Annotated in this window: 49 protein-coding genes and 3 pseudogenes; 26 read left to right on the forward strand and 26 right to left on the reverse strand. The window is 61.2% G+C overall.

The annotated features are described in order from the left end of the window. Positions 1 to 452, reverse strand: a 452-nt coding sequence (locus tag L9059_RS25425) for an MFS transporter (RefSeq protein WP_247293611.1), incomplete at its 3' end; no start/stop codon positions are given. A gap of 65 nt (positions 453 to 517) precedes the next feature. Next, entirely contained in the window at positions 518 to 1,267 is a 750-nt protein-coding gene (locus L9059_RS25430) for a hypothetical protein (RefSeq protein WP_247293612.1), read from the reverse strand. Between the two features lie 226 nt (positions 1,268 to 1,493). Here L9059_RS25430 and L9059_RS25435 point away from each other — a divergent pair, with 226 nt between their 5' ends. Next, positions 1,494 to 2,315, forward strand: coding sequence for an aldo/keto reductase (locus L9059_RS25435; protein WP_247293613.1), 822 nt, complete (start codon positions 1,494 to 1,496; stop codon positions 2,313 to 2,315). A 28-nt stretch (positions 2,316 to 2,343) separates the two neighbouring features. After that, entirely contained in the window at positions 2,344 to 2,814 is a 471-nt protein-coding gene (locus L9059_RS25440) for a DUF1810 domain-containing protein (RefSeq protein ID WP_247293614.1), read from the forward strand. Here L9059_RS25440 and L9059_RS25445 read toward each other — a convergent pair. Next, on the reverse strand, positions 2,779 to 5,139 hold the full coding sequence (locus L9059_RS25445; RefSeq protein ID WP_247293615.1) for a DNA polymerase II: 2,361 nt from the start codon (positions 5,137 to 5,139) through the stop codon (positions 2,779 to 2,781). The genes L9059_RS25440 and L9059_RS25445 overlap by 36 nt on opposite strands. Positions 5,140 to 5,352: 213 nt before the next feature. On the opposite strand from L9059_RS25445, the gene L9059_RS25450 reads away from it, so the two are divergent. Continuing rightward, entirely contained in the window at positions 5,353 to 5,793 is a 441-nt protein-coding gene (locus L9059_RS25450; RefSeq protein WP_045060957.1) for a CBS domain-containing protein, read from the forward strand. Positions 5,794 to 5,829: 36 nt separating this feature from the next. On the opposite strand, the gene L9059_RS25455 is transcribed toward L9059_RS25450, so the two are convergent. Then, positions 5,830 to 6,453, reverse strand: coding sequence for a glutathione S-transferase (locus L9059_RS25455; RefSeq protein WP_247293616.1), 624 nt, complete (start codon positions 6,451 to 6,453; stop codon positions 5,830 to 5,832). 157 nt (positions 6,454 to 6,610) lie between these two features. Here L9059_RS25455 and L9059_RS25460 point away from each other — a divergent pair, with 157 nt between their 5' ends. The 3 genes from L9059_RS25460 to L9059_RS25470 all read left to right on the forward strand — a co-directional run bounded on the left by L9059_RS25460 (position 6,611) and on the right by L9059_RS25470 (position 8,518). Beyond that, entirely contained in the window at positions 6,611 to 7,132 is a 522-nt protein-coding gene (locus L9059_RS25460; RefSeq protein WP_247293617.1) for a DUF3455 domain-containing protein, read from the forward strand. Between the two features lie 142 nt (positions 7,133 to 7,274). Then, entirely contained in the window at positions 7,275 to 7,802 is a 528-nt protein-coding gene (locus L9059_RS25465) for a sigma-70 family RNA polymerase sigma factor (protein ID WP_428480299.1), read from the forward strand. Next, positions 7,799 to 8,518, forward strand: coding sequence for an anti-sigma factor (locus tag L9059_RS25470; protein ID WP_247293621.1), 720 nt, complete (start codon positions 7,799 to 7,801; stop codon positions 8,516 to 8,518). The genes L9059_RS25465 and L9059_RS25470 overlap by 4 nt, the downstream gene beginning before the upstream one ends. Before the next feature lie 21 nt (positions 8,519 to 8,539). On the opposite strand, the gene L9059_RS25475 is transcribed toward L9059_RS25470, so the two are convergent. Continuing rightward, positions 8,540 to 9,631 (reverse strand): DUF1615 domain-containing protein, encoded by a 1,092-nt coding sequence (locus L9059_RS25475; RefSeq protein WP_247293623.1) that lies wholly within the window; start codon positions 9,629 to 9,631, stop codon positions 8,540 to 8,542. Positions 9,632 to 9,880: 249 nt separating this feature from the next. Here L9059_RS25475 and L9059_RS25480 point away from each other — a divergent pair, with 249 nt between their 5' ends. Further along, positions 9,881 to 11,416, forward strand: a complete 1,536-nt coding sequence (locus L9059_RS25480; protein ID WP_247293625.1) for an FAD-dependent monooxygenase — start codon at positions 9,881 to 9,883, stop codon at positions 11,414 to 11,416. A gap of 45 nt (positions 11,417 to 11,461) precedes the next feature. Here L9059_RS25480 and hemB read toward each other — a convergent pair whose 3' ends face one another. From hemB to L9059_RS25495, 3 genes are all read right to left on the reverse strand, one after another. Next, on the reverse strand, positions 11,462 to 12,436 hold the full coding sequence (hemB, locus tag L9059_RS25485; RefSeq protein ID WP_247293627.1) for a porphobilinogen synthase: 975 nt from the start codon (positions 12,434 to 12,436) through the stop codon (positions 11,462 to 11,464). Between the two features lie 140 nt (positions 12,437 to 12,576). After that, complete coding sequence (locus L9059_RS25490) at positions 12,577 to 13,419, reverse strand: PhzF family phenazine biosynthesis protein (protein WP_247293629.1); 843 nt, start codon at positions 13,417 to 13,419, stop codon at positions 12,577 to 12,579. 27 nt (positions 13,420 to 13,446) lie between these two features. Further along, positions 13,447 to 14,145, reverse strand: a complete 699-nt coding sequence (locus tag L9059_RS25495; protein WP_247293631.1) for a glutathione binding-like protein — start codon at positions 14,143 to 14,145, stop codon at positions 13,447 to 13,449. 349 nt (positions 14,146 to 14,494) lie between these two features. Between L9059_RS25495 and L9059_RS25500 the strand changes: the two genes are divergently transcribed. Further along, entirely contained in the window at positions 14,495 to 15,169 is a 675-nt protein-coding gene (locus L9059_RS25500) for a histidine phosphatase family protein (RefSeq protein WP_247293633.1), read from the forward strand. Positions 15,170 to 15,233: 64 nt separating this feature from the next. Further along, the gene (locus tag L9059_RS25505) at positions 15,234 to 16,289 is read left to right on the forward strand and encodes a permease (RefSeq protein WP_247293634.1); all 1,056 of its coding nucleotides are present in this window, start codon (positions 15,234 to 15,236) and stop codon (positions 16,287 to 16,289) included. A gap of 37 nt (positions 16,290 to 16,326) precedes the next feature. On the opposite strand, the gene mnmH is transcribed toward L9059_RS25505, so the two are convergent. After that, positions 16,327 to 17,430, reverse strand: a complete 1,104-nt coding sequence (gene mnmH / locus L9059_RS25510) for a tRNA 2-selenouridine(34) synthase MnmH (RefSeq protein WP_247293635.1) — start codon at positions 17,428 to 17,430, stop codon at positions 16,327 to 16,329. Beyond that, a complete protein-coding gene (gene selD, locus L9059_RS25515) occupies positions 17,430 to 18,464 on the reverse strand; it encodes a selenide, water dikinase SelD (protein WP_247293636.1) in 1,035 nt (344 codons plus the stop codon). Before selD ends, mnmH begins: the two co-directional genes overlap by 1 nt. A 261-nt stretch (positions 18,465 to 18,725) precedes the next feature. Between selD and L9059_RS25520 the strand changes: the two genes are divergently transcribed. After that, positions 18,726 to 19,682, forward strand: a complete 957-nt coding sequence (locus L9059_RS25520; RefSeq protein WP_247293637.1) for a nucleoside-specific channel-forming protein Tsx — start codon at positions 18,726 to 18,728, stop codon at positions 19,680 to 19,682. Between the two features lie 99 nt (positions 19,683 to 19,781). Beyond that, entirely contained in the window at positions 19,782 to 20,009 is a 228-nt protein-coding gene (locus tag L9059_RS25525; protein WP_045060943.1) for a DUF6555 family protein, read from the forward strand. 69 nt (positions 20,010 to 20,078) lie between these two features. Here the strand turns inward: L9059_RS25525 and L9059_RS25530 are convergent, their stop codons facing one another. The 3 genes from L9059_RS25530 to L9059_RS25540 form a co-directional block, all read right to left on the reverse strand. After that, complete coding sequence (locus L9059_RS25530; protein ID WP_247293638.1) at positions 20,079 to 20,246, reverse strand: metallothionein; 168 nt, start codon at positions 20,244 to 20,246, stop codon at positions 20,079 to 20,081. Between the two features lie 81 nt (positions 20,247 to 20,327). Beyond that, a complete protein-coding gene (locus L9059_RS25535) occupies positions 20,328 to 20,780 on the reverse strand; it encodes a DMT family transporter (RefSeq protein ID WP_045060942.1) in 453 nt (150 codons plus the stop codon). Between the two features lie 2 nt (positions 20,781 to 20,782). Beyond that, complete coding sequence (locus tag L9059_RS25540) at positions 20,783 to 21,274, reverse strand: DMT family transporter (RefSeq protein ID WP_247293639.1); 492 nt, start codon at positions 21,272 to 21,274, stop codon at positions 20,783 to 20,785. 183 nt (positions 21,275 to 21,457) lie between these two features. Here L9059_RS25540 and L9059_RS25545 point away from each other — a divergent pair, with 183 nt between their 5' ends. Beyond that, positions 21,458 to 22,393: a LysR family transcriptional regulator gene (locus L9059_RS25545; RefSeq protein ID WP_247293640.1), complete on the forward strand. Its 936-nt coding sequence runs from the start codon at positions 21,458 to 21,460 to the stop codon at positions 22,391 to 22,393. A gap of 909 nt (positions 22,394 to 23,302) precedes the next feature. On the opposite strand, the gene L9059_RS31100 is transcribed toward L9059_RS25545, so the two are convergent. From L9059_RS31100 to L9059_RS25555, 3 genes and pseudogenes are all read right to left on the reverse strand, one after another. Further along, a complete protein-coding gene (locus L9059_RS31100; protein WP_428480300.1) occupies positions 23,303 to 24,124 on the reverse strand; it encodes a methyl-accepting chemotaxis protein in 822 nt (273 codons plus the stop codon). A 36-nt stretch (positions 24,125 to 24,160) separates the two neighbouring features. Then, positions 24,161 to 24,985 (reverse strand): annotated as a pseudogene (locus L9059_RS31105) (cache domain-containing protein); the annotation flags it as partial. Positions 24,986 to 25,076: 91 nt separating this feature from the next. After that, positions 25,077 to 26,393 (reverse strand): Na+/H+ antiporter family protein, encoded by a 1,317-nt coding sequence (locus tag L9059_RS25555; protein ID WP_247293662.1) that lies wholly within the window; start codon positions 26,391 to 26,393, stop codon positions 25,077 to 25,079. Between the two features lie 1,379 nt (positions 26,394 to 27,772). On the opposite strand from L9059_RS25555, the pseudogene L9059_RS31110 reads away from it, so the two are divergent. Both L9059_RS31110 and L9059_RS31115 read left to right on the forward strand, forming a co-directional pair. Next, positions 27,773 to 27,919: pseudogene (locus L9059_RS31110) on the forward strand (HAMP domain-containing protein); the annotation flags it as partial. Positions 27,920 to 28,021: 102 nt separating this feature from the next. Further along, positions 28,022 to 28,777, forward strand: coding sequence for a methyl-accepting chemotaxis protein (locus L9059_RS31115; RefSeq protein ID WP_428480301.1), 756 nt, complete (start codon positions 28,022 to 28,024; stop codon positions 28,775 to 28,777). Between the two features lie 149 nt (positions 28,778 to 28,926). Here the strand turns inward: L9059_RS31115 and L9059_RS25565 are convergent, their stop codons facing one another. Genes L9059_RS25565 through L9059_RS25580 form a run of 4 tightly spaced genes read right to left on the reverse strand, consistent with a single transcriptional unit; the run spans position 28,927 to position 31,540 of the window. Continuing rightward, positions 28,927 to 30,240 carry a sensor histidine kinase gene (locus tag L9059_RS25565; RefSeq protein ID WP_247293643.1) on the reverse strand — a complete coding sequence of 438 codons (1,314 nt, stop codon included), beginning with the start codon at positions 30,238 to 30,240 and terminating at the stop codon, positions 28,927 to 28,929. Further along, positions 30,237 to 30,905 carry a response regulator transcription factor gene (locus L9059_RS25570; RefSeq protein WP_247293644.1) on the reverse strand — a complete coding sequence of 223 codons (669 nt, stop codon included), beginning with the start codon at positions 30,903 to 30,905 and terminating at the stop codon, positions 30,237 to 30,239. The genes L9059_RS25565 and L9059_RS25570 overlap by 4 nt, the downstream gene beginning before the upstream one ends. Positions 30,906 to 30,908: 3 nt before the next feature. After that, positions 30,909 to 31,232, reverse strand: coding sequence for a PepSY domain-containing protein (locus L9059_RS25575; protein WP_247293645.1), 324 nt, complete (start codon positions 31,230 to 31,232; stop codon positions 30,909 to 30,911). Further along, positions 31,232 to 31,540 carry a PepSY domain-containing protein gene (locus L9059_RS25580; RefSeq protein ID WP_247293646.1) on the reverse strand — a complete coding sequence of 103 codons (309 nt, stop codon included), beginning with the start codon at positions 31,538 to 31,540 and terminating at the stop codon, positions 31,232 to 31,234. Before L9059_RS25580 ends, L9059_RS25575 begins: the two co-directional genes overlap by 1 nt. A 150-nt stretch (positions 31,541 to 31,690) precedes the next feature. On the opposite strand from L9059_RS25580, the gene L9059_RS25585 reads away from it, so the two are divergent. The 6 genes from L9059_RS25585 to L9059_RS25610 all read left to right on the forward strand — a co-directional run bounded on the left by L9059_RS25585 (position 31,691) and on the right by L9059_RS25610 (position 38,263). Then, positions 31,691 to 32,770 carry a patatin-like phospholipase family protein gene (locus L9059_RS25585; protein ID WP_247293647.1) on the forward strand — a complete coding sequence of 360 codons (1,080 nt, stop codon included), beginning with the start codon at positions 31,691 to 31,693 and terminating at the stop codon, positions 32,768 to 32,770. A 74-nt stretch (positions 32,771 to 32,844) separates the two neighbouring features. Then, on the forward strand, positions 32,845 to 33,201 hold the full coding sequence (queD, locus tag L9059_RS25590; protein WP_247293648.1) for a 6-carboxytetrahydropterin synthase QueD: 357 nt from the start codon (positions 32,845 to 32,847) through the stop codon (positions 33,199 to 33,201). A 222-nt stretch (positions 33,202 to 33,423) separates the two neighbouring features. Further along, the gene (locus tag L9059_RS25595; protein WP_247293649.1) at positions 33,424 to 34,248 is read left to right on the forward strand and encodes an alpha/beta fold hydrolase; all 825 of its coding nucleotides are present in this window, start codon (positions 33,424 to 33,426) and stop codon (positions 34,246 to 34,248) included. 70 nt (positions 34,249 to 34,318) lie between these two features. Continuing rightward, positions 34,319 to 35,590, forward strand: coding sequence for a cytosine permease (codB, locus tag L9059_RS25600; RefSeq protein ID WP_247293650.1), 1,272 nt, complete (start codon positions 34,319 to 34,321; stop codon positions 35,588 to 35,590). A gap of 13 nt (positions 35,591 to 35,603) precedes the next feature. Then, a complete protein-coding gene (codA, locus tag L9059_RS25605; protein WP_247293651.1) occupies positions 35,604 to 36,848 on the forward strand; it encodes a cytosine deaminase in 1,245 nt (414 codons plus the stop codon). 263 nt (positions 36,849 to 37,111) lie between these two features. Further along, positions 37,112 to 38,263 (forward strand): MFS transporter, encoded by a 1,152-nt coding sequence (locus L9059_RS25610; protein ID WP_247293652.1) that lies wholly within the window; start codon positions 37,112 to 37,114, stop codon positions 38,261 to 38,263. Between the two features lie 253 nt (positions 38,264 to 38,516). Here L9059_RS25610 and L9059_RS25615 read toward each other — a convergent pair. The 3 genes and pseudogenes from L9059_RS25615 to L9059_RS25625 all read right to left on the reverse strand — a co-directional run bounded on the left by L9059_RS25615 (position 38,517) and on the right by L9059_RS25625 (position 42,562). Continuing rightward, positions 38,517 to 40,943: pseudogene (locus tag L9059_RS25615) on the reverse strand (TonB-dependent siderophore receptor). Between the two features lie 97 nt (positions 40,944 to 41,040). Then, complete coding sequence (locus L9059_RS25620) at positions 41,041 to 42,024, reverse strand: FecR family protein (RefSeq protein WP_247293653.1); 984 nt, start codon at positions 42,022 to 42,024, stop codon at positions 41,041 to 41,043. A 40-nt stretch (positions 42,025 to 42,064) separates the two neighbouring features. Next, positions 42,065 to 42,562: a sigma-70 family RNA polymerase sigma factor gene (locus L9059_RS25625; RefSeq protein WP_247293654.1), complete on the reverse strand. Its 498-nt coding sequence runs from the start codon at positions 42,560 to 42,562 to the stop codon at positions 42,065 to 42,067. 223 nt (positions 42,563 to 42,785) lie between these two features. Here L9059_RS25625 and tynA point away from each other — a divergent pair, with 223 nt between their 5' ends. Beyond that, a complete protein-coding gene (tynA, locus tag L9059_RS25630) occupies positions 42,786 to 45,071 on the forward strand; it encodes a primary-amine oxidase (protein WP_247293655.1) in 2,286 nt (761 codons plus the stop codon). A gap of 94 nt (positions 45,072 to 45,165) precedes the next feature. Here the strand turns inward: tynA and feaR are convergent, their stop codons facing one another. From feaR to paaY, 3 genes are all read right to left on the reverse strand, one after another. Beyond that, positions 45,166 to 46,080: a transcriptional regulator FeaR gene (gene feaR / locus L9059_RS25635; protein WP_247293656.1), complete on the reverse strand. Its 915-nt coding sequence runs from the start codon at positions 46,078 to 46,080 to the stop codon at positions 45,166 to 45,168. A gap of 83 nt (positions 46,081 to 46,163) precedes the next feature. Then, on the reverse strand, positions 46,164 to 47,087 hold the full coding sequence (paaX, locus tag L9059_RS25640) for a phenylacetic acid degradation operon negative regulatory protein PaaX (RefSeq protein WP_247293657.1): 924 nt from the start codon (positions 47,085 to 47,087) through the stop codon (positions 46,164 to 46,166). A gap of 158 nt (positions 47,088 to 47,245) precedes the next feature. Next, positions 47,246 to 47,842: a phenylacetic acid degradation protein PaaY gene (gene paaY, locus L9059_RS25645; protein WP_247293658.1), complete on the reverse strand. Its 597-nt coding sequence runs from the start codon at positions 47,840 to 47,842 to the stop codon at positions 47,246 to 47,248. 371 nt (positions 47,843 to 48,213) lie between these two features. Here paaY and paaF point away from each other — a divergent pair, with 371 nt between their 5' ends. The 5 genes from paaF to L9059_RS25670 form a co-directional block, all read left to right on the forward strand. Next, complete coding sequence (gene paaF, locus L9059_RS25650) at positions 48,214 to 48,987, forward strand: 2,3-dehydroadipyl-CoA hydratase PaaF (RefSeq protein ID WP_247293659.1); 774 nt, start codon at positions 48,214 to 48,216, stop codon at positions 48,985 to 48,987. Between the two features lie 58 nt (positions 48,988 to 49,045). Further along, positions 49,046 to 49,837: a 2-(1,2-epoxy-1,2-dihydrophenyl)acetyl-CoA isomerase PaaG gene (gene paaG, locus L9059_RS25655; protein WP_247293663.1), complete on the forward strand. Its 792-nt coding sequence runs from the start codon at positions 49,046 to 49,048 to the stop codon at positions 49,835 to 49,837. Positions 49,838 to 49,840: 3 nt separating this feature from the next. Continuing rightward, positions 49,841 to 51,358, forward strand: coding sequence for a 3-hydroxyacyl-CoA dehydrogenase PaaH (gene paaH, locus L9059_RS25660; RefSeq protein ID WP_247293660.1), 1,518 nt, complete (start codon positions 49,841 to 49,843; stop codon positions 51,356 to 51,358). Then, complete coding sequence (paaI, locus tag L9059_RS25665) at positions 51,351 to 51,800, forward strand: hydroxyphenylacetyl-CoA thioesterase PaaI (protein WP_247293661.1); 450 nt, start codon at positions 51,351 to 51,353, stop codon at positions 51,798 to 51,800. Before paaH ends, paaI begins: the two co-directional genes overlap by 8 nt. After that, positions 51,793 to 52,407 (forward strand): thiolase family protein (locus L9059_RS25670; protein ID WP_282615610.1); only part of this gene is annotated, 615 nt, incomplete at its 3' end. The genes paaI and L9059_RS25670, both read left to right, overlap by 8 nt.

Below are 52,407 nucleotides of genomic sequence, written 5' to 3' on the forward strand. Positions count from 1 at the left end.
GCCAGCGCCCGGCCCTGCAGGCGCGGTGTGACCAGGCCCCGGGCGTAACCGGCCATGATGCCCCAGGACAGGCCTGCCGCCATGCCCGCCAGGAAGCGTGACACCAGGGTCAGCCCGTAGTGACTGGAAAAGGTCGTGACCGTGTTGAACAGCAGAAATCCGCACACCGTCATCATCAGCACTCGCCGACGCCGCCAGCCGCGAGTCGCCACAGTCAGCGGAATGGCCGCCACGATGGAGCCCAGGGCATAGAGCGTCACCAACTGTCCGGCCCACACCTCGCTGACCTGCAGCCCGGCGCCGATCTGCGTCAACAACCCGGCCGGCAGGGTTTCGGTGAGCACGGCGATAAAACCGGTCATGGCAAACGCCAGCAAGGCAGCGTAAGGCAACTTATCGCTGGTAGTGCAGTGTTCGGCGTGCGCACGTTCAACGGTGGCCTGGTGAGTCATGACGGTTGCAGCTCCCTTTCAAGCGACATGAATTGTATACAACTTTACACTGTAACTGACTCGGATCACTGCACCGGTAAAAAATTCAGAAACAGCAGGCTCTGCGCGTAATTGAGGCCGATCCGCCGATAGCGCTCGTCGAGCATTTGGGTCAGCAGGTCCAGCCGCGCGACGATCTTGCCGAACTCCACGGCGAAACTCAGGTTGCTACCCTCCTCCGATATCTCGTTGGAGAACAGCAAGGGGCCGCCTTGCGGGTTCTGCCGTTGACTGAGGATCCAGGTGGCTTTCTCGATGTTGCGCGCGGCGTTGTTGACGAAGGTCGGGTTGATCGCATCCGTCATGTAGAACTCCAGCCGGTCACCGTGCGCAGTCACCAGCATGCTGCCGATGGCGTAGATGAACGCACCGACACGGTCGCCGAGAAATTGCGGACTCATGGCATAACTCAGCGCCGCCAAATCCTTCTTGCCCCCTAAGGTGGGCAGCGGTTGCTGCTGCTCAATCGCCATGCGCACCTGTTTTTCGGCACTTCGAGCGTCGAGAAAACCGGATTTTTTCAACTCATCGGGGTTACGCAGGTACAGCTTATTCATTAGCAGGTAGAGGCTATCGAGGTTGTCACGCATGGTCAGGGAGGCCATGCGGTCGACGCTGGTCTGGAGAAATTCCTGGGGTTTGCCTTCGCGAAACTGGCTGATGACGTCCCGTCCCTGTTGCTGGCTGCAACCGGCGACGAGCAGCAGTGCCAGGCCGGTCAGCAGCCGGCGGTGGCAATGGATTTGCGCGGAAATGAGGGATAACAATTGAGCCATTGATTTTGCGACTTGGACATTGGCCGGCGGTGGGGATCGTCGCAGGCTGGCCATGGATAGAGCCGCGAATGCTGAAAAAGTGCAGTGCCGACGGTCCGTAAAACTTTGCGAAGGATGCGCAAGCCAGCACCCCCTGCCGTCTGCGGTACTCTGCAGCCTTCAGGTAATGAACCCCATGCTGTTCATGTTGCCGAACGTAAACAACCGGATTTTGCAGGAGGTTTGAATGCGCACTTTACAATTGGCCGGCGTTGAGGTGCCGGTCATCGGTCAGGGCACCTGGCGGATGGGCGAAGATTCATCGCAATACGCGAGCGAAGTTGCGGCCTTGCGCTTGGGCATCGAGTTGGGCATGACCTTGATCGATAGCGCCGAGATGTATGCCGAAGGCGCAGCCGAGGAGGTGGTGGGCGAGGCGATCGCAGGTCAGCGCGACAAGGTTTTCCTGGTCAGCAAAGTGTACCCGCATAACGCCAGTCGCCAGGGCATTCCTCTGGCCTGTGAACGCAGCCTGAAGCGCCTGGGCACAGATTACATCGATCTTTATTTGCTGCATTGGCGTGGCCAGCATCCGCTGGAGGAAACCGTCAATGCCTTTGAGCGCCTGCGTGAGGACGGCAAGATCGGCCGCTGGGGCGTGTCCAATTTTGATATGGACGATCTGCACGAACTGGCTGCCCCGGCCTGCGCCACCAATCAGGTGCTGTACAACCTGGAAGAGCGCGGTATCGAATTCGACCTGCTGCCGTGGTGCCAGCAACACCGACTGCCCGTCATGGCCTACTGTCCGATTGGCCAGGGCGGGCATATGCTGGCCCAGGTAACGCTCAAACAAGTGGCAGACCGTCACGCCGTGACGCCAGCGCAGGTTGCACTGGCATGGATTCTGCGACAGGACGGGGTGATCGCCATCCCCAAGGCGGTCCGGCCCGAACACGTCAAACTCAACGCTCAAGCTCAGGACATTCGGCTTGAGCCCGGGGACCTGGAGGCGCTGGACCAAGCGTTTCGTGCGCCACAACGCAAACAGCGATTGGCCATGGTCTAGGCCATCGGTTTCATCAGAGGGCTTCTACATGAGAAGCACCGATCCGCTGGACTCCTTTAACCTGGACCGCTTTAGCCAGGCCCAGGACCCGGTGTTCGACCACGTCCTCGGGGAATTGGGTGCCGGGTGCAAGCGCCGGCACTGGATGTGGTTTATATTCCCGCAGATCGCCGGGCTGGGCGGCAGCGAAATGTCGCGCCGCTTCGCCATTCAGTCTGCCGCAGAGGCTGCGGCCTATCTGGCTCATGCCCTACTGGGTACACGCCTGCGTACTTGCACTCAATTGGTGCTGAATATCAGACACAGGTCTATCGCTGATATTTTCGGTCACCCCGACGACCTGAAATTCCACTCCTCCATCACCCTTTTCGCGCAGGTCAGCCCCGCCGACAGTCTGTTCCATCAGGCACTGGAGCGGTATTACCATGGCATCCCGGACGAGTGGACCCTGTCGTTACTGGACTCAAAACAGCCCCAGTTGCCCCCCAATCAGGGTTGAAAAATCGTCATCGACAAACGGCAGGATGGCATCCGCGATCGGTTGCAACTGGCGGGTGACGTAATGGTCATAGTCGATGGGCGCGCTGCGCACCTCCAACGGTTCAGGACCGGCGACTGTTATCAGATAACTGATCCAACCGCCGTTCTGATATTGCCGTGGCCGGCCCTGCTGGTCGTTGTACTGATCGGCGATGCGCGCGGCCCGCACGTGGGGCGGTACATTGCGCTCATAGTCGTCGAGGGTGCGGCGCAGGCGCTTGCGATAAACCAGGCGTTCGTCAAACTCGCCGGCCAGGGTCTTGCGCACATAGTCGCGCACATAATCCTGATAGGGCTTGCGGTGGAAAATCAGCGAGTAGAGTTCCTGCTGGAACTGGCGGGCCAGCAAAGACCAGTCGGTACGCACCGCTTCAAGGCCCTTGTAGACCATCTCATCGGTACCATCGGCACGGCGGACCAATCCTGCATAACGTTTTTTGCTGCCCTCCTCCGCCCCGCGAATAGTTGGCATCAGGAAACGCGTGTAGTGGGTTTCATACTGCAGTTCCAGCACGCTTTGCAGCCCGTACTGCTGCTGCACGTGTTCACGCCACCACAGGTTCACGTGTTCGACCAGGGCATGGCCGATCAGCGCGGCTTCTTCCTGGCCATGGGCTCGACGCAGCCAGACGAAGGTCGAATCGGTATCGCCGTAAATGACTGTATGCCCCTGCGCCTCGATCAACTGGCGAGTACGCAGCATGATTTCGTGCCCCCGCAAGGTGATCGACGACGCCAGGCGCGTGTCGAAGAATCGGCAGCCGCTGGATCCGAGCACGCCGTAGAAGGCATTCATGATGATTTTCAGGGCCTGGGACAGCGGCGCGTTTTGCTCACGCTTGGCGGTTTCCCGGCCTTCGGCGACCCGCGAGACAATCGCTGGCAGGCAATGCCGGGTCCGGGAAAACCGCGCGCCACGAAAACCGGGTACCGAGTCTTGATCGTCCGGGTACTTGAGGCCTTCGATCAGGCCGACCGGGTCGATCAGGAACGTGCGGATGATCGAGGGATAAAGGCTTTTGTAGTCGAGCACCAAAACCGACTCATAGAGCCCCGGCTGTGAGTCCATGACAAAACCGCCAGGACTCGCCTGCGGTGGCCGCCCGCCCAGGTTCGGCGCAACGAAGCCCTGGCGGTGCATCAGCGGCATGTAGAGATGGGTGAAGGCCGCTACCGAGCCGCCACTGCGGTCCGCCGGCAAACCGGTGACGCTGGCGCGCTCGAGCAGGAAGGTCAGCAGTTGGGTCTTGGCGAAGATCCGCGTGACCAGTTCGCAGTCCTTGAGGTTGTACTTGGCCAGGGCCGGCTTGTCCTCGGCGAACATACGATTGATTTCGTCCATGCGCTGGTAGGGCGTGCTGATGGCCTTGCCTTCCCCAAGCAGGGTCTGGGCGACGTTTTCCAGGCTGAACGAGGGGAAACTCCAGGTGGCCGAACGCAAGGATTCGATGCCGTCGATGATCAATCGGCCAGCCGCTGCAGCGAAAAAGTGGTGGCGACTGCCATGTTCGCGCCACTGCATCTCTTCGCCGCCACGCCCCAGCTTGAGCGGTACCGCCAGGCGCCGGGCGTGTTCGTGCAACACCCGCAGGTCGAACTGCACGACGTTCCAGCCGATGATCGCGTCAGGGTCAAAGCGGGCGAACCACTCGTTCAGTTTCTTCAGCAACAGGGTGCGTGACTCGCAGTATTCAAGCTGGAAGTCCACCTCGCTGTCGTCGCCATTCGGTGGGCCGAGCATGTAAACCTGACGCTCGCCGCACCCCTCCAGCGCAATCGAGTACAGCTCGCCCTGGGCGGTGGTTTCGATGTCCAGAGACACCAGCCTGAGTGTGGGCCGGTAAGCGGGATCGGGTTTCATCTGCGCGTCGAGCACCAGACCATCGGCGTTCGCCATGCCACCGAACACCACCGGCGCGGTGATAAAGCGTTCCATCATGTAGCGTTCCGGCGGCCGCACATCGGCTTCGAACATCTCGACGCCGGCCTTGCGCAGCGTGGTTTCCAGGCGCATCAGTTGGCCGTGCTGCTGACAGTACAGGCCTAGCACCGGGCGATGCTCGAAGTCCAGCAGCGCCAGGGGCCGCAGCTCGACGTTTTTTTCGCCCTGGAGCAGCTGTTCCGCCTGTTCACGCTGTTCTGCGGGAATAAACGCAACCGACGGTTGATGGGGCAGGCGAATGCGCCGGGGGCCATCATCGGTCGCCAGCCAGAACTCGACTTCCGTTCCGGCCGGGGTGTCACGCCAATGCCGGGTCAGGACAAACCCCTGCTGTAGATCCACCAATGCAACCTCGATAACTGATTCAGGTGGGGATTCTACGCGTATCCTCCTAACAGCTGCCGAACCTGGGAGGCTGCGTGCGGTTCGAACCGGGAAATTCACAAAAAAACCGGCAAATGACGTTTTTTGCATGTTATCCGCCGCTTTGCGCCTTGCCCTCGCGGCCCGGGTCTATGATTCTTCTAGAACAACGACAACACCAGAGTACCCACCATGAAAACCGTCGCCCAACTGCTCAAGTTGAAAGATCAGAAGAATCAGGAAGTGCACCAGATCAAACCCGACCACATGGTGCTGGAAGCATTAATGAAGATGGCCGAGAAGAACGTCGGCGCCCTGCTCGTGGTGGAAAATGATCAAGTGCTGGGAATCATCAGCGAACGGGATTACGCGCGCAAACTGGTGCTGCATGGTCGATCTTCGGTGGGTACTCCGGTGCGCGACATCATGGTGTCGCAGGTGATCACCGTGGACACCCACCAAACCGTAGACACTTGCCTGGGCATCATGTCCGATAAGCGGCTGCGCCACTTGCCCGTAGTCGAGAATGGCAAGCTGATCGGCCTGCTGTCGATCGGCGACCTGGTCAAGGAAGCGATTGCCGAGCAGGCCGAGCTGATTCGGCAGCTGGAGCAGTATATTCGCGGCGAATGAACGGCAAGATCAAAAGATCGTTCGATCTTTTGATTCTCAGCCCGGCCAATGCCGGGCAAACACCGGTGCCAGGGTCGGATGCCGGTCGATTCGCTCCAGCCACGCATAGAATCCCGGCCGGGTGCTACGCAGGTGTTCGCGGCTTCCCGCCCAGCGGCTCACTACGGCGGCCAGCACATCCAGCGCGCCCGGCGCCTCGGCGCCCAGGTACAGCTCGCCGGAAAATTGGTCGGCGAACACCTCCCAACTCCAGTGCAAACGCGTTCGGGCGCCGGCCATGAGGTTCTGCCGGGACGTCTCATCCGCCTCGGCCAGCCAGCGCTCGGGGTAGTCGATAATGCCGATCGCCGCATAACAATTGCTGACGATGAACGCCAGGCCGCGAATGGCCTGGTCGCGCTCGGCGACATCGTCCGGCAGCAGATTCGACTGGGGAAACGTCAGCCCCAGGTGGATGAGGATCGCTGCGCTTTCGGTCAGGATGCCGCCGTCGGGCAATTGCAGGGTTGGAATCTGCTTCAGTGGGTTGAGTTTCTCCAGAGCCTTGGCCGACTCCGGGGAGGCCTCTACATCGATAAAGCGATAGGGAATCTCGCAGAGCTCCAATGCCGCCTCAATCGCCGCAGCGCCGGAGTTCTTGTGTCCGTAGAGCTGGTACATACACACCTCCTTTGCAGTTCTCTCTTTGTAGCAGCTGACTCAGCCCCTGCGGAAAAATTTCTTTTTTCGCACCTGCATCCAAATCGCCACGTGGCGGGTAGTACCTGTAGCAGCCCTGATGCTGCAAAGCGGATTACCCATTTTCGGAGTGCTATCAATGAACGCCAAACAGCTGATGTGTCTTGCCGGTTTACTTGCCACCACTACCGCCACCTTCGCCCAGACGGGTCTGCCCGACAGCATCAAGGTACCTGACGGGCACAAGGTGGCCATGGAAACCACCGCGGCCGGCGAGATCACCTATGAGTGCCGCGACAAGGCCAACGCCGCCGGCATGACGGAATGGGTGTTCGTGGGGCCTAAAGCGGTGCTGAGCGATCGCAGCGGCAAACAGGTCGGCACCTATTTTGGACCGCCGGCAACCTGGCAGGCGAAGGACGGCTCGAAAGTCACCGGCACCCAACTGGCCGTCGCGCCATCGACACCGGGTAGCCTGCCCTATCAGTTGGTCAAGGCCAACCCGGCCGAAGGCAAGGGCGCGATGAGCGGCGTGAGCTACATCCAGCGCGTGGCCCTCAAGGGCGGCGTGGCGCCCGGTACCGAATGCACCTCCGCCAACAAGGGCAAGCAGGAAGTGGTGAAGTACCAGGCGGACTATATTTTCTGGGCTGCGAGCTGATTCCAATCCATCAGGTGCAGGCCCTGGTCATTAAAAGGTGACCCGGGCCGGGCACTTGCAGGAGCTGGCTTGCTGCAGGCTCCTACAGACTCCCGGTTTGTTTGCTAGATTGCATCCCAGGTCCCATCAATGGCTGAGCACAGTGTCCTTGCCCGAACCCCTTTTTGATTACGAAGCACACCTGGCCGCCTGCGGGCGTGGCGAGCAGCAGGCATTGCGCGATTTATACCTGCAGGAAAGCCCGCGCCTGCTGGGCGTGGCCAAACGCCTGGTGCGCGACACGGCGCTGGCCGAAGATATCGTCCACGATGCATTCCTGAAAATCTGGAACGGTGCCGCGCGATTCGATCCCGAGCGAGGTTCGGCGCGGGGCTGGATGTACAGCGTGACGCGGCACCTGGCGCTGAATTTCCTGCGTGACCATCGTCGCGAAAGCCACGACGAGATCGATGTGCCGGACGTTACCCAAGCGCTCGATGACCAGGCCGATTCAGGGCGCATCCATCATTGTCTGGAGCAACTGGAGCCGGCACGGCGCATTTGCATCGTGCATGCGTACGTCGACGGTTATTCCCACGCCGAGATATCACACAAGCTCGGCGCCCCGCTGGGCACGGTCAAAGCCTGGATCAAGCGCAGCCTGACGGCGTTGCGGGAGTGCATGGGATGATCAACAGACCTTCGAACGAAACCCCACAAGAGCGCGACGAACTGGCCAGCGAATATGTATTGGGCACGCTCCCGGCCGACCTGCGAGAGCAGGTCCGCCTGCGCCTGCAGGACGACGCCGAATTGCGCAAGGCGGTCGACAGCTGGGAACGTCGCCTGCTCGGTTTGACCGACCTCGTCGAGCCTGCGCTTCCTTCTACCCAATTGTGGCCGCGGATCGAACGCAGCGTGCAGGCCCTGCAGCCCAAACCCCGAGTGCCTGCAGCGCGCGCACCCTCCTGGTGGAACCTGCTGCCCTTATGGCGCGGGCTGGCCGGGGCGGGGCTGGCGGCCAGTCTGCTGTTCGGCACCCTGCTGTTGACGCAGACCACGGCCAAGCCGACCTACCTGGTGGTATTGGTCGGCCCTCAGGACAAGGCGCCGGGCTGGGTCATCCAGGCGAGCAACCCAAGGGAGCTGCAACTGATCCCGCTGGGGGTGGTGGAAGTTCCAGCCGACAAGGCGCTGGAATTCTGGACCAAAGCCGACGGTTGGCAAGGGCCTGTATCACTGGGCCTGGTCAAGCCGGGGCAAACGCTCTCGGTGCCTCTGGATAAACTGCCGTCACTGGTGCCTGATCAACTGTTCGAGCTGACCCTGGAGAACCCCAATGGCTCGCCGATCGGCAAGCCGACGGGGCCGATCCAGTTCATCGGCCGAGCGGTTAAAGTCATTTGATGGAGGTGCCCGTGGGCTTGTTCAGCGCGCCCGGGCCATGCAGCGCTGATAGCGCTCATCGACCCGCTTGGCGAACCACGCGGTGGTGAGTTTGCGAGTAATTTTCGGGCTTTGCAGTACGATCCCCGGCAGCACCGCACGGGGCAATGAGCGGCCTTCAGCCTGCTCTGCCAGCTCAAAGACCCGTTGGTAGAGTGCTGTGTCCTCGAACTCCAGGCTCTTGCCCTTGTCCAGTTGATCGCGGATGGTCGGATTGCGCATGGTCAGTTGCTTGCCAAGGCTGCGCACCGCCAGCTCAGTGGTGCCGGGCATGATTGCGTCGTAGCGCACCAGATCACCGTCCAGCGCCAGCGGGATGCCCGAAGCGCGGCTCACCGCGTTCTGAAACGCGGCATTGCGACTGGCGTACCAGCCGGCGTTGAAATCGGCAAAGCGGTACAGGGGTTGCGGGTAGTTCACCGGGTAACCCAGCAGGTGCGCGATGCCGAAATACATGCCGCCGCGACGACTGAAGACTTCGTGGCGAATCGTACTCTCGACCGGATACGGGTATTGCCGCGCATGCTGTTCGGCGAAGTCGATGCTGACTTGCATCGGCCCACCGGTATGCACCGGGTTGAACCCGCCGAATAGCGTCTGCCCCATCGGCACCATGCCGATGAAATCATCGAAGATCGCACTGAGTTCCTTTTCACTGCGCGCAGCATTGAGCCGAGTGCTGTAACTCTTGCCGTTGGGCGAGGTGACCTGCAGCGCGCCACTGACCAGCAGGCTGGGGATGTGCACCTTGGCGGCTCGGCGGTCGACCTCCTCGCGGGCGATCTTGCCTAGCCCCGGTACCGGCGGGTCGACTTGAAACGTCGACTCCTGCTCGGTGACTGCGAGCACCGAGCACAGGTTTTGCGTACTCGGATAAATCCCCTGCGCGGCGAACGCGGCATAGATGTCCGTAGCCCAGCCCTGGCGATCGACCGTTTTGGCCGGCAACAGGCGCATCAATTCAGCCTTGACCTCTGCGGGCTTGCGCGCAGGCGGTTCAGGCGCCCGTTGCGTGGCGCAACCGCCCAGTAACAGCAGCGCAGCGACGCTCATGATCAGTCGATTGGCTTGCATGGTGCTCCATCTAATCCTTTGGGACGGTTAACCATACGATCAAAGGCATGGCGCAGGCTATGACTCTTGCCACCGTCAACTGTTCCCCCGGCTGCTCTGTGAGCTGCGTAGGAGCTGTCGAGTGAAACGAGGCTGCGATCTTTTGCTCTTGTCTTGTGTACATATCCATGTGCGTGGTCACGGCTTCCATTGATTCCGCTTTTACTAGGCTGGGCCATACTTAAGCAACACGGCGAGGAGGCCAGGTTGATGAATCGAAGCGATGTGCTGATTGTCGGCGCCGGCCCCACAGGACTGGTCCTGGCGCTGTGGTTGAGCAAACTGGGGATAGGGGTGCGTATCATCGACAAGACCTCGGCACCCGGCACGACTTCCCGGGCGCTGGCGGTGCAGGCTCGCACCCTTGAACTGTATCGCCAGCTCGACATCGCCGACGCCGTGGTACAGAACGGTCATCGCGTTGCCGCGGCGAATTTCTGGGTCAAGGGCGAGCCTGTTGCCCGCTTGCCCCTGACCACGGTAGGCGAGGGCCTGACGCCCTACACTTTCCTGGAAATATTTCCCCAGGACCAGCACGAGCGACTATTGATCAGTCGTCTCGAAGCCTTCGGCGTTCAAGTCGAGCGCGGGACCGAGCTGGAAAGCTTCGAGGAAACCGGCGACGGCATCAGCGCACAACTGCGCCTGCCAGATGGCCAGCAGGAAACCTGCCAGGCCTGTTACCTGGCCGGGTGCGATGGCGCCAGGTCGAACGTGCGCAAGGCCCTGGATACCGATTTTCCCGGAGGCACCTACCAGCAGATTTTCTACGTGGCCGATGTGCACGCCAGCGGCGAGGCCCTCAATGGCGAACTGCACGTGGACCTGGATGAAGCCGACTTCCTTGCGGTCTTCCCCATGGCCGAGCAAGGTCGCGCGCGACTGATTGGCACGGTGCGAGATGAGCGCGCCGAGCAACCGGAAAACCTGCGGTTCGAGGACATCAGCAGTCGCGCGATCCAGAGCATGAAGGTGCAGATCGAGCAGGTGAACTGGTTCTCGACCTATCACGTGCATCATCGGGTGGCTGATCACTTTCGCACCGGGCGCGCGTTCCTGTTGGGAGACGCAGCCCACGTCCACAGTCCGGTCGGTGGCCAGGGGATGAACACCGGGATCGGTGACGCGATCAACCTGGCGTGGAAACTCGCAGCGGTGTTGAGCGGCGGTGCCGAGGCGCGGTTGCTCGACAGTTATGAACCGGAACGCATCGCTTTTGCCCGCAAACTGGTCGCCACCACCGACCGGGTATTTAGTTTCGTCACAGCCCAAGGCCCTATGGCCGACCTGCTGCGCACCCGCCTGGCGCCGTTGCTCATTCCGAAATTGGCCTCGTTCGAAACATCCCGCGAGTTTATGTTTCGCACAGTGTCGCAGATCACTCTGAATTATCGCGCGATGGCTTTAAGTACAGGCGTGGCTGGGCACGTTCATGGCGGGGATCGACTGCCCTGGGCGCACGATGGCGAGGGTGACAATTATGAATCGCTCAAGCAACCGATCTGGCAGGTGCATGTGTATGGCGACACCAGCGACGAAATGATCGCCTGGTGTGTGGAGCATCACATGCCGTTGCAGGTATTTGCCTGGCGACCCGCGTTCGAGGCCGCAGGTCTGGGACGTAACGGGTTCTACCTGTTGCGACCGGACACCTACGTGGCGATCGCCGAGAACAGTTCGGACCCGAAGGTGATCGAACGCTATTTTCGCGATCACGGGATTCGTATGTTTTTCGCTAACCCCTGACACCCCCCACAACAAGCCCGCTCCCACAGGATGGTTTGTTGTGGGTTAAATCCCGGCCAGTGCCAGGTCCATCGCAAAGTAGGTAAAAATCAGATCTGCACCGGCGCGCTTGATCGCACCGAGGCTTTCGCGGACCACCCGGTCTTCGTCAATCGCCCCGGCCTGGGCGCCGAATTTGATCATCGCGTACTCGCCACTGACCTGATACGCCGCCAGCGGCAGGCGAGAGGCCTCGCGGATGTCGCGGATGATGTCCAGGTACGCGCCGGCCGGCTTGACCATCAGCGCGTCGGCGCCTTCCTGTTCATCCAGCAATGATTCGCGCACTGCTTCACGGCGGTTCATCGGGTTCATCTGGTAGCTCTTGCGATCACCCTTGAGCGCACTGCCACCGGCTTCACGGAACGGGCCGTAAAGCGCCGAAGCGAACTTGGTCGAATAGGCCATGATCGGCGTCTGGGTGAAACCAGCTGCGTCCAGGGCTCGACGAATCGCCTGGACCTGCCCGTCCATCGCCGCCGACGGAGCGATCACATCAGCGCCGGCCTGGGCAGCTGCAACGGCCTGCCTGCCGAGATTGACCAGGGTCTGATCGTTGTCGACTTCATGGTTGTGCATGACCCCGCAGTGGCCATGGTTGGTGTACTCGCAGAAGCAGGTGTCGGACATCACGATCATGTCCGGTACAGCATCCTTGGCGATGCGCGACATCCGCGACACCAGGCCATTCTCGTTCCAGGTATCGCTGCCGTTGCTGTCCAGGTGGTGGGACACACCAAAGGTCATTACCGACCGGATGCCGGCACGGGCATAACGCTCGATCTCGCCGGCGAGTTTCGATTCAGGAATGCGCATCACGCCGGGCATGCTTTTGATCGGCACGAACTCGTCAATTTCTTCCTCGACGAAGATCGGCAGCACCAGGTCATCGAGGCTGAACTCCGTTTCCTGGAACAGGCTGCGCAGGCTCGCATTGCGGCGCAGACGGCGTGGACGTGCTTCGGGGAACTGACTGGACATGGGGATTCCTGGGACAAGACGAAAATCGTAGGGGCGAAAGCTTATGCGTTGTGCGGCGTACCGCACAAACGCTTGTTGACCAAGAGTGCGTTACCGGTCCGGCAATAATCACCAGCCGTCCCGGCTGAGCACCGCTCGCGCTACAGGTTCAAAGTGCCGCTGATGCAGGTCACCACAGGGCCGCCGACCCAGATTTCGTCGCCTACCTGGTCGACCTGGATTCGCCCGGCGCGACCCATCGTCACACCCTGGCTGACCACGTAGGACGGCGGTGCCAGCCCCTCCTTGAGCAGCCACTGCGCCAGCCCGGCATTCAGGCTGCCGGTGGCCGGGTCTTCCGGCATGCCATCGCCACTGATAAACGCCCGCACCTCGAACTGCGCGGCATCGCCGTCCCGCGCCGGCTGCCAGGGCGCAACGACCCCGACCGCAAGGCCGAGCATTTGCGCATGGTCCGGCTGCAAGTCCAGCACCTGCTGGCGATCTTCGAGCATCACCGCCAGCCAGCCGGCGCCATTATCGACCCACTGACTGCGCACTATCACGCCGCGCTCCAGTCCCAGTCCCAGGCGAACCCGCTCTACAATCTCGGCATCCACCGGCCCGGTCCTGATCAGCGGTGGTGCCAGGAACGCCAGCTCGGCGCCCTGGCGGCGGATGCGCACCAGCCCGACTCCACACTCCTGAATCACCTCCTCGCCCATGGGCACGCCGCCAGCTTCCAGCCAGGCATGACAGGTCCCGAGCGTAGGATGACCGGCGAACGGCAACTCCTTGAGTGTGGTGAAAATTCGCACCCGGTAGTCGGCCCGCGGGTCACGGGGCCGCAAGATGAAAGTGGTCTCACTGAGGTTGGTCCAGGCGGCAAAGGCCGCCATCCGCTCGTCGCTCAGCTCATCTGCGGCGAACACCACCGCCAACGGATTGCCCTTGAGCGGGCTGCGGCTGAAAACATCTACCTGTTTGAAATCGAATGAATGCATGGCCTTTCCCTGGTCTTGTTGAGTGGGTTACTTCGGTATTTCCAAGCCGCGCATGACCGCAGGCCGCGCCAGGAAGCGCTCGAGCACTCGGGTGACGTTCTTGAAGTCGTTGATGCCCACCAAGTCGCCCGCGTCATAGAAGCCGATCAGGTTGCGCACCCAAGGAAACGTGGCGATGTCGGCGATGGTGTAGCGCTCACCCATGATCCAGTCCTGCCCTTGCAGGCGGGTATCGAGCACCTTCAGCAGACGCTTGCTTTCGTCGACATAACGACCCAGCGGGCGTTTGTCCTCGTATTCTTTGCCGGCGAATTTATTGAAGAAACCGACCTGACCGAACATCGGCCCGATGCCGCCCATCTGAAACATCAGCCACTGAATCGTCTCGTAACGGGCCACCGACTCCTGGGCCAGTAACTGCCCGCTCTTGTCGGCGAGGTAGATCAGAATCGCCCCGGACTCGAACAGCGCCAACGGCTGATCGCCCGGACCGTGAGGATCGAGGATCGCCGGAATCTTGTTGTTGGCGCTCAGCGAAATGAACGCTGGGGACAGTTGGTCATTGGTTTCGAAGCTGACGCGATGGGGCTCATAGGGCAGCCCGATCTCTTCGAGCATGATCGACGCCTTGACCCCATTGGGGGTTGGCAGTGAATACAGCTGGATCCACTCGGGGTACTGGGCCGGCCATTTTTGTGTGATGGGGAACGCGGACAAATCAGTCATGGGAGCATCCACAAGGAAAATGTACGCCGATCATAATCCGTAGGAGCTGCCGAACGCTGCGATCTTTTGCTGTTTTTTGACGGGATCGACAAGCGCAAAAAATCGCAGCCTTCGGCAGCTTCTGCGACGAGTTGTAACATCCTGTTGGTAACTTTTCCTACATCCGAGAAAGCATCCCGGTAGAGTGCGGCGCACCTGTCGGGATCGAACCAAATGGGCTCAAGGCACTCAGAGCTTTGCCCTTTCGGAAACGGACCGGCTCAACGACATGGAAAACACCCGACGCTGGATGCTCGCGGTGTAAAGGTTTGTCAGCCTTAACCGAATGCGCTGAAGAACCCCTAATTCGATGATGAAACTCTTGAAATTTGCCAATCGCTTCAAGCATCGCGCCTATCTTTTCCTGCCAGCGCTGCTTGCCACCAGTGCGGTGTTTCTGTCGCTGGAGTCCAGCGAAAGCCGCGCCCAGCCGGCTGACGGTACCCAGACCCTGGTGTTCCTGCGCCATGCGGAAAAACCCGAGGGCGGCCTGGGCCAGCTCAACTGCCAAGGCTTGAATCGCGCCATTGACCTGGCGACTCTGCTCCCGGAAAAATTCGGCAAGGCCGACTACGTGTTTGCGGCGAACCCGACGCGCAATGTAGAGGAAGGCGAGCTGGATAACTCCTATAGCTACATTCGTCCCCTGATGACCATCAGCCCTAGCGCGATCAAGCTCGGTCTGCCGGTGAACATCAACTTCTCGGCCAACGACACCAGCGACCTGGCCGACGAACTGCTCGACGACAAGTACCATAACTCGGTGATCTACACCGCCTGGTCCCATGGTTACCTGCCCGAGCTGATCAATAAGGTGGCAGGCGACGCTGTGGGCAAGAAGCAGAAGATTACCGAAGACTGGGAATCCAGCGATTTCGACTCGTTGTATGTGCTGACCCTGACCTGGCACAACGGCAAGGCCAGCCTGAAAAGCCACACCTACAAGCAAGGCCTGGATAACGGTCGCCAGACCTGCCCAACGTAAGTATCTGCACCAGGGAGGAGCTGGGCTATCATGAGCCCTCTCCTTCTTCCCCCAGGAACTCTCCATGTCGCTCTTATCCACTGCTGCCCCCTCACGAGGCTGGTCGTTCTGGTGGAAACCTGCACTCTTCGTCCTGGTTGCCTGTATCGGCCTGTATTACGTCAAATGGTCGCCCTACTACGCCAAGGCCTTTCTCGCGGCTGACAATCACAGCATCGGCGCCTCGATACTCAACGACGCCCCGACCGCCCCCCTGGCCGCCGCGCTGACCTACGCCAAGGTGTATTTCCTGGCGATCTGGAAAGCCGCAGTACTGGCGGTGATTCTCGGTTCACTGCTTCAGGTATTGATCCCCCGGGACTGGCTGCTGCGCCTGTTTGGCCGCGCCGGTTTTGCCTCGACCGTACGCGGTGGCCTGTTCGCCCTGCCTGGCATGATGTGTTCATGCTGCGCGGCACCGGTGGCGGCCAGCATGCGTCGCTCCAATGTGTCGGTTGGCGCCGCGCTGGCGTTCTGGATCGGCAATCCGGTGCTGAACCCGGCCACGCTGGTGTTCATGGGCTTTGTGCTGGGCTGGGGCTTTACGGCGCTGCGCCTGGTCGCGGGCATCGTGCTGGTATTTGGCGTGTCCTGGGTCGCGCAGCGCATGTCCGGCCCTCAGGCACTGCCTGAAGCGGCTGTCGAAGCCGTGAGTGAAGCCAGCACGGTGGATGTGCAACCGTTCCTGGTGCGCTGGGGCCGCACGCTCTGGCAACTGTTCTGGAGCACTATCCCGATTTACATTCTGGCGGTGCTGGTGCTCGGTGCAGTACGGGTCTGGGTGTTTCCGCACATTGATGGCGCCATGGCCAACAGCCTGATGTGGCTGTTGCCACTGGCGATCATCGGCACCTTGTTCGTGATTCCCACGGCGGCGGAAATCCCGATCGTGCAAACCATGATGACCCTGGGCATGGGCACCGCCCCGGCCGTTGCCCTGCTGATGACCCTGCCGAGTATCAGCCTGCCGTCGCTGCTGATGCTGCGCAAGGATTTCGATGGGCGAGTGCTGGTCAGCGTGGCGCTGATGACCATGGGGATTGGCGTGGTCAGCGGGTTGATTGGGGCGGCTGTGCTGTAGATTTTGTGGCGCCCGTGAGGGCGCCATTGCGGCAACATCACCCCCGCTGAACAGCCCGCTCTCGCAAATAGTCGAGCACCGCATCCCGCTCCCCGGCAAACTCGATCCGCGCGCCTTTTTTCTCCCGCTGGAACGCATACATCGGATCGTAGTACTCGCTCAACAACCCTTCGATCCAGGCACGATGCAGATCCACCGAGCCGCTGCGCGCCTGTTCTTCCAGGGCGTCCTCCATTAACAGCAGCATGCGCCGGTGCCGCTCGCCACCCAGGCGTTTTTGCACATTGTTGAGGCTCTCCAGCAACCGCTCGGAGAACAGCGCAAACCCGACATCGCCATGCACAGTGATGAATTCGGCGCACAGGTCCACCACGTAGTCCCGCAGGATCCGCTCGACGCGCCCTTGCAGGCTGTCTTCCAGCCAGACCATCGGATACTGCTGCATGCCCTGGAACAACGGGAGCGGCAAGGCGCAGCTGCCGACGGTGCGGCTCTCGTCTTCCAATACGAACCGCTCGATGCCAACAGCCCGCTTTTTCAGGATGTCCACCGCCAGGCGGTTTTCAAAATCGATGTTGGAGGGCTGTTCCGTGGCGCGTTTGCCGAAACTGGAGCCACGGTGATTGGCATGGCCTTCCAGGTCCAGGCCGTTGCTCAACTGCGTGAGCAGCTCGGTTTTGCCGGTACCGGTCATGCCGCCCAGCAAAACGAAATCACACTGCGTCACCGCCTGGTCGACCGTATCCAGCAAAAACGAGCGCATGGCCTTGTAGCCGCCACCGACTCGTGGATAGTCGATGCCCGCCTCGTCCTTGAGCCACTGCTGGACAAGCTGCGAGCGCAAGCCACCACGCAAGCAATACAGGTAACCTTCAGGATGGGCCCGGGTAAAATCAGCCCACGCCTGGATGCGTTCGGCCTTGATCGCACCCGACACCAGTTGGTGCCCGAGTGTAATCGCTGCCTCCTGCCCGTGCTGCTTGTAGCAGGTGCCGATGCGTTGCCGCTCGTGATCATTCATCAGAGGCAGGTTGACCGCCCCGGGAAACGCCCCCTTGGCGAATTCGACCGGTGCGCGGGCGTCCAGCATGGGTCGGTCGTTGAGAAAAATAGCGCGGTAGTCGGTGCAGTCGATCGACATCAGAACACCTCGACCGCGTGGGTCTGTCGCTCGACCAGTTCACCGATGGGCTCAAGCGTCAGTCCCAGTTCGGCGGCTACGCTCAGAAACTGCGGGCTGCCTGCGGGAGTGACCGCGATCAGCAGGCCGCCACTGGTCTGCGGGTCGCAAAGTACACGCTTGTGCAGTTCCTGCAGACGTCCCAGTTTGCTGGCATAGCTGTCGAAATTGCGCAGGGTACCCCCAGGTACGCAACCCTGTTCGAGGTAATACTCGACACCGGCCAGGCGCGGCACGCGATCGTATTCGATACGCGCGGTCAGGTGGCTGCCATCGGCCATTTCCACCAGGTGCCCAAGCAGGCCGAATCCGGTGACGTCGGTCATCGCGGTCACGCCTTCAAGCTTGCCGAAACGGCTGCCGGGCTTGTTCAGGGTGCACATCCAGTCCCTGGCCAGCCCGATGTCGGCGTGGCGCAACTTGCCCTGTTTCTCGGCGGTGGTCAGGATGCCTATCCCCAGGGGTTTGGTGAGATACAACAGGCACCCGGCAGTCGCGGTGTCGTTGCGCTTCATGTGGCGCTTTTCCACCAGTCCGGTCACGGCCAGGCCGAAAATTGGTTCGGGCGCGTCGATGGAGTGCCCGCCGGCCAAAGGAATGCCCGCTTCATCGCAGATCGAGCGGCCGCCACGAATCACTTCCCGGGCGATTTCCGGGGCCAGCACGTTGACCGGCCAGCCGAGGATCGCGATTGCCATCAGCGGATCGCCGCCCATGGCGTAGATATCGCTGATGGCATTGGTGGCGGCGATACGACCGAAGTCGAACGGGTCATCGACAATCGGCATGAAAAAGTCGGTAGTCGAGACCACACCGCGCTCTTCGTCGATGGCATAGACCGCAGCGTCATCACGCGAGGCGTTGCCGACCCAGAGATTTGGATCCAGGTTCTGCGCCCCGCTGCCCGCCAGGATCACTTCCAGTACCTGAGGGGAAATCTTGCAGCCGCATCCTGCGCCGTGGCTGTATTGGGTCAGACGAATCGGATTGCTCATGGGTGGCACCTTGTGTAGTCAGGTCGACAATCCTACAGCAATCACCCGGTACGATCTTTGGGCGATCGTGCAAAAACAACCGCCCTGGCGGGCAGCCAAAGTGCCGGCAGCCCGCGCGCCACTGTGCCTCGACCTGCTATCACCGTCGAATCTGGTATGGGTTGTGCAAACGTTTGCGAGCTGCTGATAGCAGCGTGTTCGACCCATAACAACGACAGCCTGGAACACCGGGCACCCGATGGATTTCGAAAGGGATTTTCAATGAATGCGACACTCCGCCGCGTAACCGGCACGCGCAATTTATCTGTTTCCTTACTGCTCGCCGGCGTTACAGGACTACTCAGCGACAACCTTGCCGCGCAACCCGTCACCACCGAAGAATCCGCCCAGGGCGCATCCCTCAGCCCAGAAGCCAGCCCGCCGAAACAAGGCGCCTACCTGTCGGACTGGTTCAATCAGGACCTGACGCTGATCGGCAGTAAGGACATCAGCTTCGGACCGCAACCGGCCGACGACATCTACCTGGAATACGAATATTTCGGGCGCAAGGGGCCCTTCGAGCTATACGGCTACATCGATATCCCGAAGATCTTCAACATCGGCAACAGCCATGACAAGGGGGTCTGGGACCGCGGCTCGCCGGTGTTCATGGAGCACGAGCCGCGGATTTCCATCGACTATCTGGCGGGCCGCAGCCTGGCCATTGGCCCGTTCAAGGAATGGTACGTGGCGTTCGACTGGATTTATGACCATGGCAGCAATAGCGCCAACCGCGCCAATACGCTGTACAGCGGGCTGGGCACCGACATCGACACTCATTCGCGGGTTAATTTGTCGGCGAATTTCTACGGGCGTTACCAGTGGGAGAACTATGGCGCCAGTAATGAGTATTCGTGGGACGGTTACCGTGCACAACTCAAGTACATTGTGCCGATCAGCAATTTCAGCAATGGCGCGTCGCTGACCTATATCGGCTTCACCAATTTCGATTTCGGCTCGGATTTGCACAAAGACAACCCGGCGCGCACGGCTAATGCGACGGTGGCGACCAATGTGTTGCTCTACTCGTTCACTCATCTGCGTTTTACGTTGGTGGGACGCTACTTCCACAACGGTGGGAATTGGGAGGATGGCAGCGTGTTGAATTTTGGCGATGGAAATTTCAGGGCGCGGTCTGATGGGTGGGGGTATTACGCGGGGGTTGGGTATCAGTTTTAGGTTGGGAGCCCATCCAAACTCGCCGCCGTCTGACAATCCGACTGAATTTTCCGGCCCGCCAACGATCCTTCTAATACCACAGGGAGAATCACGGGCTTTATGAACAACGCAAAATTATTCGTCATTGAATACACCCTTCATGGCGCCCCCAAGTCTTTCATTATCCGTCTGGACAAGATGGACAACGCAGAGGCCTGGCATTGGGCAAGCTGTGACGCGGGCGTGGGTCGGATCCCGCGCTTTGGCAGGGAGAAGGTGCAGAAAACCAGTAAGCCGATGGCCGAGAAGTTCGGCGTCGAGAATGTGACATGGCGCCCGGCCGGCTGACGCGTATGAAGAACGTTTATTCAAAATGACAGTGGAGCCTGAAAGGCTCCACTTTGTTTGCGTGGCCGCTCAACTGTCAGCGCACTTGCAGCCTTTGGATGAGCACGTTTCGCCATGCTCATGGTGCTTGGCGCAGGCTTCGCAGCAGTAATGCTTGCCGTGTCGAGCGATCGGGTGCTCACCCAACTCGCACTGGCATTTGGGGCAGTCGCAGGTATCGGTCTTGGTCACGGTCATGGTCTGACTCCATCGGTATAGTCGTCCGGATGCGGCGGATGCGCACCCGTGATTACATTGTAGGAGCTACAGAGGTTCGCGTTACGCCTGCCGGGTATTACTGCGATACATGAACACCAGCGCCAATGCCAGGCACACCATCGCCAGGATCCGGCTGCCGGATAACTCGATTGCCGGATTGCCCAGCCAGCCGAAATTGTCGATCAGCATACCCATGCCCAACTGCCCGACGATCACCGCCACGGTGGCGACAGCCGCCCCTACTCGTGGCACCGCGCCGACCATCACCATCATGTAGACCACGCCGAACAGTGCGCCGCTGAGCTGCCATTTCGGCACGTCCAGCAGACTCACCGCATGGGCCGGTTCGAAGAACAGGATCAGCAACCCCGTGACCACAGCGCCAACCACAAAGGTCAACAGGCTGCTGCGTAACACGCCCACCGTTTCGCCCAGGCGTCCATTGATCGCCGCCTGCACACTCAACACTGCACCGGCCGCCACGACCACTGCCAACAAGATAAACAGACTCATCATCAACCCCTGGCAATCAGAACAAGTGCGGCAACTATCAGCAGCAAAGCCAACCAACGTTCACCATTGACCTTTTTACGCGCCGCGCCGAACCAGCCGAAATGGTCGATCAGCACGCTTTTGCCGACCTGCCCGGAGAGGATCGCGATCATCGTCATGGCGATGCCGATATGAGGAGTGGCCAGCGTCAGCACGATCACGTACACCGGCCCCAGGAAACCGCCGATCAACTGCCAGCGCGGCAAGGTGTTGAACGCCGGCCCCTGTTGCGGGCCGCTCAATAACAACAGCAGGAATAGGATGGCCGAGCCGACACCAAAGATGCTCAAGGTCGCCCACAGATGCCCGACTTGAACCCCGAGGGGTCCAAGCAACCCGGCCTCCACGGAAAGCCCCATGCCGGCGAAGATCACCAGCGGCAACAGCAGCAGCCGCAGCCCCGGTTTAGTGGCGGGCGTGGCAATGACGTCTGCCTGTTCGATTGAAGAGTGCATAGAGATAACCCGTGATCAGTTAACACACCCATGTGGCAGCGAGCCTGCTTGCGAAAGCGATGTATCGCCAGAAGGCTCCCTCTCACAGAGTGAAGGAGGCGTGCATTATCGGCTGGCTTCCCTTTGCGATAAATGGGAGCATCCAGACAACACTTTTGCGCATTACGCACAGCAGGATCCATCATGCAGGGTCTCAACGAATTCGGGTTCAAGGCGCTCAGGCTTTTTGTCGCGGTGCTCGACCATGGCAGCTTCTCTGAAGTCGCCCGCCGTGAAGGCCTGGCGCCCTCTTCCATCTCACGGCAGATCCAGCTGATGGAACAGGCCCTGAGCCAACAACTGCTCTACCGCCACACCCGCGCTGTCACCCCCACCGAAGCCGGGCGCATGCTGGGGCATCACGCGCGGTTGGTGCTGGTGCAGCTCGAAGAAGCCGAACAAGCCCTGCAGGAGCAGCAAAGCGAGCCGAGTGGGCTGGTGCGGATCAACGCCCCGGTGGTCTTCGGGCAACGGCATCTGACGCCCTGGCTGGGCCAGTTGTGCGAGCGCTACCCGAAGCTGCAACTGGATATCCAGCAGACCGACAGCTACGTCGACCCGCTGCAGGAAGGTGCCGACCTGCTATTCCGCATCGGCCCCCTGCACGATTCGAGCATGCAGGCGCGGATTCTGGCGCCCCATCGTTTCCAGGTGGCGGCCAGCCCGGCGTATCTGCAGCATCGCGGCACGCCACGTCATCCCGACGATCTCGTCGTCCATCAATGCCTGGTCTACAAAGGCGTGGCGGGTCAACAGCGCTGGTTTTTCCGTAAAGGGCAGCAGGACTGGATGCCTTACTCGGTCAAGGGGCCAATCACCGGCAACCATGCCGACACCCTCACTCAAGCGGCGGAACAAGGCCTGGGACTGGTGATGTTTCCGTCATGGCTGATTGGCGAAGCCGTGCGTAACGGCACGCTGGTGCCGGTGCTGGAGGAGTATCAGGTATCCAATAGCCTCGAGCCACAGCAGATCGCCGTCCTCTGGCCCGGAAGCCGCCGGTTGTCGGTGAAGGTCAGGACGGTGATAGATTTTTTCGTCGAGTGCTTCGGCACAGTGCCCTACTGGGACCGACCTTAGCAGCCGGGCTGTCGACACCCCGTGACGAGTTAGCTTGGAACACCAACCCTGTGGCGAGGGAGCTTGCTCCCGCTCGAGTGCGCAGCGCTCGCCAGATGTCGGGGCCGCTGCGCACCCAGCGCGAGCAAGCTCGCTCGCCACAGGAGCTCATTGGTCACTGGACTGTGCTTGACCACAGGACTGGGCTTGGCCACCGGACTGGGCTGACTACAAGAATATGCAGGAGACAAAAAAACCCAAACACAATCGAGCCTCTCCTGCCGAACACTAACCCCGTGGCGAGGGAGCTTGCTCCCGCTCGAGTGCGCAGCGCTCGCCAGTGGGTGGGGCCGCTGCGCAGCCCAGCGCGAGCAAGCTCGCTCGCCACAGGAGCTCATTGGTCACAGGACTGTGCTTGACCACAGGACTATGCCTGGCCACAGGACTGTGCTGACTACAAGAATATGCAGGAGTCAAAAAACCCAAACACAATCGAGCCTCTCCTGCCGAACACTAACCCCGTGGCGAGGGAGCTTGCTCCCGCTCGAGTGCGCAGCGCTCGCCAGATGTCGGGGCCGCTGCGCAGCCCAGCGCGAGCAAGCTCGCTCGCCACAGGAGCCCATTGGTCACAGGACTGGGCTTGACCACAGGACTGTGCTTACTACAAGAATATACAGGAGACAAAAACACCAAACACAATCGAGCCTCTCCTGCCGAACACTAACCCCGTGGCGAGGGAGCTTGCTCCCGCTCGAGTGCGCAGCGCTCGCCAGTGGGTGGGGCCGCTGCGCAGCCCAGCGCGAGCATGCTCGCTCGCCACAGGAGCTCATTGGTCACCGGACTGGGCTTGGTCACAGGACTATGCCTGGCCACAGGACTGGGCTTGGCCACAGGACTGTGCTTGACCACCGGACTGTGCTACGCCAGACGTCAGATACGAAACTGCCCAACCAGCCTACCCAACCGCTGCCCCAGGTCCGCCAGGCTGCGAGTGGTTTGCGCGCCGAGCTGGGTTTCGTCAGCGACGCTGTCCACGGCTGCCGCAATCTGATGCACGCTGCGGTTGATCTCTTCGGCCACGGCGGTTTGCTCTTCGGCGGCGCTAGCGATCTGCGCGTTCATCGAGTTGATCGTGCCGATAAGCTGCGCCATCGCGTCCAGCGAAGCGCCCGCTTCGTTGGCCTGGACGCTGGTGCCGTCGCCGGCCTCGCTGGAACGGCGCATGGCCTCCACTGCTGACTGCGTGCCCGCCTGCAAACGGTCGATCATGCTCTGGATTTCCTGGGTGCTGATTTGCGTGCGGCTGGCCAGCGCCCGCACTTCGTCCGCCACCACTGCAAAGCCTCGACCCGCCTCACCGGCGCGAGCCGCTTCGATGGCGGCGTTGAGGGCCAGCAAGTTGGTCTGGTCAGCGATCGAACGAATCACCCCCAGCACGCTGACAATCGACGACACATCCTTCTGCAAGCTGTCCAGAGACACGCCGCTGCTGCGAATATCGTCCACCAGCGCATGAATTTTTACGATGCTACCGGCCACAACCCGCTTGGCTGCCTGGCCTTCTTCATCCGTCTGCTGGGCCGCCACCGCAGCGTTCTGCGCGCTTTTAGCGACTTCCTGGGCCGCCGCCGACATTTCATTGATCGCCGTGGCAACCTGGTCGGTTTCGTGACGCTGGCGCTCCATCGCCAGGTCCGAGCGTTGGGCCTGATCGGACACCTGAGTGACCAGGCCGGTCAGCTGCGAAGTCATTTCAGTGATCTGCTGCACCAGCCCATGGATCTTGTCGACAAAACGATTGAACGAGCCTGCCAGCTCGCCGAGTTCATCCTGGCTGGTAATGGCCAGGCGGCGGGTCAGGTCACCCTCGCCGGCGGCGATGTCGTCGAGGTTGGCTTTCATCAGGTGCAGTGGACGCAAGATGGTATTGGACAAAAACACGCCCGCTGCGGCGATCACCAACAACACCACTGCAGCGATACCGAGAATGCTCCACACCACCCCTTTCATACGCTCATCCACCTTGGCCTCGACCAGCGCCACCTGCGCCTCGATACCGTCGAGATTCACCGACGTACCGACCGCCATATCCCACTTCGCCAGGTAGTCGGTGTAGCCAAGCTTGGGCACGAGCACCTGGGTGTTGCCCGGTAACGGCGAGCTGTATTGCAGATAATGGGTGCCTTCCTTCGCGACTTTCACCAAGTCGCGGTTGACGTACACGCCGTTCGGGTCGCGGTTGTCCTTGAAGCTCTGACCGACGCCATCCGGGCTGTTGGCCTTGAAGAGGCGCACGGTATTGGAGTCATAACCGAAGAAGTAGCCATCCTTGCCGTAGCTTATGCTCGACAGCAATTTGATCGCCTGCGCCCGCGCGCCGTCGTCGCCAGGGGTGGCGGCATCGTAGAGCGGTTTGATCGTGGTCATGGCCACGGCCACGTAGCTTTGCAGCGTGGCCTTGGCGTCGGTGAGCAGGCGTTGCCGGGTTTCCTCGACTTCCTTGCGCGCCTGTTCCTGGAGGATCAACAGCGTAGTGAGGCTGATGACCAGCGCAAAGAGCAGCACCGGGAAGACCGCGAGTGACAGGACTTTAGCCTTCAGGCTCATGCGCATGACGTTTACTCTTTTGATTTTATGGGCGTGCCTGAAAGCTTTAACGGCACGCCGAACCAAAAGTTGAATGGCACAAGTAAGAAGGCAGTGTTTACAACACCATCGCCGCTACCCAGCCAAATACCAGCAGCGGCAGGTTGTAGTGCAGGAAAGTCGGCACCACCGTGTCCCAGATATGGTGATGCTGGCCATCGATGTTCAGGCCGGAGGTCGGGCCGAGGGTCGAATCCGAGGCTGGCGAGCCTGCATCCCCCAGTGCACCTGCGGTGCCGACGATGCTGACGATCGCCAGAGGGCTGAAGCCCAACTGCACGCACAGCGGCACGAAAATCACCGCCAGGATCGGCACCGTGGAAAACGACGAGCCAATGCCCATGGTGACCAGCAAACCAACCAGCAACATCAACAATGCACCGATGGCCTTGCTGTGGCCGATCCACGAAGCTGAGGCTTCCACCAGCGACTGCACGTCGCCAGTGGCCTTGATCACTTCACCAAACCCGGAGGCGGCGATCATGATGAAGCCGATCATCGCCATCATCTTCATGCCTTCCGTGAATAAATCGTCGGTGTCGCGCCACTTCACAATCCCCGACACCGAAAAAATCAGAAAGCCTGCCAGGGCGCCGATGATCATCGAGTCGAGCAGCAACTGGATCACGAACGCGGCGGCGATCGCCAGGCCCGCAACTATCAGGCTCAGTGGGTTGTACTGCACCGCCACCTGCTCGACCTGCTCGATCTTGCCCAGGTCGTAGACGCGCTTCTTGCGGTAGCTGAAAAACGCGACCGCCAGGCCAAACACCATGCCCAGCGCCGGGATGCCCATGGCGTGGGTAACGTTAATGCCGCTGATATCAACGCCGCTGCGGGCGACGTTGGCCAGCAGGATCTCGTTGAGGAAAATGTTGCCAAAGCCCACCGGCAGGAACATGTAAGGCGTGATCAAGCCGAAGGTCATGACGCAGGCAATCAGCCGCCGATCCAGCTGCAACTTGGTCAGTACGTATAAAAGCGGCGGCACCAGCAACGGAATGAAGGCGATATGTATCGGCAAGATGTTTTGTGAGGCGATGGCCACGACCCACAGCAGGCCGATCAGCAGCCATTTGACTTGGCCGCCACCGCTGGCGTGCTGGCGATCAACCACTCCCAGCGCTTTGTCCGCCAGCGCATGGGCCATCCCCGACTTGGCAATCGCCACCGCGAACGCCCCCAGCAAGGCATAGGACAGCGCCACGGTAGCCCCGCCGCCAAGACCGCTATTGAAGGCTTTAAGCGTGGCGTCGATGCCCAGGCCGCCGGTCAGGCCACCAACCAGCGCGCCCACGATCAGCGCGATCACTACGTGCACGCGGGACAGGCTGAGTATCAGCATGACGCCGACCGCAGCAATTACTGCATTAATCATCGTTACCTCAAGGCAAGCGGAATGAGCTCAGCCGGCAGTCTGCGAAGAGCCGCCAGCGGATTGAAGAATCGGTTTTATTAGAGGGCGCGCACTGTGCCGGACCGCTGCCACCTTGTCAAAGCCAACACACCGCCTAGGGGTGTGAGTCAATATTCAGTGAACGCCATCAAGAATCCCGAATGACGGCCGCTACACTTCCAAGCCGCAGATATTTATCGAAGAAGGACGTCTCCATGTCACTCAGACAACTTTCCATTCAATGGAAAATCACCCTGCTGACCGGGCTTTGCCTGGCGGGTATTGTGACCCTGCTGGTGGGTCTTTCGCTGTATCGCATGGAGCACAGTTCCGCGCTGGTGAAGGCCTCGAGCATGGAGATGCTCAATGAAGCCGCCCAGGCACGGATCGAGTCCCAGGGTGAAAACCAGGCGCTGGTCATTCGCCAGCAGTTCATGGACGCCTACCAATACGGCCACGGCTTCTCGCGCCAGGTGCTATTCCTGCGCGACCAGGCGGAAAAACGTTTCCTCGACGCCTTCGACCTGCGCGAAGACTTGACCCGCCAAGTGAGGTCGGCGCTGCAGGCCAACCCGGAACTGCTCGGCCTGTCGCTGGTGTTCGAAGCCAATGCCCTGGACGGCAAGGACGAACTGTTCGCCGGACAGGCGGAACTGGGCAGCAACGACAAGGGCCGCTTCGCCCTGTATTGGTCGCAACCGACTCCGGGCAAGTTAACGTCCATGGCGCTGCCGGAAAGCGACATGGCCGACACCAGCGCCGGTCCCAGCGGCGAACCTGCCAACGCCTGGTTCACCTGCCCGCGCACCTCGCTCAAGCCGTGCGTGATCGAACCGTACTTCTACAAAATCGACGGCCAGGACGTGCTGATGACCAGCATCGTCTTTCCGCTGATGGTCAACGGCAAGGTCATCGCATCGCTGTCGGTGGACATCAACCTGAACAGTCTGCAATCGATCAGCCAGGTCGCGAGCAAAAAGCTCTACGACGGCCAGACCCACGTCAGCATCATCAGTCCGGTCGGCCTGTTGGCCGGCTACAGCTCGGACTCCAGCAAACTCAGCCAACGTTTGGACAGTGTCGATAAGACGAGCGGCGCCGAGCTTATTCGGTTGCTGGCGGCCAGCAATAAGATTGCCAGCCTGCACAATGACCAACAGCTAAAAGTGCTCGCGCCGTTTGAGCCGATCCCCGGTGGAAAATACTGGGGCGTGCTGCTGCAAGTACCCGAAAAAGTCCTGGTCGGCCCCGCCGAGGCACTGGAAAAACAACTCGACGAGAGCAACACCACCGGTACCCTGGTCGAACTGGGCCTGGGCGTGCTGGCTGCGTTGATCGGCCTGCTGCTGGTGTGGCTGATGGCGCGCAGCGTGACCAAACCGATCCTCGGCGTGGCGCGTATGCTCGAAGACATCGCCAGCGGCGAAGGCGACCTGACCCGTCGCCTGGCCTACGACAAACAGGATGAACTGGGCCAGTTGGCCGGCTGGTTCAACCGCTTCCTCGACAAGCTGCAGCCAATCATTGCTGAAGTGAAACGCTCGGTGCAGGATGCACGCAGCACGGCTGACCAATCCTCCGCGATCGCCACCCAGACCAGCGCCGGTATGGAGCAGCAATACCGCCAGGTGGACCAGGTCGCCACCGCGTCCCACGAAATGAGCGCTACCGCCCAGGACGTCGCCCGCAGCGCAGCGCAAGCGGCCCAGGCCGCGCGAGACGCCGACCATGCGACTCGCCGTGGCCTGACCGTGATCGACCAGACCACCACCAGCATTGACAACCTTGCCGCCGACATGAGCGCGGCGATGGTGCAGGTCGAAGGCCTGGCGGCCAACAGCGAGAAAATCGGCTCGGTACTGGAAGTCATTCGCGCCATCGCCGAACAAACCAACCTGCTGGCCTTGAACGCCGCCATCGAAGCGGCTCGGGCCGGTGAAGCCGGTCGCGGTTTTGCCGTGGTGGCCGATGAGGTGCGCAACCTGGCGCGACGTACCCAGGAGTCTGTCGAGGAAACCCGTCTGGTGATCGAACAGCTGCAAAGCGGCACACAGGTGGTAGTGGGCTCGATGAGCAACAGCCATCGCCAGGCTCAGGGCAGCGTCGAGCAAGTTGGCCAGGCCGTGACCGCCTTGCGCCAGATCGGCGACGCGGTGACCGTGATCAGCGACATGAACCTGCAGATCGCCAGTGCCGCGGAAGAACAGAGCGCAGTGGCTGAAGAGATCAACAACAACGTGGCGACGATTCGCGACGTCACGGAGTCGTTGTCGGGGCAGGCGAATGAGTCAGCGCGGGTGAGCCAGTCGCTCAACAGCCTGGCGAACCAGCAGCAGAGCTTGATGGATCAGTTTCGGGTCTGAACCATGGCATAACGCACTGATGTGGAGGATCCAATGTGGGAGCGTGCCTGCTCGCGATTGCAGAGTGTCAGGCGACATACATGTCGACTGATACACCGCTATCGCGAGCAAGCACGCTCTCACAGGGGGACGGGTGACAGCTTCAGGTCTCAGCGCCTGGGCAGTTCGATCACCACCTGCAGCCCGCCCCACTCGCTCTCTTCCAACCGCAACACCCCGCCCCAGGTGTCGACGATATCGCGCACAATCCCCAGCCCCAGGCCATGCCCATCTGCCTGCTCATCCAGCCGGGTGCCGCGGCTGAAGACTTGGGTCCGTTGATCTTCAGGGATACCCGGCCCGTCATCCTCGACGCTCAACTCAAACCCCGGCGTCGTCTCGACCACGCTCAAGCGCACCTCGGCATCCGCCCATTTGCAGGCGTTATCCAGCAGGTTGCCGAGCAGTTCCAGCAAGTCTTCACGATCCCAGGGTAGGCGCAAACCCTGGGGCGCGCGGTAGCTCAGGTGCAGGTGTTCACCGTGGATCATGTTCAGCGTAGCCAGCAACCCCGGCAACTCGGCAGCGCAATCGAACAATGCGCCCGGCAGCGCGTCGCCGGACAACCGTGCGCGATTGAGCTCTCGATTGAGCCGTTGCCGGACGTGTTCCAGCTGCTCCTTGAGGATCCTTCGCAGTTCGGGGTGAGCATCGAGTTTCTCGCTCGACGCCAGGCTCAACAGCACCGCCAGCGGGGTTTTCAGGGCGTGGCCAAGATTGCCCAGGGCGTTGCGCGAGCGTTTGAGGCTGTCCTCAGTGTGCGCCAGCAAATGGTTGATCTGCGCCACCAGCGGCTCCAGCTCCACCGGAACCTGATCGTCCAGTTGCGAGCGTTGCCCCTGTTGCAACTGGGCGATCTGCTCGCGGGCCTTTTCCAGGGGCCGCAAGGCCCTGCGCACGGTGACCCGTTGCAGCACCAGGATCAGCAGCAGCCCCGCCAATCCCAACCCGAGACCGACCTGCTGCATGCGCAGGAAGCTGTCACGCACCGGGGTGTAGTCCTGCGCCACGCTGATGGAAATCGACTGTCCAAGTCGACGATAGTCCGAACGCAACACCAGCAACCGTTGGCCTTCAGGCCCCAGTTGCAGGTTGCTTTGCAGGCCCGGCTCGGTGAGTTGTGGAAACTCCTGGTCCCACAGGGACCGCGAGCGCCAATGCTTGTCGGCGAAATCGATGCGAAAGTAGTGCCCGGAAAACGGCCGCTGATAGGCCGGCGACAGGTGCCGCTCCTCCAGTTGCAAACCCTGGGGCCCGCGCACCAGCGCCACCAGCAGGCTCTCGCTGTCGTTGCGCAGGCCCGCCTCGAGGTAACGGTGCAGGCCCAATTCGAACAGCCACAGACTGGCCTGCGCCAACACCAGGCCGACAATCACCATCACGCTGATCAGGCCCAGGCTCAAGCGGCGCTGGATCGATCTCACTTGGCTTGTCCGCCGAACAGGTAACCCTGGCCGCGACGGGTTTCGATCACGCTGCGGCCCAGCTTGCGTCGCAGGTGATTGACGTGAACTTCCAGCACGTTGGAATCACGCTCGGTTTCGCCGTCGTAAAGGTGCTCCGCGAGGTGGCTCTTGGACAGGATCTGTTCGGAGTGCAGCATGAAATAGCGCAGCAGGCGAAACTCCGCAGCGGTGAGCTGGATGTCGGCGCCGTCGCGCGTCACGCATTGGCGCCCTTCATCCAGATGCAGGCCCGCCGCCTTGAGCGTTGGTTGGTTGGCGTGGCCGTGGGAGCGGCGCAGCAGCGCCTGCACGCGCAGATGCAGTTCTTCGGGGTGAAACGGTTTGGTCAGGTAGTCGTCGGCCCCGGCCTTGAGGCCTTCGATGCGTTCGGACCAGGAACCGCGCGCCGTCAGGATCAGCACGGGTGTCGACAGGCCACCGGCGCGCCATTGCGCCAGCACCTCAAGCCCAGGCAGCCCGGGCAGGCCGAGGTCGAGGATGATCAGGTCATACGGCTCGCTGCTGCCCTGATACACCGCATCGCGGCCGTCGGCCAGCCAGTCCACGGCATAACCCTGGCGGCTCAGCCCGGCCATTAATTCGTCAGCCAGGGGCACGTGGTCTTCCACGAGAAGCAAACGCATCGGTCAATCTTCCTTGTCTTTCAATAGCTCGCCAGTGCTGGCATTGAGGTCCAGTTCGCGCACCACGCCTTCGGCGGTCAACAGTTCGACTTCATAAATGTAGACGTCGTGTTTCTCTTCCAGCTCGGCTTCCAGCAGCTTGGCTCCCGGGTAGCGATCCAAGGCCTTTTGCAACAGTTGCTCCAGCGGCATGATCACCCCCTGCTGGCGCAGGCGCAGGGCTTCATCCTGGTCCAGGTCGCGGGCCATGACCACCGAGCAGAAAACCAGCAGCGCCAACCCCAATCGGTGGCTGGCGCGTGTGCCGGACAAAAAATGCACCTTCATTACGTATCCTGATGATCCTTGAGCACCTGCCCGCTGACAGCGTCCAATTCCAGGTCCCACTCCAGACCCTGTGGGTCGCGCATCTCAACCTGGTAGATGTACTTGCCGTACTCTTCTTCCAGCTCCGTTTCGGTGATGGTGGAGCCCGGGTGTTTGGACACGGCGGTAGCGTTGAGCTTCTCGAAAGACACAATGGTACCAGCGTCGCGCAACCGCAGGGCTTCATCAGGGCCCAGGTCACGGGCGTGGGCGATGCTGGCAGTCATGGCGATGAGGGAAGCAGTGAACACAGCAGTCAGGGTTTTCATCGGTGTCTCCGGATTATTCGTGTGTTGCGTACGGAAGGCACCTTAGCGATTCGAACTTAATTGAAACTGAATTGCCATCATGCAGCTCCTACGGGGTTTGACGCTGAAATCTCCTATAATCACTCCCGCTTGCCAGACATCGAGACCGGTATGACCGCCATCCACATCAAGTTCCCCGCCCTGACCCTCAAAGCCGGCCCCCGGGCCTTCGCGCGCATCCGCGAACACGGGCTCAGTGCCACCGATGTCGGCACGCTGCCCGGCGCCGCCGGTGGCCCCAAGGCGCTGGGGATTCAGGGGCTGGACCTGGCGTTGTTCGGTGAGTGGCTGCCGGCCGCGCCACGGGAGCGCTCGCTAATCGGTGCCTCGGTGGGCTCCTGGCGTTTCGCCAGCGCTTGCCTGCCGGACGCCGCCGAGGGCATCCGGCGTCTCGGCCGCTTGTATACCGAGCAGGACTTCAACAAGGGCGTGACCATGGCACAGATCAGCCAGAGCTCGCGGCGCATGCTTGAGGATTTGCTCGACGGCCGCGACTCGACGATTCTCGATAACGCGCATTATCGTCTGAACATCATGGTGGTCAAAAGCCACGGCCGACTCGCACAAGACCATCGCGGCCACTTGGGCCTGGGGTTGTCGGCGGTAATCGCTGACAACCTGCGCAGCCGTTCGCGGCTGTCGCGGCATTTCGAACGGCTGATCATCCACGATCCACGCCTTGCCCCGCCCGTGCACCCGCTCACCGACTTCCCCTCGCGCTTCGTCGCATTGAACGCCGGCAACCTGCGCCAGGCGCTGCTCGCGTCCGGCTCGATCCCCATGGTCATGGAGGGCGTACAGGACCTGCCGGGCGCTGGCGCGGGGACCTTTCGCGACGGCGGCCTGCTCGACTACCACCTCGACCTGCCCTACAGCGGCAATGACATCGTGCTGTACCCGCACTTCACCGACCGGATTATTCCCGGCTGGTTCGACAAGTCCCTGCCCTGGCGCCGGGCCTGCACTGCGCGGCTGCAGGACGTGCTATTGCTTGCGCCGTCGAAGCAATACCTGGCGCGCCTGCCATTCGGCAAGCTGCCGGACCGCAATGACTTCAAACGCTTCATGGGCGATGCGCCAAGCCGGCAGAAGTACTGGCGCGCGGCGATGGAAGAAAGCCGCCGCCTGGGCGACGAGTTCCTCGAACTGGCCGCCAACGGTCGCCTCGGCGAGCGCTTGCTGACCCTTTAGTCAGGACAAGCTGTTAAACTCGCCACCTGCCCCTATCGCTGCGGCGATCGCCACCTGACAGAGCTCAAGACACTGTGGAAATCTTCAAAGAATTTACCTTCGAATCCGCCCACCGCCTGCCCCACGTCCCGGACGGCCACAAGTGCGGTCGCCTGCACGGCCACTCGTTCAAAGTAGCGATTCACCTCAGTGGCGATCTTGATCCGCACACCGGCTGGATTCGCGATTTCTCCGAGATCAAGGCGATTTTCAAGCCGCTGTACGAGCGACTGGATCACAACTACCTCAATGACATTCCTGGGCTGGAGAATCCGACCAGTGAAGTGCTGGCCAAGTGGATCTGGGGGGAGTTGAAGCCATTGCTGCCGGAGCTTAGTGCGATCCGCATCCATGAAACCTGCACCAGCGGTTGCATCTATCACGGCGAATAACCCCGACCAACACATCCCTACTGTAGGAGCGAGCTTGCTCGCGAAAAACCTGAGAGCGCCGCTGGGTACCAGGCTTCCAGCGTTATCGTTGAAGACCATCGCGAGCAAGCTCGCTCCTACAGATTGACGACATGCGTTTCGTCAGTGAAACACCCGAACAGCCCCCTGGGCTGTTTTTTATGCCTATGCTCTTTACCTCTCCCCCACCAAGACGACATGGGCATGACTGACTGGCCGCTGCCCCAAACCTTTCGCTTCAATGGACACTCCATCCGCTTCGCCGTACGCGGCGACGGCCCGCCGCTGGTGTTCGTTCACGGCACGCCCTTCTCATCCCTCGTCTGGCACCGCATCGCGCCGCATTTCATTGCCACCCACCGGGTGCATTACTTCGACCTACTGGGCTATGGGCAGTCGGACAAGATCGACGGCGATGTGTCGCTCGGCATTCAGAACGAGCTGCTGGCCCGATTGCTGGAACATTGGGGGCTGGACCGCCCCGATGTAGTGGCCCACGACTTCGGCGGCGCCACGGCCTTGCGTGCGCACCTGCTCAACGGCAAGGATTACCGCAGCCTGACCCTGATCGACCCGGTGGCGCTGACGCCCTGGGGATCACCGTTCGTGCAGCATGTGCGCCAACATGAGGCGGCGTTCAGTGGTCTGCCCGATTACATCCAGCGCGCCATCGTGCCGGCTTATATTCGTGGGGCGATCAAGCGTGACATCCCCGATGAAGAACTTGCCGCCTATGTGCAGCCCTGGATGGGTGATCCGGGGCAGGCGGCGTTCTATCGACAGATCGCGCAGATGGACGAGCGTTACACCCGCGAGGTCGAGAACCTGTACCCGAAGGTTCGGTGTCCCGTGCAGATCCTGTGGGGTGAGGACGATCAGTGGATCCCCATCGAACGTGGGCGAGCGCTACACCAGATGATTCCAGGGGCGCAATTTCATCCGATCGCCAATGCCGGGCATCTGATGCAGGAGGATGCCCCGGAGGCAATCGTCGCGGCACTTTTACGTTTCCTGCCATTACTCCCCTGAGCCCCGACCAACAACATTGGCACGACCACTGCAACCCTCCTCGCGTCCTCCCTCCAGCAAGGAACGCCCCATGACGCAAAATGCCCCCGGCAACGACTACCCCCTCAGCGAAGTCCCTATGCATGCGCGCAAAGGCCTGGCTTCCACCGTCATGGTGTTACTGGGATTCACCTTTTTCACTGCCACCATGTTCGCCGGCGGCAAGCTTGGCGTGGCGTTCAGTTTCGGCGAGATGATGGCGGTGATCCTCATCGGTAATCTGCTGCTGGGGCTGTACGCAGCAGCCCTGGGTTACATCGCCTTCAAGAGCGGTCTCAATTCGGTGCTGATGGGCCGCTTCTGCTTTGGAGAAGTGGGCAGCAAGCTCAGCGACCTGATCCTTGGATTCACCCAGATCGGCTGGTACGCCTGGGGTACCGCGACCGCCGCTGTGGTGCTGGGCAAATACTTCGGCCTGGGCGATGGCACAGTACTGGGCTTGATGGCGCTGTTCGGCCTGGCCTTCTGCGCCACCGCTTATGTGGGTTATCGCGGCCTGGAAGTTCTCTCCTACATTGCCGTGCCCGCGATGATGTTGCTGCTGACACTGTCTATGTGGGTCGCCACGGTGACAGTCGGCGGCATCGACGGCCTGCTCGCCGTGGTGCCCACGGGAACACTGGACTGGTCGACCGCCATCACGCTGGTGTTCGGCACCTTCGTCAGCGGCGCCACCCAGGCGACCAACTGGACGCGCTTCTCACGCTCGGCGCGGGTGGCGGTGCTGGCGAGCCTGATCGGTTTTTTCATCGGCAACGGCCTGATGGTGTTGATCGGCGCCTACGGGGCAATCGTCTACCAGCAACCGGACGTGGTCGAAGTGCTGTTACTGCAGGGATTTGCCATGGCCGCGATGGCGATGCTGCTGCTCAACATCTGGAGCACCCAGGACAACACCATCTACAACTTCGCCGTCGCCGGCTGCAACCTGCTGCGCACTGGTCGACGCAAGACCGTGACCCTGGTAGGCGCGCTGATCGGCACGGCGCTGGCGTTGTTGGGCATGTACGACATGCTGGTGCCCTATCTCATCCTGCTTGGCACGGTGATTCCGCCGATAGGCGGAGTGATCATGGCGGACTTTTTCTTCCGCTACCGCGGTCAATATCCACGTCTGGCCGAGGTGCATCTGCCGGCGTTCAACTGGGCTGGGCTGGGCGCCTACGCGGTCGGCACCGTGGCCGCTTTCAGTTCGCCGTGGATTGCTCCGCTGGTAGGGATTGCCGCTGCCGCGCTAACGTATGTGCTATTGACCAGCGTATTTGGCGCCCGAGTCGCCAGCGCACCACTACAAGATATCTAGAAGGATTCGCCTGATGCACATCATCAACGCCCGCCTGCGCAACCAAGAAGGCCTGCATGAGTTGCACCTGGAAAACGGCCTGATCAGCAGCATCGCCCGGCAGACCGAAGCCCACACCCTGGGGCCTGACGACCTGGACGCTGGCGGCAACCTGGTGATTCCACCCTTTGTCGAACCGCACATTCACCTCGACGCCACCCTCACCGCTGGCGAACCGCGCTGGAATATGAGCGGCACGCTGTTTGAAGGCATCGAGTGCTGGAGCGAACGCAAGGTCACCATCACCGAAGAAGATACCAAGACCCGCACCCGTAAAACCCTGCAAGCCCTCGCCGCCCATGGCATCCAGCATGTGCGCACCCATGTCGACGTCACCGACCCGCAACTGACTGCGCTAAAAGCGATGCTCGAAGTGCGCGAGGAGAGCCGGCATCTGGTCGACATGCAGATCGTTGCGTTTCCCCAGGAAGGCATCGAGTCCTATCGAAATGGTCGCGAGCTGATGGAAGAAGCGATTCGAATGGGCGCCGACGTGGTGGGCGGCATTCCGCATTTCGAATACACCCGGGATCAGGGCGTAAGCTCGGTGAAGTATCTGATGGACCTGGCCGAGCGCACCGGTTGCCTGGTGGATGTGCACTGCGACGAAACCGACGACCCGCATTCGCGCTTCCTTGAAGTGCTGGCCGAAGAAGCGCGCAGCCGCGACATGGGTTCGCGTGTCACGGCCAGCCACACCACCGCCATGGGTTCCTACGACAATGCTTACTGCGCCAAGCTGTTTCGTCTGCTGGGCCATTCGGGAATCAGTTTTGTCTCCTGCCCGACCGAAAGCATTCACCTGCAAGGCCGCTTCGACAATTTTCCGAAACGCCGCGGGGTGACAAGAGTCAACGAACTGCTCGAAGCGGGCATGAACGTGTGCTTCGGCCAGGACTCGATCGTCGACCCCTGGTATCCACTGGGTAACGGCAACATCCTGCGCGTGCTTGAAGCAGGGCTGCACATCTGCCATATGCTCGGTTACCGCAACCTGCAAAGCGCCCTCGACCTGGTGACCGACAACAGCGCCAAAGCGATGGCCCTGGGGGACCGTTACGGCCTCGAACCCGGGAGGCCGGCGAATTTGCTGATCCTGTCGGCGGACAGCGATTATGAGGTGATACGCAGCCAGGGCTTGCCGCTGTATTCGGTGCGCAATGGCAAGGTGTTGATGAGGCGGACGATGCCGCAGGTTGAGTTCTTTGATCAGCGTTGATTGATCGGTTGACCGCACCGGCCACTTCGCGAGCAAGCCCGCTCCCACACTGGATTTCGTGTACGCCATAGATCAACTGTGGGAGCGGGCTTGCTCGCGAAGTGGCCAGTTCATTCACTGCAGCAACCTCTGAGCGCCCCCAGAAAACCTCACCCAACATCTCGCGAGTCCCCCACCGCCTGTGCCACGATGCACCCCTGCCGACCGAACCTCACAGGACAGTCACTGTCCCTTGGGACGCGACGTTTTAACCAAGGATTGCAATGAGTAACCTCAACACCCCCACCACCTTCGTCCCCGGACGCCTGGAACAGATGTCCACGCGGGTCGCTTTTTTCATCGCCGGTTTTGGCATCGCCGCCTGGGCGCCCCTGGTGCCTTACGCCAAGGCGCGGGCCGGGCTGGATGAGGGAACGCTGGGGCTGCTGCTGTTGTGCCTGGGAGTGGGCTCAATCCTGGCGATGCCGATGGCCGGAATCCTAGCCACGCGCTTCGGCTGTCGGCGAGTGGCGGTCGGCGGCACGCTACTGATTTGTGCGGCGCTGCCATTGCTGGCGACGGTGTCTTCGATACCGGCGCTGATCGCCGCCCTGTTCCTGTTTGGCGCAGGTCTGGGTACGGTTGATTCGACGGTCAACCTGCAAGCAGTGATCGTCGAGCGTGCGAGCGGCAAAACCATGATGTCCGGGTTCCACGGATTGTTCAGCCTCGGCGGGATCGTCGGCGCGGCGGGTGTCAGCGCCCTCCTGGGCTTGGGCCTTACGCCGCTGACGGCGATGCTGGTAGTGGTGGTGATGCTGCTGGCCGCGCTGTGCAAGGCGGCGCCCAACATGCTGCCTTATGGCAGCGAAAGCTCAGGCCCGGCGTTCGCCATTCCCCATGGCATCGTGCTGTTCATTGGCGGGATGTGCTTCATCGTGTTCCTCGCCGAGGGCGCAGCGCTGGACTGGAGCGCGGTGTTTCTGGCGCAGGAGCGTGGCATCGACACGGCGTATGCCGGGCTGGGTTATGCGGCGTTTGCTTTGACCATGACCATGGGCCGCCTCACCGGCGACCGGATTGTGCGGTGTCTCGGCGCCACGCGGGTGATCGTGTTCGGTGGGCTGACGGCGGCAGCGGGGCTGTTCCTGGCGACCTTTGCGCCCAATTGGGAGTTTTCCCTAGTGGGGTATGCGCTGCTGGGCGCGGGTTGTTCGAACATTGTGCCGGTGCTGTACACCGCCGTCGGCAAACAGACCGTGATGCCGGAAAGTGTTGCGGTGCCGGCCATCACCACCTTGGGTTACGCAGGGATCCTTGCGGGGCCTGCGGTGATCGGGTTCATTGCCCATGGCAGCAGTTTGAGTTTTGCCTTTGGGTTGATGGCGGTGCTGCTGGTGGCGGTGGCTATCGGCGGAAAGGTGTTGCGGGTGTAGGAGCTGTGTAGGAGCTGTGTAGGATCTGTCGAGTGGAACGAGGCTGCGATCTTTTGATCTTGCTTTGTTGTACATATCCATTGCTGCGGGAGAGTGTCAGATTTTTTGTGTTCGGGCCGGTAACCAAGCGCTTTCTGCCCCACCACTCGGCACCTCGCCCAGGCTCGGTGTACCCGAACGCAGGCATCAAACCGGCGCGCTGGCGATGGATGTCAACGATAACCCGCATTCCCTGAATGAACGCGACCTGATCTTAAAATCCAACACTGCCCTGCACAAAAAACGTCCGCGGCGCCCCTACATACATCCCCGCATTATTATCGCTGGATCGGGTGAAGTACTGCTTGTCGAACACGTTCTTCACCCCCGCGCCCAGCTTCAGGTTCGACAGCGTCGCGCCAAAATCATACCCGCCGCGCACGTTCCAGGTGACATACCCGGGAATGTCGCCGTACTGGCCATCCGCGGTGCCTTCGGTGATGTAGTTGCCGGTGAAACTGCCATCGGCGTTCACTGCAATACCTGGTGAACGCTGTTTCGACTGGGCGAAAGCATCCACGTTCCAGGTCCAGCGGTCGACGTCGTAACGCAGCCCGGCAGTTGCCACCTGACGGGAATAGAGCGGCAAGTCGCGCCCCTTAAAGCCTGGAATCGCCCCTTCATACACTGCCCGGGTGTAGGTGAAGCTGGCGTTGGCGGTCAGGCCGTCGAGTCGTGGGTCCAGCGCCGCAAGGTCGTAGTGCACCGAGGCTTCAATGCCCTGGTGAGTGGTCGCACCGAGGTTGGTCCAGCCCGCGTCGTTACTGGTGTACTGCAACTCTTTATCGAAGTCGATATAGAACAGCGTTACCTCCCCGCCCCACACGTCATCGTTGTAGCGAGTCCCGACCTCATAGGTCTTGGCCTTTTCCGGGTTCAGGCCGTTGGCCGTCTCGTCACCGATGCCGCCCTGGCCGAGCTGGAAATATTGCAGGCTGCCAAAGGAGGTTTCGTAGTTGGCGAACAGCTTCCAGGCGTCGGAGAGGTGGTACATGACACTCAGCGCCGGCAGCGGTTCGTTGCTTTCAATGCTGCGTTTTTTTTCCGGCACCGGCCTGCCAGCCGTGTCGAATACCGGGCGATCGTGCCAGTCGGTGCTGATGTGCTCAAAGCGGATGCCCGGCGTTACGGTCCACTTGCCGACGTCGATCTTGTTGTCGACGTAGACCGAGTTGGCCTCGGTGCCCCCCGTGCGATCCTGGTACACGTGCCCGTCGGCACCCGGACTCACCACCGGCTCGTTGCTGTCGTTTAGCCCCAACCGGCTGGCCGATTCGTGCATACCTTCCTTGAGGTAGCGATAACCGACGCTGACTTCCTGGGTGGTCTGGCCAAGGTCGAACACATGGGACACCCGCGGCTCGATGCCGAAGGTGTAATAGGTGCGCGGGAATGAACCGAGGGTTTTCTGATCGCGCGCGGCGATCCTGCTGCCACGGAAGCTGTCGTAATAGTAAGTCAGCACTTCGGCCTGGGTGCGGTCGTCAATCTGCCGGGCCCACTTGAACGATACTTCCTTGCGGCGTCCGCTGAAGCGGTCGTTATTACGGTTGGACTGAAAAGGATTGGCGTCGTACTGCACCTGGTTCAGCCCGCCGGGCATATCGGCGCTGGCGTCGTAGTAATGCAGATTTAGGCTGAAATCATCCGTATCGGTAGGCGCCCAGTGGGTCTTGAGCATCACGTCATCGATGTCGTTACCGTTGTTGCGCTCACGGTAACCATTGCCGTTCACGCCCGAATACAAAAGCGCCACGCCAATGCCGTTGTCCGCCGTACCGCCGACGAACGCCGTATCGATGTGCTTCCAGCCACCGTGTCGAGAGGTTTCCAAGGTGGTGCCAATCTCGGCGGACGCTTGTTCAGGGATCGCCCGGGTGACGAAGTTGATCACCCCGCCCACGTTCTGCGGCCCCTAACGCACCGAGCCTGCGCCGCGCACCACGTCGATGCTGTCGAGGTTGCCGGAGGAGATCGGTGCCATCGACAGTTGCGGCTGGCCATAGGGCGCGAAGGCCGCCGGTACGCCGTCGATCAACACGGTGGACCGTGGCGACAGGCGCGACGTCAGGCCGCGCACACCGACGTTCAAGGAAATATCGCTGCCACCGGTGCCGTTGGCGTCCTGCACCTGCACGCCCGGTACACGTTTCAACACGTCGCCGACCGTCATTGCACCTTGCTCCACCATGGCCTCGCGACGAATCACCGTGCGTGCGCCGGCGTGGTTCTGCACCACGGCGGCATCGGCATCGCCGAGCCAGTTGCCGACAACCTTGATATCAGTCACGTCGAGTTCCAGCGGGCCGTCCTGGGCGGACGTCGGCGCGGAGGTCAGGGTGACCGAGCCTTCATCGATCTGATAATCCAGGCCGCTGCCTTGCAGCAACTGACGCAAGGCCTGCTCGGGGGACAGGTTGCCGTCTACGGCGGGAGCCTGTTTGCCGGCGACCAGCTCCGGGCTGAAGAAAACCTGCAGTGAAGTCTGCAGCCCCAACTGACTCAAGGCTTGCCCCAGCGGCTGCGCCTCAATGTGAATGGCGTTTGCAGCAAATGCCTGGGGCAGCGCACAGTTGATGGACAAGGCCAGAGCCAGCGGTAGCCAGGATGGTTTTTTGTGATGGGCGATGGTTTTTTTCACGTCGAAACTTATCCTGTGAATCGCAAGAGTATGCGTTTGTTAATGCAAACCAGTTGCAGTTGGACAAGAAGACGAAGAACTCGAAAAAAACCTGAACCTATTTTGAAATTATTTCCTGGCTGCCGTCATTGAGGGTGCGCACGGCCACCGGGAGAATGCTCGGCAAAGCCTTCAACAGGGCATCGGTGTTGTCGGACTTGAACACACTGGTCAGGCGCAGATTGCCCACTTTGTCGTTGGCGACCCGCAGTGGTTTTTCCCGGTAACGGGAGACCTCGCCCACTACTTCGCTGAGGCTCGCATTGTTGAACACCAGCTTGCCGCTGCGCCAGGCGGTCAGCTGCGCAGCATTCACCGGATACGCCGCGACGACCTTGCCCTTGCCATCGACACGGGTGCCCATGCCGGCGCTGAGGGTGATGGATGGGGTGTCGGCAGCGTCCCGTCCCTGGACCTTGACCGTGCCCTGTTCTACCACCACGCGGGTTTCTGCGGAGTCGCGGCGCACATCAAAACGGGTGCCAGTGACGGTGATCTTTCCGCTGCCCGACGCGACCACGAAGGGACGTTCAGAATCGTGCTCGACGCTGAACATCGCCTCACCTTCGGTCAGCTCGATGTCGCGGCGGTGCATTGCAAAATGCACTTGAATGCGGCTGCGACTGTTGAGGTCGATCATCGAACCGTCCGGCAAAGCCACTTGCCGACGCTCGCCCAGCGCCGTGGAGAATTCGGCAGTATAGGTTGCCGCCTGATTCATGGCGCTGAACCAACCCAACCCAAGTGCCACGGCCAGCACACTGGCGGCCACGGCATAGCGCAGGATCGGCCGACGCGTGCTGCGCGCTGGCGGCACGTCACACAAGGCCTGCAAACGCGCCGCCGGCAGCAGGCCCGCCGCCGACCAGATCCCCTCCAGCACCTGAAACTCATAGTGATGCTGTGGGTGTTCAGCCAACCAGGCTGCAAACCGCTGACGCTCCAGGACACTCACCATCGGCTCCTGCAAACGTACAAACCAGCGCGCCGCCTCATCGCGAACCGCCGCTTGTCCGCACGCGCAGTCACGAGTATCCGTCATGGGAAGTCCTGTTTGGCGCAGAATGGAAAGACGCGGTCGATCATGATTGCAACCCATCCAGACGATCGCGCAGATGCCGCAGCGTGCGGATCATATACTTTTCCACCATATTCTTGGACAGTCCCAGGCGCTCGGCAATTTCAGCCTGGGTCAGGCCTTCGATCTTCTGCCACACGAAAGCCTTGCGGCAATTGACCGGCAACTCGGCAAGCGCGAGCTCGATGGAGTCGGCCAACTGAATCGCCTGTATGAAATGCTCCGGGTCGCCACACGACAACGCACTGTGATCCGCCTGCGACTCCATGGCGCTCCGTCGATCCTCGCGACGATACCCGTCCACCGCAATATTGCGCGCCGTCTGGTGCAGGTACGCACGAGGCTGCTCCACCACCGTCGAATCCGACTCAAGCACTCGCACGAAGGTGTCGTGGGCCAGATCCTCGGCCTGTTGACGATTTCTCAGGCGACGGGTCCAGGTGCCAACCAACTCTTCGTAATGCTCGAAAAAGCCGGGTCTACGGGGCAGCTTGGGGGTCATTGTGGCGTGCTGTGGAGGCGGGGCGTGAATAGTAATGCTTCCTATTAAGGCGAAGCAATGGATTCCAGACCACGGCCGTACAGCGACTTGCATCAGCATATGACTCAACAGTTGATTTAGGCACAAAGCCAAAGGATTCTGGCAGAAAAACCAAAGAAGCCGTTCGCTGGCTGTAGCAAAGTGCAGCAATGCCAGTCACCTGCTGTCCCCAAGGAATTCGTCCATGCTCACCTCGATTACGTCACCGAAAAAAACACCCCTGGCCCGACTCGCGCTGGCGGTCGCGTTCAGCACATTGTGCCTGTCCGGCGGGGTCCCCCAGGCCAGCGCCCACGGCGGGCGTGCCGAGATGGTGCCGTTGCAATCGGGTCTCGAGGCGTTTGGGGCCACGGTGAAATGGGACGACTACGCCAACCTGTTCGTGATTGCCCGCGATGGTGTGTACCTCAAGGTCAAGCCGGACAGCAAAGTGGCGATGCTCAATGGCAAGCGCATCGAATTGACGGTGCCGGTAGTGTTCAAGGGCAGCACGGCCTACATGTCCAAGGACTTCATCAACCAGGTATTCCAGTCAGGCCTGGACAAAACGTTCGTGGTCGAGACCAGGCCCAACCCGCTCAACCCCCTGAGCGCCGATGAAATCAGCCGGGCGGTGGAGATCGTCAAGCAGTCAGGGCACTACAAGCCGGGCTTTCGTTTCACAGAGGTGTCCATCCACGAGCCGCCGAAGGATCAGGCCTGGAACTTTGCCCTCACCGGCCAGGCCGTCGCGCAGCCGCGACAGGCAAATATCGTGGTGCTCGATGGCAAGCATGTGATCGAAGGCTTGATTGATCTCGACCGTCGCGCCCTCCAGTCCTGGCAACCGGTGGAAGGCGCCCACGGCATGGTGTTGCTGGATGACTTTGCCACCGTGCAGGCGGCCATCGAGGCCAGCCCCGAGTACGCCCTGGCCCTGGCCAAGCGCGGCATCGATGATGTGAAAAAGGTCGTGGCGACACCGTTGACCGTGGGCTACTTCGACGGCAAGGACGGGCTGGCGCAGGACAAGCGCCTGCTGAAGATCGTCAGCTACCTCAATACCGGCGACGGTAACTACTGGAGCCATCCCATCGAGGGCCTGGTGGCGGTGGTCGACCTGGAACAGAAGAAGCTGATCAAGATCGAGGACGGCGGCGTGATCCCGGTGCCGATGAAGCCCACCCCTTACGACGGAAGGGGACGCACGGGGGTAGCCGTCAAGCCGCTGGAAATCACCGAGCCCGAGGGCAAGAACTACACCATCACCGGCAACAGCATCCACTGGCAGAACTGGGACTTTCACGTGCGCCTCGACTCACGGGTCGGCCCGATCCTGTCGACGGTGACCTACGACGACAAGGGCAAAAAGCGCAAAGTCATGTACGAAGGCTCCCTGGGCGGCATGATCGTGCCCTACGGCGATCCCGATGGCGGCTGGTACTTCAAGGCTTACCTGGACTCCGGCGAGTACGGCATGGGTACCCTGACCTCGCCGATTGCCCGGGGCAAGGACGCGCCGGCGAACGCCGTGCTGCTGGACGCCACCCTCGCCGACTACACGGGCAAGCCCACTACCGTGCCTCGTGCCATGGCGATCTTCGAGCGCTACGCGGGCCCGGAATACAAACACCAGGAGATGGGTCAGCCCAACCTCAGCACCGAGCGCCGCGAACTGGTGGTGCGCTGGATCAGTACCGTTGGTAACTACGACTACATTTTCGACTGGGTCTTCCAGCAGAACGGCACGCTCGGCATCGATGCCGGCGCCACCGGAATCGAGGCGGTCAAGGGGGTAAAATCGAGCACCATGCACGATGCCACAGCCAAGGAAGATACCCGCTACGGGACGCTGCTGGATCACAACATCGTCGGCACTACCCACCAGCACATCTACAACTTCCGCCTGGACCTGGACGTGGATGGCGAGAACAATTCGCTGGTGGAGGTGAATCCGCGGGTGGCGTCAAACGAGCGAGGTGGCCCGCGCACCAGCACCATGCAAACCGAACAGCAAGTGGTCGGCACCGAACAGCAGGCGGCACAGAAATTCGACCCTTCGACCGTGCGGCTGCTGAGCAACTTCAGCAAGGAAAACAAGGTGGGCAATCCGGTGTCCTATCAACTGATTCCCTACGCCGGCGGCACACATCCGGTGGCCAAGGGAGCCAATTTCGCCAAGGACGAATGGCTGTATCACCGCCAGAGCTTCATGGACAAACAGCTCTGGGTGACGCGTTACAACCCGGATGAAAAATACCCCGAGGGCAAGTACCCGAACCGTTCGGACAAGGACTCGGGGCTGGGGCAATTCACCCAGGACAACCAGGCCATCGATAACACCGACAACGTGGTCTGGCTGACCACCGGCACGACCCACATCGCCCGCGCGGAAGAGTGGCCGATCATGCCCACGGAGTGGGTGCATGTGTTGCTCAAGCCGTGGAATTTCTTTGATGAAACGCCGACGTTGAATCTCAACGCGAGGTAGAAACGCAGATTGATACCTGGCGCAAAACCTGTGGGAGCCAGCCTGCTGGCTCCCATAGGATCGCGCTGGTGGCCAGGATCCTAAAAACATCCGCTCAGGCGTGTTGCTTGCGGTATTCACCGGGGGAAATGCCGAAGCGTGATTTGAACGCCGTCGAGAAATAACTCGAATCGGAAAACCCCCAGGAATACCCCAGCACCGACAATTTCTGCTCGGATCGCGACTGGCGCAAGGATTCAGCACACAAATCCAGACGCCGGTTCTTTATGTACCGCGCCACCACCAGGCCGTTCCTGGCGAACATCCGGTACAGCCCACGAGTCGATATACCGACTTCCCGCGCCAGCCATTCGGGGCACAGCTCCTCGGAGCGGATGTGTTGGTCGATAAAGCTCAGGGTCCGGCGAAAGGCGCGCTCGTGGACATCTGCGCACTCTTCGCTGTGGCTGATCGCTGGGCGCAGCAGGCTGACAATCGCCTCCAGGGTCGCTTCACTTTCCTGGCGAGTCAGGCATTTTTGCCGGGTAGCATCAAGGATCAGGCGCCGGGATAACATGGCAATCGGCGAGTTGGCGGCGATCCGGTGACCGCAGCGCACCTGATTGAAGCGCAAGGTCTGCTCGACCAACTGCGCCGGCAGGATCAGCGACAACTGCCGGGAGTTCTCGCTGTAGGTGAAGTCACTGGGACGCGAAGCGTCGATCAGGGTGATGTCACCTGCCGACAGCAGCACCTTGTTGTCGGCCTGGGCCATACCGGCAGTGCCGTCGAGCTGGAACACTGCAAAATATTTGCCGCCCTCGCCCGCCGCGACTTCCAGCGGAGTGCGATACAACCGCGCCTGGCACACCTCGACAAAGCTGGCCTTAAGAGCGCCGTCCTGGTGCTCCTGGATCTGGCCGACAAAGTCGCTGCCCAGGGGCTGCGCATTAAAGGCGCCGCAGATCTGATTGATCTGATGGATCCATTGGTCGAACCCGTCACGGCGCTGTGCAATCGAAGAAATCATGTGGGACCTCACGCAGGCTTGTTTTTATTATCCACGCCAATCCACGGATCCTCCCTGACCGTCACGCTCCTGGCTCTGGTGAGCTATTTCAGCCCACCGAAGCGTCGATAGAAACTTTCACCGACGTCGGGCAACGGTCCATCGGCAGTTTCCAGCGCACTGTTCAGCCACTCCTCGGCCTTGGCGTAAATCAAACGATAAATGTTGCGGCACAGCTGGCGTGCAGCGCGGCCTTCCCAGTCACCGGGGAGCAATTCGTCCGGCAGCTGAGGGTCGCGCAACAGCAGTTTGCGGTACTCGTGAATAAGCAGGACCCGTGCCAGGAAACAGTCCGCCGGCTGCAGGTTTTCCTGCTCGCGAAGCGCCTGCCAGAGGGGCCGGAACAGCTGGATGAACTCGCTGTAGTGGGTCGCCAGTTCTTCGATGTTCCAGCTCTCGCGTACCTGCAGGCGCAGGGCTTTGGAGGCCAGCACATCCTGGGCTGTCGTCTCGAAAACGATGGTTTCTTCCTGGGCGCCAAGGTCGAGCAAGGTGGCGTTCAGATCGCTGCGGTCGCTGCGCGGGCAGGCCAGCACCGCCGGCGAGATCGCACCATAACCTTGCCACTCGAGCTCTTCGCGCACCTGTTTGCGCTTGTCCTGGGTCAGTTGGGTGAGCATCACCAGGCTCCATGAACCATCCCACGCAGGCACGGTTGAGCTGTAGACCCGCTTGAAGGCCTTGTCGAAACGCCGGCGACCGGTGCCGGTCAGGCTGTAATAACTGCGCCGCCCGACCTTTTCGGCGGTCAACCAGCCTTCCTTGGTCAGGCGGAAGATCGAGGTACGGATCAGCCGCTCGTTGATACCCATGGGCTCAAGCAATTGAATCAGGCTTCCCAGCCAGACCGTTCCGCCATGAGGCTCGATAGCGTCACCGTACAACGTGATGATCAGGGAGCTGGCGCGAATCGGCGTCTGCTCCTGGAAGCGGGTAATCAGATGGTTCAGGGGAATCAGGGACGACATGGGCGTACCGGCTTGAAAAAAGAAAAGGAATATACCGAAAGCCAGCCTGTGAACCCAATGTCCTTGTGGGAGCGGGCTTGCTCGCGAAAGCGGTCATCAGGCTTCACATCGGTGACCGTCAGATCGCTTTCGCGAACAAGCCCGCCCCCATAGGGTGTTCACAGAGTGCTGCTCTTGGGTCGCAGGCCGCTGTCGCTGATTCTCGGGCGCCCGGGTTCCGGTTGCGCGAGCGGTTCGCAAACCTGCATCTGCTTCAGGCATCGCTTGGCCAGTTGCTGATATTCGCGTGTGCCCGCCTGCTTCCATGCCACTTCCTCATCGCTAAGAGCGCGTTTGACGCTGGCCGGCGCGCCCATTACCAGGGACTGCTCCGCACACTCGAATCCGGCTTTGACAAAAGCCGCCGCCGAGACAAAGGAACGCGGGCCGATTCGCGCGTTGTCCATCACCACCGCGTTCATTCCCACCAATGCATCCGCGCCGATCCGGCAACCGTGCAACACCGCGCCGTGGCCAATATGACCATTACGCTCGACCACCGTGTCGCTGTGCGGAAAACCGTGCATCACGCAGGTGTCCTGCAAATTGGCGCCCTCCTCCAGCACGATCCGACCGAAGTCGCCCCGCAGGCTGGCCAAGGGTCCGACGTAGCAGTGAGGACCGACGATCACATCGCCGATCAACACAGCCGAAGGGTGCACATAAGCAGTGGGATCAACCACCGGGGTCAGGCCGTCGAGGCTATAGCAGGTCATGGGACGTTCCTTGAAGCACGTGACAAGGCATGATCGCAAAGCGATGCCGTTATGAACGTATTTTGTATCACATCGATTTTATCAACACAAAGGCAAAAAAGCGTATCACTTGCCACGCCTCGACAAATCGGCGTTAACAAGGGCCGCAAAATCGTTATATACGCCAATTAATAGGATGTATAAGCGCTATAAAAGCGTGTCCAGCCGACTGAACGACAAACCCCAAGAACCCATAATAAGACACGTTATATACATTTTGTAGTTGCATTTACGTATCACGTTGTAGGTATACTCCGGCAAAACCGGCCTACCGCGCCGATCCAATAATGAGCCGGCATCACCGCCGAGCGTGCACCGTGAGGGCATCCGCCATGCCTCTAACCCTTGCTGTCGAGTTCATCGAGCCGGGCGTCCGTCTGATTACCCTGCAGCGCCCGCAAGCGCTGAACGCCCTGACCACCGAGTTGCTGGGCGAACTGGCCGACGAACTGCTTGCCGCCCAGACCGATGCCACCACCCGGGTGGTGGTCCTGACCGGCAGCCGCAAAGCCTTCGCCGCTGGCGCCGACATCAAGGAAATGGCCGAGCGCAACCTGGTCGGCATCCTTGAGGACCCGCGCCAGACTTCATGGCAGACCATCACTGGCTTCAACAAACCACTGATCGCCGCCGTCAACGGCTTTGCCCTCGGCGGCGGCTGCGAACTGGCGATGCACGCCGACATCATCATTGCCGGTGAGGACGCGCGGTTCGGTCAGCCGGAAATCAATCTGGGGATCATGCCCGGCGCCGGCGGCACCCAACGCCTGCTGCGGGCCGTGGGCAAATCCATGGCAATGCAGATGGTCCTGACCGGCGAGGCGATCGATGCCCGCCAGGCGCAACGGGCCGGCCTGGTGAGTGAAGTTACCCAACCGGAATTCACCGTCGAACGTGCCCTGCACATTGCCCGCAACATCGCCACCAAGGCCCCGCTGGCGGTACGCCTGGCCAAGGAAGCGCTGCTCAAGGCCATGGACACGGACCTGGCCAGCGGCCTGCGTTTCGAACGCCACGCATTCACCGTGCTGGCCGGCACCCGCGACCGCGATGAAGGTATCCAGGCGTTCCAGCAAAAGCGCACGCCGACGTTTACCGGGCAGTAAGCCGATCAGCAAACCTCCTTTCAAAAAAGCGAACGACCTCTCAGAGAGCGCCATGACCATGAACTTCGAACACATCCTGTTTTCCATCGAGGCTGGTGTTGCCATGCTCAGCCTCAATCGGCCCGAGCAGCTCAACAGCTTCAATGCACAGATGCATGGCGAAGTGAAGGAAGCGCTGAAGCAGGTTCGCCAGAGTCCGGACGTGCGAGTACTGCTGCTGACCGGTGAAGGCCGCGGCTTCTGCGCCGGGCAGGATCTGAGCGACCGCAACGTCGCGCCAGGCAGCGCGGTGCCGGACCTGGGCGAGTCGATCGAGAAGTTCTACAACCCGCTGATCCGCCAACTGCGTGACCTGCCGCTACCAGTGATCTGCGCAGTCAATGGCGTGGCGGCTGGCGCCGGCGCAAACATTCCGCTGGCCTGCGACTTGGTGATTGCCGCACGTTCGGCGAGCTTCATCCAGGCCTTCTGCAAGATTGGTCTGATCCCCGATTCCGGTGGCACCTGGACCCTGCCGCGCCTGGTCGGAATGGCTCGCGCCAAAGCGCTGGCCCTGCTGGGCAATCGCCTGAGCGCCGAGCAGGCCGAGCAATGGGGGCTGATCTACCGCGTGGTGGACGATGCCCAATTGCGCAACGAGGCCCTGACTCTCGCCCGCCATCTGGCCACGCAGCCAACCTACGGCCTGGCGCTGATCAAACGCAGCCTGAACGCAAGCCCGAGCAACACCTTCGACGAGCAGCTGGAACTGGAAAAGGACCTGCAGCGCCTGGCCGGGCGTAGCGAGGATTACCGTGAAGGCGTCGGCGCATTCATGGAAAAACGCACCCCAAATTTCAAGGGGCGCTGAGTCATGACGGCACTGAACATAAACGCGCAGATCGCCGTGATCGGCGCCGGGGCCATGGGCGCCGGGATTGCCCAGGTTGCGGCACAGGCCGGCCACCCAGTGCTATTGCTGGACAATCGCCCGGGCGCTGCGGCGCAAGCTATCGAAGGTATTGACCGGCAGTTGGGCAAACGGGTGGAGAAAGGCAAGCTGTCGGACCAGGCGCGGCTGGCAACTGTCGCTCGCCTGCAGGCTGTGGACAACATCGCGGCGTTGGCCGATTGCGCGCTGATCATCGAAGCCATCGTCGAGAGTCTCGAGGTCAAGCGCGCGCTCTTCCGTCAGCTGGAAAGCCTCTGCGGTGAGCACTGCATGCTGGTCAGCAACACCTCGTCGCTGTCGATCACTAGCATTGCCGCGCAACTCGACCACCCGCAACGCCTGCTGGGCTTGCACTTCTTTAACCCTGCACCGGTGATGGCGTTGGTGGAAATCGTCTCCGGCCTGGCCAGCGATCCGTCGCTGGCCGAGTGCCTGTACGACACCGCAAAGGCCTGGGGCAAAAAACCGGTACACACCCGCTCGACGCCAGGCTTTATCGTCAACCGTGTCGCCCGCTCTTTCTACGCCGAGAACCTGCGTCTGCTGCAGGAAGGTGCCGCCGACTGCCCGACCCTTGATGCACTGATGCGCGACGCTGGCGGCTTTGCCATGGGCGCGTTCGAGCTGACCGACCTGATCGGCCATGACGTCAACTATGCCGTGACCTGTTCGGTGTTCGACGCCTATTACGGCGATACGCGGTTCCTGCCGTCATTGATCCAGAAGGAGCTGGTGGATGCGGGGCGCCTGGGACGCAAGAGCGGCCAGGGGTTCTACCACTACGCCGATGGCATCACCCGTGCGCAGCCGACTGAAGTCACCAGCCGCGCCGTCGTAGACACCTGCGTCGTGGAAGGCGATCTGGGCGTGGCCAACGCACTGCTTGCGCGTCTGCGTGAACACGGTGTTGAAGTGATCCAGCGCGACGGCCATGGCGTAGTGCGGGTCGGCGACGCGGTGCTTGCCTTGAGCGACGGCCGCATGGCCTGCCAGCGTGCCAGGGAAGATGGCTTGGACAACCTGATCCTGTTCGATTTGGCGTTTGACTATGGCCAGGCCAGCCGCATCGCCGTCAGCTGCTGTGCCAACATCGACCCAACCGCCCTGCAACAAGGCGTGGCCCTGCTGCAACGAGCCGGGCTCAGCGTCAGCCAACTCAGCGACAGCCCGGCCCTGGCGGTAATGCGCACCGTCGCGACGCTCGCCAATGAAGCGGCCGATGCCGTGCTGCACGGTGTGGCTTCGGCCGCCGACGTCGACCTGGCCATGCGCGCCGGGGTCAATTACCCCCAAGGTCCGCTGGCATGGGCCGACGCCATTGGCCTGGGGCACATCCTCACTGTTCTGGACAATCTGCAAGCCGGGTACGGCGAAGAACGCTATCGCCCCTCGTTGCTGCTGCGGCGCCGGGTCGCCGAAGGGAGAGCCTTGCATGACTAACCATGAAGCGATGCACCTGGCCAGTACCTGCGCGCAAACCATGCTCCAGCGTGACGCCGCCAGCCAGGCTATGGGCATGCGTCTGCTTTCTGCTGCGCCAGGCTGCGCACGGGTCGGCATGAGCGTGCGCGCCGACATGATCCAGGGTCACGGCACCTGCCACGGCGGCTACCTGTTCGCCCTCGCCGACTCGGCATTTGCCTTTGCCTGCAACAGCTACAACGACGCCACGGTGGCCATCGGTTGCAGCATCGACTACATCGCCCCGGCACACCAGGGCGATACGCTCACCGCTGATTGCATCGAGCAAAGCCGATCCGGGCGCACCGGCAATTACGACGTACGCATTGAAAACCAACAGGGCCAGCTGATCGCGCTGTTCCATGGCAAGTCCTACAAAGTGCGCGGCACGGTGCTCGCGCAGGAGAACCCGAATGAATGATGCCTTGATCATCGATGCGGTACGCACCCCCATCGGCCGCTACGCCGGCGCCCTCAGCAGTGTGCGTGCCGACGACCTCGGCGCGATACCGCTGCGTGAACTGCTGCGTCGTCACCCGCAAGTCGACTGGGCAGCGGTGGACGACGTGATCTACGGCTGCGCCAACCAGGCCGGCGAAGACAACCGTAATGTCGCACGCATGTCGGCACTGCTGGCCGGGCTGCCGGTGAGCGTTCCGGGCACCACCCTCAACCGCCTGTGCGGTTCCGGGCTGGATGCGATCGGCACGGCGGCCAGGGCGATTCGTTGTGGTGAGGCCGGGCTGATGCTGGTGGGTGGCGTCGAATCGATGTCCCGTGCACCACTGGTAATGGGCAAGGCCGAGCAGCCGTTCTCCCGCGATGCACACCTCTACGACACCACCATCGGCTGGCGCTTCGTCAATCCGCTGATGAAAAAAACCTTCGGCATCGACTCCATGCCGGAGACTGCCGAAAACGTCGCGGAACAGTTCAACATCTCCCGCGCCGACCAGGACGCCTTCGCCCTGCGCAGTCAGCAACGGGCGGGGGCGGCCCAGGCCAGCGGGCGCCTGGCGCGGGAAATC

It is taken from the genome of Pseudomonas violetae (genome assembly GCF_023072615.1).
Taxonomy (GTDB): Bacteria; Pseudomonadota; Gammaproteobacteria; order Pseudomonadales; family Pseudomonadaceae; genus Aquipseudomonas; species Aquipseudomonas violetae.

Excerpts from the sequence above, each read along its gene's own strand:
- L9059_RS25480 (WP_247293625.1), top strand. The coding sequence starts at position 9,881 with ATGAATCGAAGCGATGTGCTGATTGTCGGCGCCGGCCCCACAGGACTG.
- L9059_RS25595 (WP_247293649.1), top strand. The coding sequence starts at position 33,424 with ATGACTGACTGGCCGCTGCCCCAAACCTTTCGCTTCAATGGACACTCC.
- L9059_RS25505 (WP_247293634.1), top strand. The coding sequence starts at position 15,234 with ATGTCGCTCTTATCCACTGCTGCCCCCTCACGAGGCTGGTCGTTCTGG.
- L9059_RS25430 (WP_247293612.1), bottom strand. The coding sequence starts at position 1,267 with ATGGCTCAATTGTTATCCCTCATTTCCGCGCAAATCCATTGCCACCGC.
- mnmH (WP_247293635.1), bottom strand. The coding sequence starts at position 17,430 with ATGTCGATCGACTGCACCGACTACCGCGCTATTTTTCTCAACGACCGA.
- L9059_RS25450 (WP_045060957.1), top strand. The coding sequence starts at position 5,353 with ATGAAAACCGTCGCCCAACTGCTCAAGTTGAAAGATCAGAAGAATCAG.
- L9059_RS25525 (WP_045060943.1), top strand. The coding sequence starts at position 19,782 with ATGAACAACGCAAAATTATTCGTCATTGAATACACCCTTCATGGCGCC.
- L9059_RS25535 (WP_045060942.1), bottom strand. The coding sequence starts at position 20,780 with ATGAGTCTGTTTATCTTGTTGGCAGTGGTCGTGGCGGCCGGTGCAGTG.
- L9059_RS25475 (WP_247293623.1), bottom strand. The coding sequence starts at position 9,631 with ATGCAAGCCAATCGACTGATCATGAGCGTCGCTGCGCTGCTGTTACTG.
- paaG (WP_247293663.1), top strand. The coding sequence starts at position 49,046 with ATGAACTTCGAACACATCCTGTTTTCCATCGAGGCTGGTGTTGCCATG.
- L9059_RS31115 (WP_428480301.1), top strand. The coding sequence starts at position 28,022 with ATGGAGCAGCAATACCGCCAGGTGGACCAGGTCGCCACCGCGTCCCAC.
- L9059_RS25540 (WP_247293639.1), bottom strand. The coding sequence starts at position 21,274 with ATGCACTCTTCAATCGAACAGGCAGACGTCATTGCCACGCCCGCCACT.
- L9059_RS25570 (WP_247293644.1), bottom strand. The coding sequence starts at position 30,905 with ATGCGTTTGCTTCTCGTGGAAGACCACGTGCCCCTGGCTGACGAATTA.
- hemB (WP_247293627.1), bottom strand. The coding sequence starts at position 12,436 with ATGTCCAGTCAGTTCCCCGAAGCACGTCCACGCCGTCTGCGCCGCAAT.
- L9059_RS25455 (WP_247293616.1), bottom strand. The coding sequence starts at position 6,453 with ATGTACCAGCTCTACGGACACAAGAACTCCGGCGCTGCGGCGATTGAG.
- paaY (WP_247293658.1), bottom strand. The coding sequence starts at position 47,842 with ATGACCTGCTATAGCCTCGACGGCCTGACCCCGGTGGTTGATCCCACT.
- L9059_RS25530 (WP_247293638.1), bottom strand. The coding sequence starts at position 20,246 with ATGACCGTGACCAAGACCGATACCTGCGACTGCCCCAAATGCCAGTGC.
- L9059_RS25520 (WP_247293637.1), top strand. The coding sequence starts at position 18,726 with ATGAATGCGACACTCCGCCGCGTAACCGGCACGCGCAATTTATCTGTT.
- L9059_RS25575 (WP_247293645.1), bottom strand. The coding sequence starts at position 31,232 with ATGAAGGTGCATTTTTTGTCCGGCACACGCGCCAGCCACCGATTGGGG.
- feaR (WP_247293656.1), bottom strand. The coding sequence starts at position 46,080 with ATGATTTCTTCGATTGCACAGCGCCGTGACGGGTTCGACCAATGGATC.
- tynA (WP_247293655.1), top strand. The coding sequence starts at position 42,786 with ATGCTCACCTCGATTACGTCACCGAAAAAAACACCCCTGGCCCGACTC.
- L9059_RS25500 (WP_247293633.1), top strand. The coding sequence starts at position 14,495 with ATGATGAAACTCTTGAAATTTGCCAATCGCTTCAAGCATCGCGCCTAT.
- L9059_RS25470 (WP_247293621.1), top strand. The coding sequence starts at position 7,799 with ATGATCAACAGACCTTCGAACGAAACCCCACAAGAGCGCGACGAACTG.
- L9059_RS25625 (WP_247293654.1), bottom strand. The coding sequence starts at position 42,562 with ATGACCCCCAAGCTGCCCCGTAGACCCGGCTTTTTCGAGCATTACGAA.
- L9059_RS25460 (WP_247293617.1), top strand. The coding sequence starts at position 6,611 with ATGAACGCCAAACAGCTGATGTGTCTTGCCGGTTTACTTGCCACCACT.
- selD (WP_247293636.1), bottom strand. The coding sequence starts at position 18,464 with ATGAGCAATCCGATTCGTCTGACCCAATACAGCCACGGCGCAGGATGC.
- L9059_RS25495 (WP_247293631.1), bottom strand. The coding sequence starts at position 14,145 with ATGACTGATTTGTCCGCGTTCCCCATCACACAAAAATGGCCGGCCCAG.
- L9059_RS25585 (WP_247293647.1), top strand. The coding sequence starts at position 31,691 with ATGACCGCCATCCACATCAAGTTCCCCGCCCTGACCCTCAAAGCCGGC.
- L9059_RS25490 (WP_247293629.1), bottom strand. The coding sequence starts at position 13,419 with ATGCATTCATTCGATTTCAAACAGGTAGATGTTTTCAGCCGCAGCCCG.
- L9059_RS25440 (WP_247293614.1), top strand. The coding sequence starts at position 2,344 with ATGAGAAGCACCGATCCGCTGGACTCCTTTAACCTGGACCGCTTTAGC.
- codA (WP_247293651.1), top strand. The coding sequence starts at position 35,604 with ATGCACATCATCAACGCCCGCCTGCGCAACCAAGAAGGCCTGCATGAG.
- L9059_RS25545 (WP_247293640.1), top strand. The coding sequence starts at position 21,458 with ATGCAGGGTCTCAACGAATTCGGGTTCAAGGCGCTCAGGCTTTTTGTC.
- L9059_RS31100 (WP_428480300.1), bottom strand. The coding sequence starts at position 24,124 with ATGACTTCGCAGCTGACCGGCCTGGTCACTCAGGTGTCCGATCAGGCC.
- L9059_RS25435 (WP_247293613.1), top strand. The coding sequence starts at position 1,494 with ATGCGCACTTTACAATTGGCCGGCGTTGAGGTGCCGGTCATCGGTCAG.
- paaH (WP_247293660.1), top strand. The coding sequence starts at position 49,841 with ATGACGGCACTGAACATAAACGCGCAGATCGCCGTGATCGGCGCCGGG.
- paaI (WP_247293661.1), top strand. The coding sequence starts at position 51,351 with ATGACTAACCATGAAGCGATGCACCTGGCCAGTACCTGCGCGCAAACC.
- paaX (WP_247293657.1), bottom strand. The coding sequence starts at position 47,087 with ATGTCGTCCCTGATTCCCCTGAACCATCTGATTACCCGCTTCCAGGAG.
- L9059_RS25620 (WP_247293653.1), bottom strand. The coding sequence starts at position 42,024 with ATGACGGATACTCGTGACTGCGCGTGCGGACAAGCGGCGGTTCGCGAT.
- L9059_RS25580 (WP_247293646.1), bottom strand. The coding sequence starts at position 31,540 with ATGAAAACCCTGACTGCTGTGTTCACTGCTTCCCTCATCGCCATGACT.
- L9059_RS25610 (WP_247293652.1), top strand. The coding sequence starts at position 37,112 with ATGAGTAACCTCAACACCCCCACCACCTTCGTCCCCGGACGCCTGGAA.
- codB (WP_247293650.1), top strand. The coding sequence starts at position 34,319 with ATGACGCAAAATGCCCCCGGCAACGACTACCCCCTCAGCGAAGTCCCT.
- paaF (WP_247293659.1), top strand. The coding sequence starts at position 48,214 with ATGCCTCTAACCCTTGCTGTCGAGTTCATCGAGCCGGGCGTCCGTCTG.